This is a genomic window from Empedobacter brevis NBRC 14943 = ATCC 43319 (assembly GCF_000382425.1).
Classification (GTDB): Bacteria; Bacteroidota; Bacteroidia; order Flavobacteriales; family Weeksellaceae; genus Empedobacter; species Empedobacter brevis.
Map to the genome: position 1 here is coordinate 1 of NZ_KB908301.1, position 57,671 is coordinate 57,671.

Consider the following 57,671-nt stretch of genomic DNA (forward strand, 5'->3'; position numbering starts at 1 on the left):
TCAAACGGAAGTGCCATTTGATCGGGATTTCCTTCAAAACGCTCACGCTTTTGACCAAATTGCATACGTTTGTACATCTCAATTTGAGCTTTTAGATATTCGCGCTCTTTTAAAAGGGAATCATTTTCCTGAGAAAGGGAATCATTTTCCTGAGAAAGGGAATCATTTTCCTGCGAAAGAGCATCTTTTTCCTGCGCAAGGGAATTTATCTTTTGGTCTTTTTGGGAGTTGTTTTGAGAAAGCGAATTTATCTCAGAATCACGACTAGAAAGCAGCTCTAAAAGCGCTTGTTTTGACAGGTTTTCTAGTTCGTTTTTCATACTGTAAAAGTACCATTTTTAAAGCTTTTGTGCAAGAAAGTAAGCTGATTTTAAGGTAATGAAAATCGCTTTTTTTGAATACTTTTTATTACTTGAATGCCTTCAATCATCAAAATAAGATGGCTCCAACTCAGTTCATTTTTCTGAGTTTTTGGAATCGGAAAAGTACCTTGTTCCAAACGTTTGTAATACAGCACAAATCCGCCATTTTCCCAATGCAACAGTTTTATATGAGTGCGATTTCGGTTTAAAAACACAAAAACCTCACCACTTGTGGCTTGCCGTTGCATCACCGAACTAACCAATCCACAAAGCCCATCAAACGATTTTCGCATATCGCAATAACCGTCGTACAAGTAAAATCGGTGCGAAGAACCAAGCGAAAACACCTTAGTAAAGCTTGATTAATTGCGATAAAAGCGCCAAATTGTTACCTACTTTTAGCCGCACGCCGTTGGGATAAATTAACTCTATCTCATCTTGCGAAGTTTCTTCTTTGATGGCAATGAATTTCCCCGTTTTGGATTTTTTTTCATTGCTTCGTTCTAACCAATAATAAAAAACAGCTTCGCTAATTCCGTTTTCTTTGCAATAAGCGCGTTTGCTTTTTCCACTTTGTTGCCAATGGGCTATCATAGCCAACCTTTGAGTTCTGTTGTCTTGTGTTGTCATGCTACAAAACTAAATCAGCTTTTTAATTAACGCAATATGGGGTTCGTCGGGGGGATACTTCTTTTCTACCCTTTTCCAGATCTGTAGTATATTCATATTCAGGGAAGCAATCAAGTATTGCTGTGTCTAACTCCCATTCCTCATAGTCACTGGTGAAATTTATTTGATAACTAAATTCATATTCACGAATATAAACAGGGAACCGAATTTTATTTTCGATAATTTTTTCCTTAATTTGGTCGATATCTGATTTGCGATTTATTATTATTGATATGTCTGTTTCTATCATTGAGTTTTAATATTAACTATTAGGGTATAGTCAGAATTTGCTAATAGGTTCTTATGTTTATAGTGGCATTCTATAAAAACTCCAAGTCATAAAAACCACTTAAAGAATTCTGGACATTAGACGCTATAGATGGAACAGAAATAAACAGCCTATTCTTTGCTCTGCTTAGTGCAACATAATTTATTCTATGCTCTTCGTTAGCTGCCAAATCACATTCAGCTAAAAAATTGATATCTTTTTCTTCATTTAGAACTAACAGTACATTGTCAAATTCATCACCTTTAGACTTATGAATAGTCTTGTGCAGGCTTATGTCTTCAGGTATAGAAACACATAAAAGTAATTGGTTCAGTGTATGAGTTTCATAAAATGTCTTAATATCCCCACTTCTAAAATTAGCTAAATCAGATACTAAATTTTCTCTTATGAAAGCTGCAAATTGCAACAAAGATTCTCTTTCTAATTCGGAGTGCTTTTCAAGTAAAATGGTTAGGTATTTCAGAGCTTTTTTCTTGCCCTTGAATTTATCGAATTTATAATTAAACTGTTTCTCTAAGACTTTAATCGCATCTTTAAACTTGTTTTCTTTCCCGTAGGCAATTGCTTTTACACAGCAATAAATTATGTTTGAACGCTTAGGGTTGGTATCTACTTCTTTCTGCTTCTCTAATAACTTACTATCTAATCCAGACCCGTTGATCTCTACTTTCATCGCATTTGAGGTTATGTTATCCCTTGAAAGCGTATAAATGCGTTCGTCACTACATTTGGTTTTTGCAGCACGCAATGCTAATATCATATCACCAATAAAAATTATTGGTTTTGCAATTGATACATTCCGAATTTTACTTTGATTTATGTCTTTTCGAAGGTCATTCAAAGAGTCAATGATTTCATTACTACTTCTTCTGTTCTCATTTAAAACAAACTCTTTTATATTGGGCAAAGAAAAAGCTTGGAATTGTGTATGATCAGCTCCTTGAAACTTGTAAATTGATTGGGCCGTATCTCCAATAATACCTATTTTAGTTTCTCCTAATCCAATTTTCTTGAATATTTCTACCTGTATAGGATTACTATCTTGAAATTCGTCAATATAGATATAAGGAAATTTGGTATTTAAGATGTTTACCACAAACGGAAATTTATTGATTATCTGAAAACTAAAGAAAAGAACATCATCATGATGAAGCAAGCCTTTTTCCCACATCATTTTTTTGTATTCCATATAGGAATCGTTTCTAATTGGATATTTTCCAATTTTAAAAGGATAATCAGTTTTAGCTTTCAAGTCGGTATTTTCAAATTTCCATTTTAGATTATTAAATGCTTTAACAACAGTCTTATCGTCATTTATTCTTTGTTGTCCTGTACGATTTTTCCACTCGCTTAGAAAGCCATAATTTGATAGCACTATATCATCATGACCATCCATTTCAGCAATATTAAGACCATATTCAGTCGCAACAAATGATGCATATGGTTTTACAATATTCTTATACAGAAAACTATGAATTGTTGAAACTTCAACTTGATTTGCAGACGTACCTAATCTTTTTTGAATTGTTTCAACAGCTATATTTGTATAAGTGATACAAGCTATTTTTCTTGTCCTGAAAAGATTGCTTGAATTATGTAAAACATTCTTTATGTGATTTATAAGCCAATAGGTCTTACCTGCACCTGGTCCAGCAGATACTTTAAAATGACTTTCAATATCTGCTATAACGCTATCTGAGTTGATAATGATTACTGACATAATTCTTCTATTGCAGATTTTATATAAGGTGGAACATTGAAATCCTTAAAGTCTGGCGTTCCTTTTTTAGACAGGTTTTCTTGAAGAGCATAACATAATTCGAGTGCATTTTCTCCTTTTCCAACTGAATTAAGATATCTTGAAGCAATGATAGCTTTCTTTTTTTCTTCATCTGACATACTTGTATTAGCAATTATGCCCTCATTGATTCTTTTGTTTTCTTCACTGGTTGATAATCTGTTTAGCAAATCTTGAGAAGTTTTACCTGTTGTAGAATACAATGTCATTAAATCATTAATTTCTTTAGCGTTACTTATAGATTCAGTGATTAGAATATCAAGGTTTGGATTACTTAATAGAATCTCATACTCAAAAGTTTTTCCCGTACCTATAGGCTGACTATAAAATGTAATGTTAGGGTGAGTTCCTGTTTTAAATAAATCGGCATTAGGATTAGTTTGGTAATCATAATTAGCGATATCCTGATTAAACTCGAATGGATAACATTTTTTAAATTTACCATCTGGCTTTTCTTGTCTTTCAGGGTCTCTGTCAGTAAGACAAATTACTTTTTTAGGAAGGGTAAAGTCTTGTAAGCTGTTGAAAAGATATAGAAAATGATTAAAATAACGACCCCCAACATTTATTATTGCAACATGATGATCTTCTAATGATTTTTCCATGTAGTTGGCAAAAATTGAAATCAAAAGTTGTTCTGCGATGCCTTCTACCAAAATTATTTTTTGAGCAAACAACATGTCTGATTTTGTTGCATCTAGAAACCGCTGGACGTACTTCTTACTCTTAATATTTTCAGATCCATCGGGCTCTATGAAAACTTTCTTTGGATATCCAATAGTTGTATTTCCTTCTTCATTGTGTAAGCATATTATTTCATCCAATGAAACTGCTGATGTAATATGAGTTGAATGAGTTGTTACAAAAATTTGCCTAACTTTTTTTTCTTTCATATTCTCATTGAGAAACTTCAAAAATTTATACTGCATTGCTGGATGAAGATGTGCTTCCGGTTCTTCAATTGCTAATGTATTAAACACTTTTGCATTTGCGTCTAAATATTCTACATCAGCATTGACTTGCATTTTCGCCAACAACAAAGACATAAAAATCAGATTGTTATAGCCAAGTCCATTGTGTGTGGCAGGAATTTTTATGCCAGTCTCATATTCAACTATAAGCTTTAGAACTGAATACATTTCATTTTCAGAAACACTCCCTTCGAAATTGGGTGTTGCTTTATTGAATGATGCTCCTGTATTTTTGGCGTAAGAAAGAATTTCTTTTTTACCTTCATCTATTCTTTCACTTAGCTCTTTAATAAGCGTATCTGCCTTTTCCGAGAATTGTATCTTTTTGCCTTTTATTTCTAAATGCTTTTGTTCGTTTGTTTTATCAGGATCTTTTTTTATCTCGTAATCCATAAAAAAATCAAAAACTTCTCTCAAAAGAGTATTTCGACCGGTTAACATATCTCTTTCGACATCCCTAATTGCGTTTAGAAATTGAAAATCAAATTTAGACAACGACTCATTATCAGCAATAGATTGATTTATCGGATCACCTCCCCAAATCTTGTATGTATAAAATCTTATGAAATCATGCTTAATAATTTTCCATACTTTATCAATAGCTTTTTCATCATCGTCCGAAACCGTTGATAATTCGGTTATATAATCTTCGTGTTTTTTCTCAGGTAAGAAAAATTCATAAGTAAGGAGTGCTTCATAATCACTCTCAAGTTTAGTAAGCCAATTAGAAATTGTAACCAGATCATCAGGTTCTTGTTCTTTTCCTTTTTCAATGGTAATTGCAATGGTTATCTTTGGTGGATTTGCTTTTAATTCAGCTAAAGTCAAACTTTTATTGAAATCATCTGTATCTAATCTTTTATGATTTTGAGTGTCAATAACTAAAGATAATGCTTTAATAAGATTAGTTTTCCCTGCATTATTATGACCAATTATGACATTTACTCCATCGTTAAATTCAATTTCTTTTTCTTTGAAGTTTCTGAAATTGTTGATTTGTATTTTTGATATGTACATTCAAGAAATAGTTATGGTTTAGTTTTTTTTAATGAATTTGTTTTCACTTTAAACTCTAAGCAAATTTAATAAATTAAAAATTTCAATAACAGACTATCTTAATCAAGCGACGTTCTTTTGCTTCTTTTCTTTGGTCGCTATGTGAAAAGAAAAGAAGTCATTACCAAATACAACAAAAGGGATAAAGAATATCCCACGAGAATAATATCGCAACCTGTTTGGTAAAATGTAGAGAAATGGAATTGTGTAGGGGTGCGTTTTGCAAAGTGGTTGCACCTTTTTAAATGCGAAAAGGCGGTTCCGACCAACGGAAGGATGCGTCTTTCGCCGCCCGACTTTTTGGGGTCAGGCGACTTTTAAGGGTTGGGTTTGGAAATTTTTCAGATTGAGAAAAAATCCCCTGTTTTCTGTCATTCCAAAGCGAAACATATTCCACAACAGCGAACAACCCATTTGAGCCAATGTTGCATTGACATATAAATCCTGCTTTTCCAATGCTTCTGCTAAACTGCAACTTGGCGTGTCGTCTGTTTGTTCGGACTGTTTCAGCAGTTCGCCAAATTCATCTGTAACCATTGGCAGGCTTGCCACCGTTTCATACTTTTCAGAGTCGGGTTGTTTGATTGTTCCGATAGTAGATAGTATCACTTGCCCTGTATCTCTACTGTTTCCAAAATCCAACCAATATTTGGGTTCATCAATGTTGGCTCTGCGTTGTTTACTCATTGCGGTGAGCATTTCAGCAATAGCAAACCTTGTCTGTACGTTATCCACGCAGGAAATATAAATCGTAGATTTTGTGTTTTCGGGCAGTCCTCCTAAAGAATTACGTTCAAACTTTTGGGTTTCTGCTTTCCAATTTGTTCCCATAAAACGATTGACACGGTTTATGAGTGCTACCGATTTGTACAGTCCTGTTTCACTTGGTGCAAATCGCTGTCTGCCCAAATTGGCTTCCGTGATAATGTCATCATCCCACAAACGAACCTGCAATCCTGCGTGTCCCAATTCGGTTAGACTGTGGCTCATTTCCATTAAAGCGGTTAGCACTTTTGAACCTGTGCCACCTGCACCAATCAAATTGACTTCAATCGGGTTTGTCGGACTTATCAAATAATTGTCCGTAAAATGAACGGTTGTTTTTACTGTATTCATCACAATAGATTTTTAAGGATTTTGTTATACGGTTTCAATAATTCTTTCGGAAAGGGTTTATCTGTGTTTATAAGGTCTTTCCATACTTGTACGCAATTGCCTTTTGTGGGATTGTGTTTGCCCAATAAATGGCTGAAATAAGAATTGAAAAAATAGTGTTCCCAAGCGTGAATAAATTCTTCTACCGATGCGGATTTCTTTATGTCTATGCTTACCGTTCCCATACAAACTTTACCATCTTCGTAAATATTGAAAAACGGAGCGTAATGCAGTTTGGTTTTATCGTTCGGTCTTCTATCACTCGCAAGGGCATAAACGGTAATACTGTTTTTACTTGCTTTCCAAATCATTGGCGGTACATAGGCTTTACCGTTGGGTATTTTCAGACTGTCCACAAAAAACAACTTTCTTTGCTGTGCTTTGGTGTACCAAATTACCGTACCTTTTTCCGCACTCGGATTAAGGTGCAAAATGTTTGTTGGTAAAATTCCGTTTGGTTTTAAAAAGGCTTTATCCTTGTCTTTTTCGGTGTTGAGTGACTTTGCCAATACGTTTGCTTCTCTCACGGTCAATGGGTGGGCATTGATAGGGTTTCCGTTATTATCCATATCAAAATGTTCCACATAAACATCCGTTGTCCGTCCTTTGGTTTCATAAAATACCAAAGCCGATTTGGGGTGGTATAATGTCCCGAAATCCTGTGATATATCGTTTATTGTTTCCATATTCTTGCGTTTAACATTGGTGTAAAATATCGCTTAGGTTGTGTAATAATTGAAATAACCTGTTTTCAAAACAAAGGTTGTTGGCGGTTATATCCCTGCCGTCAAACTGTTTTAGTATAATGGGTTCTTCCATTTGTCCGTATTCCTGTATATCGGTGTTTACGGATTCTATTAAGGTTTCATTGAGCCAACCTTTGTGGTCTGCATAAAAGGAAATGTACTTTTCCATTCCAATAACATTATCCATATCTTCTTCAGATGCTTCTCCATTAGGTTTGGCATTTCGGAATACATTCTCATTCGGGTAGGTCTGATACAGGGAAAAGGCTTCCTTTGCTACGGTTAAACATTCCCTGTCAAAATCATTTCTTACTTTGAACTTTTCAATACGCTGTTCAAATACGGTCAGATTGATACGGTTATAAATACTTTGTTCAATAAAATCCCCGATAAATTCAGCTTTTTTTATCTCTGATAAATAAACTTCGGTTTCTTCCGTATAATCGTCCTGTTCCACCCAATCGTTCATCATTTCGTACATCCAATAGAGGTAACTTGCTTCCTGCCTGTAATACGGAATGTCGGCTATATGGTACAGATAAGCACAAACTGACAATAATAAGTGTGCGTTGGCTTTTCTCTTTTTATCGTGCAAAAGGCGGTACAATGGCGAAATAGGAATATAGAACAATGTCGCTCCTGTATTGTAGCGTTCTTCACTAACAAAATAGGTTTTATTGCTATCCTGCACCAAACGAATTTCTTCCCAATCCAAAACTTTACTCTTTAACTTTTCCTCTACATCAGCCATCGCCAATGCCATATTGTAGGGATAGGCAAATTGTTTGGTCTGTGCAGGTTCAATGTTGTAATGCTTTGCCAATTTGGAAAGGGACTGAAAAAAGTCCCTTTCCGTTTTGTCTGATTTCCTGCAAGCCTGTACGGTTTTCGTTTCTTTCAGTTTAGGCAGAAAGGAACATTTTAGAAAACCATTGGCAACATCGCTGTTGGAACTGACCTGCATTTGTCTTTCCGTACTTCGTTTGCATCCTTTGGCTTTTGCATCCAATTGGCGAACTCGTTTAACTGGCGGTGCAATTGTCGTTGCCTTTGCTGTTCGGGTATTGCGATAGTTCCCGATATGATTTTGCGTTGCATAATTCATCGTTTTACATATTTGGTTTAACCTTTAGTTCCCATTACGCTCTCAAATCTGTACTCTACTGCATCATCCTTTATCTGTGGTGCAGATGCTTTTGCGGTGGTCAGTATGGGATACATATTGGCGTAAAAATTCATTACCGCTTCCACGCTCCAACGTGGTTCGGGGTCGGTCAGTCTGATGTCCTGTCCTTTATCTTTGAGTATAAACACTCGTTCCAATTGTGTTGCTAATAACATAATGCTTGTTTTTAATGGTTAATACTCGTTTTCTTCTTCGTCCTCGTCCGTTATGTCTGTCGAACAATCGGCAGTAACCTCTGCCACCTTTGGCAGTTCGGGTGTGGCTTCTTCCATTGCTCCGAAAAGGCTCGGTGTGGCAAACTTGTTTGACAATTCCGTTTTGCGTTTGCGTATCTCGTCCGCTTTTTCGGGGAACTCGGTTATGTCGGGAACTTTCATCCATGCTTCACGGAACTTGCCCTCTTTTTCGAGTTCGTCAGCCTTTGCCATTCCATCTTTAAATTTCTTGTCTTTGGCTTCTTTTTCCTTTTTGTCTTTCTCGGTCTTTTCTTTCTCCATTGCCGATTGCTTTTTGACTTCTTCCATTTGTTTTAAGAATTTTTCCATATCCACCATTACACCCGAAACGGTTTTAATAGGTGCTTTTATCTGCTCAAAAAATCCCTCGTCAAATTCCTGTGGTGTGGCGTTAAACGTCAATGGGGGAATGAGGTTTTTGGCACTATCTCCGCATTGTTCGTTGTTGAGCAGTACCGATACGATAAGATTGTTTTCTGCTCCTTTGGAAATGTTCAGTTGTAATACTCCTGTAAAGTCCAAAGCTTGTATCTGATTGAAAAAATTGGTGTTCATCGTTCTGAAATTTTAATTGTTAACTATTCGTTTTTTGATTGCTGTGAGTTTCTCGTGTATGTCCACCCAATAGGCTTTTTGTCTTTTATCGAAGTCTGAAAAACTTTTGTCCTCGTGGCTGTACCCTGTATTTCTTTTAGCTATTTTGATAGCTTCTTTTAAGTCGGTTATTTCAATTTCACAACCGTTCTAATCGGTTATATACATACCTCTGTAATTAATTGTGATAATGGAAATTCCTCTGACCAAAATTCTTCGCTCGTGTGCTTTCCGTAGGCTTTATACATTGCTGTTCCTGTCTTATATAGTACAAGCCTGTAACAGTCCAAGCTATTTTCGGGTACGGATAATGTTTGGAGTTCTTCTTTGTCAATATCCACGTATGCCATAGGCTTACTTTCAAGCCATTTGTATAAATCGGGGTTGTCGTCCTCGTCAGCCGTATAAAAATCTACTGCCGTATCGTAATAGTTCAGCGATTGTAAGAAGTAATCTTCTGCAAACGGCTTAACCATTTCAAGCCTTTTTTGTTGTTCCTTTTTCCAATCTTCCGTAATGTGGACTATGGCAAAATTGCAATTGTCCCATTCGCTGTTTGTACCTGCTTTGAGTAGTACGTATGCTGTTGGTTTATCTGATAATTTCATCGTTCTGAATGTTAGTGTTGGTAAACTGATTTTCGATTTTACGTTCCAATAAGGTTTCTAAAATTTCGTATTCGCTGTCGTACTCTTCGCCCTCGAAGTGATAGGTATCTGTTTCTTCGTTAAACTCGAACTGCTCAAAATCTTCGCACTCCAAAAAAACATCTGTGAGTAACTTGTCAGCAAATGTTGCCCTGCCACATACACAGTTACCTAATTCCTCATAGTCCTGTGTGAAGTTCACGTTATAGTGTTCTGCTATCTTTTGTACTTCTACAATATTGGGCGACCATTTTGTTTCATATTGGAATAAGCCTGTAACATCATCGTTTTGATAGATTTCAAAGAAATAACCACCGTTATGCTCCGAAACAAATTCGGGTAACTGTCCGCATTCTTCTTCCTGTTGTTTTTCAGCCATTGATTTGAATAGCTGTTGTATCTGTTCGATTGCTTCGGGTTCTCCCTCGAAAACAACCGTATTACTGCACCAATTAGCCATAATCGTTTATTGTTTAAGGTTATGAATGTGATTTTTCAGCGGTGTAAACGCCATATACATAGTAGCCGAATGACTGCTCCCAAAGGCGTATTAAACCGTTCGTGTCTATGTAGAAATACTCTGTACGATTGCAGTAGATAATATGTACTGTTTCGTTCTTGTGCTTCTTTTCAAGGCTCTCGCCTTTAGCCATTTCTTTTGCTTCCTCTATGGTTTTTGCTTTCATATCCTGCTGTCTTGTATCGTTAAAAATTTCTACTATATCCACAATGGCACATTCGGGACAACCCTCTGCGGTTGTAATCTGCTGTATTGCTCCCTGCTTTCCACTTAATGAAAATACTCTTAGCATTGTCGTACCTGTGTCGTGCTTCAGCGTTGCTTCATATATTCCTATTGTCATAGCTTTTGCTTTTAGTAGGCTACCACCGATTAAGGCGGTAGCCTGTGGTTATTTAATTAAGGTTTAGGATTTCCGCACCATCCAAAGCAAAGGCGGTACACAATTCAAATGCTTTCTGCGTTTTCTGTTGAGCCGTTCCACCTAATACAATGCTCTGCAACTTGGCTTCATCATCTTTGTAATTTCTTACGTTCTGATAGTAGCCTGTTACGGCATTATATGCCCCGAACAATGTACCTTTGGTGGTGTCCATTTGCTGTGTGTCGCTTATCATCGCATAGGTAAAAGCATTATCAACCACGTTTTTGAATACGGTTGAAATTTCATCTTCCGCACCTTTGTTGATTAGCTCTAAAGTTTCCTTGTTCGGGCAAAGTGCCAATTGGATTAGCTTTCTTACTTCTCGGTCAGACACTTTTACCTTTGTCCAATTGTTGAAAATGCCCTCTAATTGGTTGCTCAATGTGTTGGCAAGTCCCATAATCTTATGAGCGTTCTCGATACGCTGTTTTGCTCCCGAAGTATGTTTGATACGGACTACATTGGTCATATTGCGTAACGAAGCGTTTAAGGTGTTTTGGCAAACGATACGGATAGGTGTAAACGCTGCGGTAATACTTCCGCTACCATCGTGCGAAGTGGTTAGGAAAATGTACTTTTCCGTAACATCATCGCCATTGCCCACTCGGATATAATCGGGCAGTTTGGCTGTGATAAAAATACGTTCTCCGTTACCCAATGCTCCTGCGGTTTCGTAGAGAATACCCTCGCCACCGCCTACAATGGCATCAAAGAAATTAAAGGCTTCACGGTTTTGTACGATGTGGTAATCTTTACCGACTACTCCCAAAACTGCGTTATTGTCGGTGCGTATGTTAGCGAAATAGTTAGGTACTTCCAATTCACTACTGCCTATCTCAATACCCTGTGCTGTTTCGATGATACCCGAACCTTTGGTAAACAATGGGGATTTTACGACTTCGTAATCTAACCCTGCGTGTCGGATAGCTTCCTCACTCGTTGGGTATTGCTCCACGATTTGCCCCAAACCGTGCCACGCCTTTTGCTGTACTGAAAAAAAACTATGTTTTCCTGTTTGCTCGTTGAAATTGATATTATGTGCCATTTTGATAAAATTTTGATGTTAAAAAATGATTGAATGTTCTTGATTAAAATGGGAGGTCGTCCTCTGTCCCCTGTGCTGTAAATCCGTTGCTTTCAGATTGTGCAGTAGCCTGTATGGTTTCGGTTCTTTTGATACCTCCGTGAAACTTGATGTTTGAGGTATGGAAATTCAAACCTGCTTTCGGCTCTCCGTCTTTGCCTGTCCACGCTCTCGTGCTTACCCTGCCTGTGAGTTCTACCAATGTGCCTTTGGTCAGTAATGATGCTACCTTTGCAGATAGCCAATAGGCACAGTCGAAGTAGGTCGTTTGCTCAATGCGTTCGCCCTGTTTGTTCTTGTAGCTTTCGTTGGTAGCTACTGAAAAGTTTACTACTTGTTTGTCCTGTGACGTTGTGCGTACTTCCGCATCTCTTGTCAGTCTTCCGATGATGTTCATAATCGTTCTTGTTTTAAAAGTTTTACATTTTGTTACGTTCGCTTTTCTCGTTTCCTGCTTCCTGTTGTGGTTTGCTTCGCTTCGCATAATTTTTTCCAAAAGAAAAACCGGAAAAAAGAAAGCAGACTATCAAGGCGGTCAAGAGGAAAAGCCAAAAGGAAACGGAATAATTGGAGGGTACCTTTAGGGAGGAAACCGTTTATGCCGTAGTCTTTTGGCTGGGATTGAGCGTGGGGTGACCGCCGTACTTTGGCTGCCTTTTTACCGGTTGATTATGGAAATATTTTGTCCTAAATTTTTATTGTAATTGACCAGGCTATTAAAGCCTATCCAGAGAGATTTGAAAAATGAAACTGAAAGGGTAATGGATAAGGAGTTTATTTTTCAATTTTCTATTTAGAAAACAGCCTTAAAAAGCTCTTTTATGAGAGAGGGAAACAAAACGCAGGGAGATAAATGTGCTTTGGCTGTAAAAAAGTACGGGCATAAAAAAAGCAGAACCTATAAAGTTCTGCTCTGTTAAAAGGAAGTGTAATAATCTAATCAGACGATTGCTAAAAATGCTTCTTCCATTTCTTGAAATTTCGGAGCCACCAAATCCATATCCTTACTGATTTTCTGGCTGGTTATTTTAGCATAAATCTGTGTGGTGGAAATGTTTTTGTGTCCCATCATTTTACTAAGGCTTTCAAGCGGTACGCCTTCGGTTAAGAACATCGTACCAAAAGTGTGTCTTGCCGTATGAAAGGTTACTTTCTGTTCTGTAATGATCTCCGCTGTTTCAATCAATTTACTGACGTGATTGTTACAGGTTACATTTGTAGGAACCGGGAAGATAATTTCGTTCCTCGTCGTACCTTGATATTTATCAATGATACGTTTTGGGATTTCCATCAACCTAACATTGGACGCAATATCCGATTTCTTTCTCCTGCTGATGATCCATTGATGACCATCAAAGAATGATTGGATATTATTCCGAGTTAATTTCTTAATGTCTGCATAAGCAAGTCCGGTGAAACAACTAAAGATAAAGAGATCTTTTACAAGCTCATATCTTGGGTGTGACGGTACGCATTTCATCAGCTTCTCAACATCTTCTTTCAAAATGTAACCTCTGTCGGTTTCCTGCATATTTATCTCATAATCCTGAAAGGGATTATCACGTATCAAGCCTTTTTTGATAGCCAATTCAGCGAGACTTAACACCGGCATCGTGTAAACCCAAACTGTATTATGAGCTGATTGCAAATCGTATCGGAGATAAAAATCAAATTCCCTGATAAACTCGGCAGTCAATTCCCGGAATGCCATATCATCACGATGATAACGTTCTTTAATAAAATTGGTAAGATGGTTGTAAACCGTGATATACTTGTTGTAAGTGCTTTGTGAACGTTCTTCTTTTTCGACCAATCTTTTAAAATCTTCGTTTTGATCGTTGAATACTTTTAGTATTGCATCATCCATGACACCGACACCAAGAAAAGAAAGCTTTACTTTCTGTGCGGTGGCAAAACCTTCGTGTTTCTGCATATCTTCGTATATCTTGTCGATACGTCCACGTATGTTATCCAGTTTTTGGTTAATGTTCAATGCAACGGCACTTTTGCCCTCAACTCTTCCATACTTTAAATCCCAATTATTGGGGTTTATTTCTAACTTTGTACCCAAAGTCTTAGCTGTTCCGTCAATGGTAATACGTGCCATAATCGGTGCATTACCGTTCTTTTTCAGTTCGTTCTTTTTCAAATAGAAAAGCAGTTTGAACGTCGATTTTTTTATCTGCTCCATAACTCAAATGTTTGATGTTTAAAATTAAATTATACTGAGTTACATGGAAATGGAGAAAGTAGAGCAAAATACTGAAATATAGTCAGTTAAGTTATATCATTACCTTTGTTAATCGGTAACGAATTAGTAACTTAACCTTGTCATTTTAAGCCCAAAACCTATCAGACACCGAGTTCCAAACTAAGACTACTGTTTTATAAAGCATTGTATAGCAAAGGCTTTAACCGTTTTGCTTATCTTTGCTTTTTATTAATCTTTTTTACATAAAAGATATTGATTCTTATTCAATGATTTTAAATGAATTAAAAAAAATAATATTGAAAAAATTCAAAATTGGTAAACAATATGGATGGAAAGATAACACAGAATTAGTTTTATTATTAATGGATATTCTATCTTGTCCTTATTTAAATTTAAAGATGAACAATAAGGAGATAGATGACTTAAGGAGTATAGCTATTAGAATACACGAGAACTTAATAAAGCCTTCTGAAAATCAACAATTATATTTAAAAGTTCTCCGAAAAAGCATAGATGATTTTAAAAATCATAGTTCATTCTATAAAATTGATAAGAGATCCCAGAAAAAAATATTGTCACGCTCAGAAAAATACATACTTGAAATTCAAAAACCAATTTTCGAAAGAAAAAACATTTATTGTTATGAAGAAGAATTTTCAAAATCATTAAAAGATTTCGAATATTATTATGAAATAAAAAGTATTGACAAGTACTCTTTTAAAAAAGAATTATTAACTTTACTCGAAATTAAAGATAATCAAATTGCACTAATTGAACAGGAAAGATTTTGGTTTACAAAATGGACTGAGTTTGATTTTGGTTTAGAATTGCAAGCCAAAAGAAGTCAAGAAGTGTATTAAAATATACCGTAACTGACAGTCAGAAATGACAACACACACAAACGGTGTAAGTAAACTCTACAATTGAGTTCTTACTAAAAAGTAGTCTGAGTTCAGGGACTACTTTAAATTTTAAAAATAGTACTGGCTATAACATCGTATTGGCGAAATGGCGGTTTAAGGGAGAAATTGAAAATTTCTCTTTTTTTTGTCGCAATAGCCTTTTATATTTACTTTTATCCCTTTTTTTAAAAAAAAATAAAATCACAGTTTATCCAAAAATGTCAAAAACGACATTAAATGTTCGACAGAAGTATCTTTCAGCCCGCAAAGACAAATGGTACCTTTGGAAGGCAAAGAGTACCATTTTTTATTTATTCTTAAATCATATCATTTTCTTCATTATGTTTTTATAGAATTATTTTTGAAAAACTGAAAATCAAAGTTTATTTAAAAACGTCAAAAATAACATCAATGGTTCGACTGAAGTACCTGTCAGCCCGCTAAGAAACCTCAATAGAGAAATCTATTGGGGTTTTGTTTTTTCTATACTTTTTAAGTCATATTTCAAAGAGTAGAAGAAAAACAAAAAAACATAAATGAAGTGTGTAAGATTTCTTAGGATCACTTTGTATTACGTGGGATAATGAAATAATCCTCACTCTCTACAAAAGCTTCAACAATTTGTTTGGAGCTTTTAGTATTCTTATTCATTAAAAAAGTAATTCATTACTTTTTTGTATCTTTGCACAATAATATCAATTAAAGGCTTCTTAATATTTGCTTTTCTGTACAGGTTTTTTACTTCAGTTTATGCTTCAGCTGCCAAATTTTATTATCACAACACGTACATTTTTTATTTAAATGCAGACTTTTCATTTTTAGAAAGTAATTTTAGAACATCAAAATGTGCGATAAATTATTTTTTAAATACCCAAGTTAACGAATGAAATTTTCAGATTTAAATATCATACAACCAATTTTAAATGCAATTGATTCGGCTGGTTACGAAAGTCCAACTGAGATTCAGCGCCAGTCTATTCCTTTAGTTTTAGAGGGGGACGATATGATAGGTTGCGCACAAACAGGAACAGGGAAAACAGCATCTTTTGCTATTCCAATTTTGCAGTTATTACACGGAAAACCGAAACAAAATAAAGCAATAAGAACATTAATTATAACACCAACGAGAGAATTAGCGGTGCAGATTGATGATAATTTCAAGTTATATAGTAAAAATTTGAAGTTAAAAAGTTTAGCAATTTTTGGCGGAGTCTCTCAAAATAAACAAGTCGGATCTATAAAAAATGGAGTCGATATTTTAATTGCAACTCCCGGTCGTTTATTAGATTTGATGTCGCAGGGTATCATAAAATTAAACCAAATTGAAATTCTTGTTCTTGATGAAGCAGATCGTATGTTAGATATGGGATTTGTGAATGATATTAAGAAAATTCTTAAAAAAGTTCCGGAAGAAAGACAAACATTATTCTTTTCGGCTACGATGCCAAAATCTATTCGAAAATTTGCGAATACGATTTTAAATCAACCCAAAGAAATTAATGTAACACCTGTTTCTTCAACTGCAGAAACAATTCAGCAATCTGTTTATTTCGCAGAAAAAGCAGAAAAGGAACTCCTTTTAGTTAAATTGCTAAAGGAAAACGCTGATAGGACATTGGTTTTTACGAGAACCAAACATGGGGCAAATCGATTGGTTAAAAAATTAGAGAAATCTAAAATCCTTTCGGCTGCAATTCATGGAAATAAAACACAGAATGCACGGCAGAGAGCATTGAATGATTTTAAAGACAATAAAATACAGGTGCTTATAGCAACGGATATCGCTGCAAGAGGAATTGACATTGATATGTTGTCTAATGTCATTAATTATGAATTACCAAATGTTCCTGAAACCTATGTACATCGTATCGGAAGAACAGGACGAGCAGGTAAAGAAGGTGTTGCGAGATCTTTTTGTTCAATTGAAGAAAAGAAAGATTTAAGAAATATTGAAAAGTTAATCGGAACCAAAATTAAGGTGGAAAAAGTGAACTTGAAACCGGTACAAAAAGTAGAAAAAATAAAAACAATATAAATATGGCAGATTCGTATTCTAAAAAAGAGAATATTAAGAAAAAAGAGAAAAAAAGAGAAGAAAAACGTCTTCAACGAGAAGAAAGAAAAACCAATAACAACAAAGGGAAATCATTGGAAGAGATGATTGCATATGTTGATATTAATGGAAATTTGACAGATGTTCCTCCACATTTACAAAATAGAGAAGAAGATTTGTTGAGTCGTCAAGAAAATCCAAACGAAGTAGTTGATCCTGCAAAACTGTATACAGGAATAGTGAATTCTTTGAATGAAAAAGGATTTGGATTTATCACAGAAGAAAAAACAAATGACAGTATATTTTTTCACCAAAGTCAATTAAAACAGGAAGTGAAAAAATATGATAAAGTAACGTACAAGAAAGAAGTTTCTGAAAAAGGATTCAGAGCGATCGAAATTAATAAAAAGTAAATAGTTCCTGAAACTATTTCAAACTTAAAGCACCGGAAGGACATTGAGAAACTTGTTTCTTGATTTCTTCGCTGGTTGCATTTTCAGCGGTTATCCACGGTTTGTCTTTAGGATGATAAACTTTTGGTAACATTTTTACGCAAATCCCGGCATGTTGGCACAATTCCGGTTTCCAAATTATGGTTACTTCACCATTTGTATATTCATGCTGATTCATTATAGTAGATTTTTGATAGTTTTAAATTACGTCAAATTATTCAATAATCAAAGTTAAAATAATTTTAGTTCCTTGATGTTGTTGGCTTTTTATGGTCATTTTAATGTTCGACATTTTTGCTAATTGAGTTGCAATGGCTAGACCTAGTCCTGAACCTGAAGTATGTAGGGTAGAATCATTTTTTACACGAAAAAAACGTTCTTGTACAAATTTTAAATCTTCTTCACTCATTCCAATTCCATTGTCCTCAAATGTTAAGTGGTACAAATTATTTTCACTACGGGAAGAAATAATGATCTCCCCATTTAATTTAGAATATTTTATGGCATTCGATAAGAGATTGTCAATGATAATCTCAAAAAATTCGTGGTAATTATCGATCTTTTGGGAATGTAGATTTCTGGTGGAAACACGAATTTGTTTTTCATTTAATAAAACATCAAAACGATCAATTGATTGTATTACCTCATTCTTAATTTCAAATAAAGATGTTTGTAAATTTAGACTATTGTTTTCAACGCGAGAAAGCAGTAAAAACTGTTCAACCAAACGATCCAAACGATTAACTTGTTTTAATGTATAATCAATTTTTTCATTGTATTGCTCTGGTGTGCGCTCGCGTCGAATCAAAATTTCTAATGTTCCTTTTATAATAGCTAAAGGTGTGCGTAGTTCATGAGAAGCATCCGCTGAAAATTGCTTTGCTTTCACAATTTGAATCTCCAACCGGTCCAGAAGCGAATTTATTGTCGTAGAAAGTTGATGTAACTCGTCTTTGTTTTTAGGTAATTGAATACGTTCTGAAAGGTTGTTTTCAGTGATAGCTTGTGCTGTTTTAATCACATTAAAAATAGGCTCAATCGATTTTGCTGCGATAAAACGAGCGAAAAGAAAAGTCAATAAAACTGAAATCGGGAAAATAAGGGTTAAAGCTGTTTTGAGATAATCTAAAGCCAGTTGGTTATGTTTTGTTGAGACTCCAATAACTAAATAACCGACAACTTCACCATGATGAATCAATTTGGACTGTGAAATCAGTAATCGGATTGAATTGTACTCTGTATAGAAAGGTTTTCTTTCAGGTTCGTCATTGTTCCAGTCCAATTTATTCTGTACCAAATTCGGAGAGCTTTCAACTAAGTTGAAATTTTTATCATAAATAGAGATAAATACAGGATTTAAAGCAATGTCAGTGTGTTCTACTTCTTCCCATTCTCGTGGTTGTACAAAATTTTTTAAGGTAGGTTCATGTAAAACATAGTCTGCGTGGCTATTAATTTCTTCTTCCAATGTTTCGTACATTGTTTTGTTAATGCCTTGATTAACGGAAAAATAGATGAAAGAAAAAATAATCAGTAAAATAACCGAAAATGTAAGGCTATAAAAAAGGGCGATTCTATTTTTTATGGATAAATTTTTAAGCATCTTTAGAAATATAACCAACACCACGAATCGTATGCAAACGTGGATCGTCTTTTTTTAGGTTTAATTTTTTACGAATCGCATTAATAAAAACATCAATCACGCTTGTGTCATATTCAAAATGAATATCCCAAACGTTTTCGATAATCTCTTTGCGTGTACAAATTCGGTTTTTATTTTTAAATAAATAGACCAAAAGCTGAAATTCTTTCAAGGTTAAATCAACGAAATGATTCTCTAAAAAAGTTTGATGTGTTTCTGTATTGATGGAAATATTCCCGAAAGTTAAAATATGAATTGATTTGTTTTGACGAAGATAAACGTTAATTCGAGCAACTAATTCATTAAAATCAAAAGGCTTTTTGATGTAATCATTTGCTCCGGCATTTAAACCTTGAATAGTATCCTGAACAGTATCTTTCGCTGTAATAAAAATAATTGGTGTTTTTTTGTTTGGGTTATCAGTTGATCTTATCAGTTGACAAACTTCTAATCCCGAAAGATTCAAGATCATCCAATCTAATAAAATGACATCAAAAGTTTCATTGTTTATTTTCAACAAAGCCTCTTCGCCAGTTAAACAATGTATAGGTAATAGATTTTCTTCCTTTAAACCTTGTAGTATAAAATTGGCAATTCCCAATTCATCTTCTACAATCAAAATTTTTGCTTTGTTCATTTCTCTAATTTGGAACAATTACATTCAAGGCATTTGGCACTATACAAACATGAATAGAGTTTTCGTTAAAAATAACAGTTTCTCCATCAATTTGAGCAATAGTTCCGGATTGCTGTGTACGAAATTTTATAGAATCAACTTGTAGAACCTTTGCCTCATTCATTTTTTCAATTCGTTTTCCTAACACATAGGCCGAAAATTGAATTTGTTTTATAAAATTAAGCTTTTTTACAGCAAGAAAATCCAATTTTCCATCATTTAGTTTTGCCTTTGGTGAAAACGAAATTCCATAACCGGCTTCGTTCGAATTGGAGCAAAATAAAAAGTAGTAATTATCCTCCAGAAAATGTTGGTGATCTAATTCAATGCTAAATTTTTTCGGACGATATTTAAAAATAGCTTTTGTGCTTGCAGCAATATAACCCAAAAGATTTCTTGTTTTGGTATGGGCATAATGATTAATCACATCCGCATCAATACCGAATCCTATATTACTGAAAAAATATTTTTCGTTTATTTTTCCTGCGTCAATTTTATTCATGTTCGCATTTAAAATGGTTTCAAAAGCTTTTTCAATTGTTTTGGGAATATGAAGATTTGCAGCCAAGCCATTTCCGGAACCAATCGGAATAATACCTAACGCAATAGTGCTGCCAACCAATGCTTGTGCAACTTCGTTTATAGTTCCGTCACCTCCGCAAGCTACAATTATTTTAGGATTTTGCGCAATGGCTTGATTGGTGAGTACGGTTGCATGTCCTCTTTTTTCTGTTAGAAAAGTTTCAAAATGAACTGATTTTAAACGGAAATAATTTCGAATTTCAGTTTCAATAAGTCGACCTTTTCCTTTTCCTGCAATTGGATTAATGATAAAAATGATTTTATTTTTCATCTAATAAATGATTGCTAAATAAATAATCGGCTGTTTGGTAATTTGAAATAATAGAACGTTCAAAGACCGGGTCTATTTGTGTATCGATTAAATTCTTATTTATCCATTTGTATTGATTGATTTTCTTTTGATCTGAAAGAATCATAACATCTTCACCTTTTTTCATTCCTAGTTTAATGTAAGTACCGACAAAAGAACGTGATTGGTATTGCGGATCAAAAATATCTTTTCCATAAAATTGAGAAGTATATTTCCAATTGAATAACGAAAATAAGGTTGGGAAAATATCAATTTGAGAAACTTCTTTCGTTACATTTTCATTCTTATGAGATTTTAAATTGTAGATAAATGCCGGAATGTGATGATTTTTTACATCAATAGCATCTTTACCTGCACTGCTGGCACAATGATCCGCTATAAAAACAAAGACCGTATTATTGAACCAAGGCTTTGTTTTGGCTTTGGCAATTAAGTCTCCAATGGCGTAATCCGCATATTTCACAGCACCGGGACGCCCTGTTCCTGAAGGAATATCAATTTTTCCATTTTCATAAGTATATGGCTTATGATTAGAAGTAGACATAACAAATGCAAAAAATGGTTGTTTTGTTTGATATTTTTCATCAGCAACTTTTATCACTTTCTTATAAATATCATCATCAGCAATTCCCCATGCATTTTCAAAAGTGACTTCGTTGTCATTGATGTTGTAACGTTGTGTATTGATTTTATCACTTAAAACACTTCCACGGCCACGATCATAAATGTCAAAACCATTTCCGCCATAAAAAGCATTCATATTATCAAAGTAACCATCTCCGCCATAAAAAAACATATTGTGATAACCTTTTGCTTTGAAAACATTCGAAATTGTATAGAGATTTTGATTGTCAACACGTTTTACAATACTGTTTCCCGGAGTGGGAGGAATGGATAATGTAACAGCTTCCATCCCGCGAACTGTACGTGTTCCATTTGCATACATATTGGAGAAATAAATGCTGTTATTTGCTAAGTTATTCAGGATTGGAGTGATTGGTTTTCCGTTGAATTGCTCTTGCATAAATGAAGCACTCATACTTTCCATCAAGACAAAAATGACATTTGGTTTTTGTTCTGGTTGCGATGGATCAGAGGCTAAAATTGTTCTTCGTATTGGATTTTTGAATTGTTGATCGAAAACTGTTTTCGAATCTTTCAATTCGGTTTTCATTACAGCAAAAGCGCTTTCAATCGGAATAGATGTATAATGTTCATCGTATTTTAAATGATTGTTTCTGAAAGCAGAAAAGAAAGAGAAAATTCCGGCTTTTGAAATTTCATTGTTGTAACGATTTTCAGAAGTTGAGCTTGTGTCATTATTTAAGAAAAGTAATGATAAAACTGCAACGAGCAGATTAAAACTAAAAATGCTTATTTTTTGACTTGTTTGTGGTTTATTGTGAAAGGTATTGTAAAAAATATAGCCTGTCTTCGCAGTGAAAACAGTTAAACCTGTTATTAAAACAATTCCTCCGATTAAAATAGGCAAAGGATAAGATTCTTGTATATTTTTCACCACTTCATAGGTGTAAATTAGATAATCTACAGCAATAAAATTGAATCGACTTTTAAATTCGTCCCAAAATGTAACTTCAGCAAAAAAAGTGAAATAAATAATAACCAAATAAAGAGTATAAATGAAATACACAAAAATTCGATCGAATAAAGAGTTGACGAACCTATTTGGTACAATCATAAAATAGAACGATAAAAATAATGTAAAACAGCTTACGACGCTGATATCATAAATGAAACCGTAAAAAAAAGTATGGAGGAACGAACCAATAGTCCAGTCGAAATCGTTTTTCACCCAAAATGCAAATACGAGGCGAAGAATGAATGAAATTAAAATGAATAACGAACTGAAAGATAGTAAGGTACTATAACGTCCTTTTAGATGATTTGTCAACATTTTTATAAATTATTATCCAAATGTCTTGATATTTAGAGGATTTTTAATGTGTTTTAATCAATCTTAAGTGAATCTTAAGTTTAAACGTTGCGAGTTGAACCACTCAACTGAAAACGTTAATAATTAATAAAAAAAAGGATTTACATAGAAATAGTCGTAAATTTGTAGTTGGTTTATAAAGTAGGTAAAAGATGGAAGAGATATTAATTAATGAAAAAGAAGAAAAGTTTTTAAATTATTGGGAACAACGATTCACAAGAATATTTAAAGACAATACAAGTTGGACAACTTTGTTTATGACAGTTAGCAAAGCTACTTTTCCGGATTCATTGAATATTGAAACGTTTTGCAAAAAGTTTATGCAGGATTTTAATATGAAATTGTCATATAAATATGATGAATCAGATAATGAATATGATTTAACAATTACAAGATAATAAAAAATCCTTATCAAATTGATAAGGATTTTTTTATTGAAAATTTCGACATTTGATTGAGAATCACAGTTAAATTTTGAGTGAAAAATTTAACTAAAAAATTAAATGAAATATTGTTGATTTAGATTTGATTTTACTAATTAAAATGTTTAATTTTGCCATTCACTTTTAAAGGTGATTTAGTTTTTAAAGTTTACAACATTTGTATAGCTCATAATAGGGTTGAGCGTCTCTACGGCAGACCATAAATAATTGCCACTACAAATGAATTTTTTTCTATCATTTGAGTCTTGAACCACTCCAATAGAAAATAATTTGTTTGTTGATGTAGATGATACAAATGGTTTAAACAAATTAAACCAAATAGTACAGCAAACAATACAATGAACCAAAGACTTTTCATTCAGAAGAAATCGAATTTTGACGTTATCAGTCAGAAGACTACAATAGAACTCAGAAACCTTGTACCTCAAATAGTGTGCAAGGTTTTTGTTATTTATGATCTATTTAATATAGAGGAAAATCAATTGCAAGAGGTTCTGCATAAAGTGTTTGTCGATCCTGTGACGGACAATGTTTTCAAATATGTTGAAGATGCGGTAAATGAAAGTATTCCTTATTCTAAAAACTATTTTGCAACAGAATTTTTACCGGGTCAGTATAACCAACGCGACGATTCCTCTGAACAATGTCTAGTGTTGATGAATGTGGAAGATGTGACGGTAAAATCAGGTTTACTTTATGTTTTCAATAATGATTTGTCTACGGAAGATTTAAAAAAAGTAAAAGATTACTTAATCAATCCAATTGAATCGCGTGAAAAAGATCTTTCTAAAATGGAAATTCCGGCGAATCCGGAAGCTACAGAAGTTCCAATTATAGAAGGTTTTATTTCTGCTGACGAAAATAAACTACAAGGCATTTACAACCAATTCGGATTATCGTTAGAGATGGATGACTTAGCTTTTATTCAAGACTACTTCAAATCAATCAATCGTAATCCGACGGAAACAGAATTGAAAGTTTTAGATACTTATTGGTCTGACCACTGTCGTCATACAACTTTTGAAACAGAAATTACAGACGTCAAATTCAATTCTAAATTCAACGAAACGCTTCAAAAAACATTTAATTATTACCAAAAAGTTCGTCAAGAATTAGGTATCAGTAAACCAATTCGTTTAATGGATTTGGCGACTGTAATGGGGAAATACCTTTCACGTACAGGAGTTGTAAAAAATATTGATGTTTCAGAAGAAATCAATGCATGCTCTATTGTTGTTCCAATTGATGTAGACGGAATAGAAGAAGAATGGTTATTGCAATTCAAAAATGAAACACATAACCATCCAACAGAAGTTGAACCTTTTGGAGGAGCTTCAACATGTGTTGGAGGAGCTATTCGCGATCCTTTAAGTGGACGTTCATATGTTTTTCAGGCGATGCGTATTACAGGAGCTGCAAATCCTTTAGAAAAAATTGAGGATACGTTACCGGGTAAATTACCGCAACGTAAAATTTCGAAAGAAGCAGCAAATGGCTATAGCTCATATGGAAATCAAATTGGTCTAGCGACAACTTTTGTAAAAGAAATTTATGACAAAGGTTACAAAGCAAAACGTATGGAAGTAGGTTTTGTGGCTGGAGCAGTAAAAAAAGAATATGTTCGTCGTGAAGAACCGATTGCTGGAGACCGAATTATTTTATTAGGAGGTGCAACGGGGCGCGATGGAGTTGGAGGAGCTTCAGGCTCTTCTAAAACACATGATGGTCTAAAATTAGACGATTTATCAGCAGAAGTTCAAAAAGGAAATGCAATTGTTGAGCGTAAAATTCAACGTTTATTCCGTAATCCGGATGTGTTGGCATTAATCAAAAAATGTAACGATTTTGGTGCAGGAGGTGTTTCTGTAGCAATTGGTGAAATCGCAAGAGGAATTAATGTTAATTTGGATTTAGTCCCTCTTAAATATGCAGGATTAAACGGAACAGAATTGGCAATTTCTGAATCGCAGGAACGTATGGCTGTTGCAGTCGAGGCAAAAGATGTGGAAACATTTATTGCGTTAGCAAAAGAAGAAAACTTAGATGCCACTTGTGTGGCTGAGGTAACGGGAGACGATACAATGACTTTGGTGTGGAAAGGAACGAAGATTGTTGAGCTGGACCGTAAATTTTTAGATACAAATGGTGTTCGTAAACAAGCGAAAGTTGAGGTTACGGACGAAGAATATACAAATCCTTTTGAGAATAAATCCTTCAATAAACAATCCTTTATTGAAATGATGCAGGAGCTAAATCATGCTTCTCAAAAAGGTATGGTAGAAATGTTTGACAATAATGTTGGACGTTCTACTGTCTTGAATGCTTTCGGGGGGAAAACAATGGATACTCCAGAAGATGTTTCAGTGCAAAAATTCCCAACAGACGGATTTACAAATGCAGTTTCAATTGCGTCATTTGGGTATAATCCAATAATTTCTCGTTGGTCAAACTATCACGGAGCTTATTTCGCTGTAATCGATTCAATGACAAAGATTGTTGCAGCTGGAGGAAATTATACTGATATACGTTTAACATTTCAAGAATATTTTGAAAAATTGCGTGATGAAGCAGCTCGTTGGGGGAAACCTTTTGCTGCTTTACTAGGAACAATTGAAGCACAAAAACAATTTGGAATTCCTGCAATTGGAGGGAAAGATTCGATGTCCGGTTCTTATCAGGAGATAGATGTACCGCCAACTTTAATTTCTTTTGCAGTAGCACCTTCTAAGGCTGAAAAAATTGTACAAGGAACTTTAGTTGAAAAGAATTCAAAACTTTCAGTTTTTATACCAACATTAACAGAAGATTATTTAATCGACGAAAAGAATACGAAATCTATTTTTGATTTTATTGGAACGATTAATTCTGAAGTAAAATCAATGATGACGGTTAAATTTGGTGGAATTGCTGAAACTGTAGCGAATATGGCGTTTGGTAATGAAATAGGATTTGAAGTTAAAACAGGATTGGATTTAGCAAAATATTACCCTGCTTCAATTGTAATTGAACATACAGAAGATTTTAATGTTCCTACTGAAATTGCTCAAAATTATCATGTTTTAGGTCAAACAAATGATTCGGTAATTTTCAACTTTAACGGAGAAGAAATCAATTTGAAAGAATTGAAGCAACAATGGAAAGAAACATTTAATTCATTATTCCCGTACAAATCAGATACTGAAACAGTTGTTGAAGAAAAAGATTTGAAAGCAGAACAAATTTGTTTTGCCTTTGCCGATCATAAAGTAGAAAATCCAAAAGTTTTTATTCCTATTTTTCCGGGGACGAATTCTGAATATGATTCTGCAAAAGCATTTCGTAGAGAAGGAGCAATTGTTTCGACTTTACCTTTCCGTAATTTAACACAACAAGACGTTGAAGAATCGGTAGAAGCTTTTGTAACTGAAATCAATCAAGCAAATATTTTATTTATTCCGGGAGGATTCTCAGCTGCTGACGAACCAGACGGATCAGGGAAATTTATTGCGACAGTTTTACGAAACGAGAGAATAAAAAATGCGATTCATAATTTATTAGAGCGTGATGGTTTGGTTTTAGGAATTTGTAACGGGTTCCAAGCTTTAATCAAATCAGGATTATTACCTTACGGACGTATTCAAGATTTAGAGGAAAATACTCCTACCTTAACGTTCAATGAAATTGGGCGTCACATTACACAATTAGCGAAAATAAAAGTGAATAAATCACATTCGCCTTGGTTGAAAGGAATGGAAGCTCAAGAATTTTGGATTCCTTTTTCGCATGGTGAAGGTCGTTTTGTAGCCAATGATACTGAATTAGAGAAATTAATTGATAAAGGACAGATAGCAACTCAGTTTGTAGATTTAGATGGAAAGCTGGCAGGACAAATGCCTTATAATCCAAATGGCTCTACATTCGCAGTAGAAGGAATTGTATCCCCTTGTGGAAAAGTTTACGGACGTATGGGACATCCGGAGCGTTATGAGGAAGGATTATTCAAAAATATTCCGGGAAATGGATATATGAATATTTTTAAAAATGCGGTGGAGTATTTTAGAGGGTAAAAATTAGATAGGAAATATTAGAAGTTAGAGATGAGAAAAATCTAGATACTAACATCTTAAATATTAAAGAAACAAACAACAAACAAATATCGATTTCGATCCTGAACCAATCGAAATTAAAATTCGAAAGTTAACCTTGAACACGTTAATTTTCAAACAAAACAAACAAAAGGAAGTGGACTTTTTCATTTCAAACAAAACAAAAAAACAACGTTTTAACAACAAACAACGATGAGCTTAACAAAAAAGGACTTCATTTACGAAGGAAAAGCAAAACAAGTTTATTCAACAGAGGAAGCAGACAAAGTAATAGTTTATTACAAAGATGATGCGACAGCATTTAATGCACAAAAGCGTGGAACTGTTGAAGACAAAGGAGAAATGAACAACAAAATTTCGACTTTAATTTTCAACTATTTGATTGAGAAAGGAGTTAAAACTCATTTTATTGAGCAGTTGAATGATCGTGAGCAATTGGTGAAAAAAGTCTCTATCATTCCAATTGAAATGGTTGTGCGCAACTATGTTGCGGGTTCTATGGCTCAACGTTTAGGATTAGAAGAAGGAGGAAAATCTCCGGTTACAATCTTTGATATCTGTTACAAAAAAGATGAATTAGGAGATCCATTAATCAATGATCATCATGCAGTACTATTAGGAGCAGCAACCTATGATGAATTAAAAGAAATGTATGCACAAACTGATGTAATTAATGAAGCATTAAAGGAATTATTTTTAAAAGCAGGATTAATTTTAGCTGATTTTAAAATTGAATTTGGTAAAGATGTTGATGGTAACATCATTTTAGCAGATGAAATTTCTCCGGATACATGTCGTTTGTGGGATGTTGAAACAGGTAAGAAATTAGATAAAGACCGTTTTCGCCGCGATTTAGGTGATGTGTCGGAGGCTTATCATGAAGTATATAACCGTTTGTCAGAAGTTTTAAAATAATCATTTTTTTCATTCGAAATGATTGATAAAAAATTACATAAAAATCAATTGAAAGCTGAGTATTTAAAGAATTTCTATCAACGAAATTTATTCAAAAAATACGCAGTTGACACTGTAGATAGTGTCAATGAAGAGTGTGGTGTTTTTGGAGTATACTCTCCTCGAAATATCAACACATATTCTATTGCACAATTTGGTTTATTTGCGCTTCAGCACCGTGGTCAGGAAGCGTGTGGTGTTTCTTTCTTGAAAGATGGAAATATCAAAACAGTGAAAAAAACAGGTTTGGTATTGGATGTTTTCAAGACCATGGAGTCTGAAATTGAAGAATACCAAGGAAATGCTGCGATTGGGCATACACGTTATACAACTGCCGGAGGTGGAAGTCGTCGTAATATTCAACCATTGTACACTTACAATATCTATGGAAAACCTCATTTCTCTATTGCACACAACGGGAATTTGATCGAAGTGGAACAGTTGCGAACTGAATTGGAAGCAGAAGGATTGCCATTTTTAGCAACTTCGGATACGGAAGTCTTGTTGCGTTCTATTCAAAAATATTCGCATTTAGATATAGTAGAAGCAATTCAGAAAGGGACAGAGAAGGTAAAAGGAGCTTATTCGGTTTTATTATTAGCAAACAATCAGATGGCTGCTTTTCGTGATCCAAATGGAATTCGTCCATTGTGTTTAGGTAAATTAGATGATGCGTATGTTTTTTGTTCTGAGACGTGTGCATTAGATGCTGTTGGAGCTGAATTTATTCGTGATGTAGAACCAGGAGAATTGATTGTGGTGAACGAAGAAGGGTTGAAATCGTATTCATTAAATCAACCCAAACATCGTAATATTTGTGCATTTGAGTACATCTATTTTGCGCGTCCTGATTCGAATATTGAAGGAAATGAAATCTATGATTTACGGGTAGAATCTGGTCGGAAATTATATGAACAATCTCCGGTTGATGCAGATATTGTAATTGGTGTTCCGGATTCCGGAATTCCTTCTGCAATCGGATATTCAGAAGCTTCCGGAATTCCTTACGAACCAATCTTGATTAAAAATCGTTATATGTCGCGTTCGTTTATCGTTCCTTCTCAGGAAATGCGCGAACGTGTAGTGAATTTGAAATTGAATCCAATCAAAGAAAAAATCAAAGGAAAACGTTTGGTTGTATTAGATGATTCGATTGTACGTGGAACAACTTCAAAACTTTTAATCAAAATTTTGAAAGAAGCCGGCGCAAAAGAAATTCATTTCCGTTCTGCTTCTCCACCGATTATAGCGCCTTGTTATTTAGGAATTGATATGCCTTCAAAAGCAGATTTAATTTCAGGAAATAAATCAATTAAGGAAGTTGAAGAATATTTGAATGTCGATTCGTTGGATTTCTTAACCGTTGATAATTTAATTGATTTGTTAGGAAGTAAAGAACATTGTTTTGGATGTTTTACAGAAAAATATCCGGTAAATTATTCTAATAAAGAATGTGAAGGAGTTAAACCTTTGCATATTGACTAGTTAATTATTAATTATAAATGATGAATTATGGCGAATATTTTGAAAGAAAAATCTTTTGATTTAGCTTTAAGCATCATTCAATTATCAAAAAAATTACAAAGTAAGTAATGAATATGTTTTGAGTAAACAACTTTTAAGAAGTGGTACAGCTATTGGTGCTTTAGTTAGAGAATCTCAGAACGCTGAAAGTTCTAAAGATTTTATACATAAATTATCAATTGCTCAAAAAGAATGTGATGAAACACTTTATTGGTTAGAATTATTATTTAAAAGTAATTATATTGAAGAAAAATTATTTTATAAAATATATAAAGATTGTATCGAAGTGCTTAAATTATTGAAAAGTATCATTCTAACAAGTAAACAAAAACTAAATTCATAATTCATCATTATCAAATCATAATTAAAAATGAGCAATACATATAAACAAGCCGGAGTAGATAAGGAAGAAGGTTATCAAACGGTATCGAAAATTAAGAAGGCAGTTGCAGCAACACACAATGAAAATGTGTTGAATGGAATTGGAAGTTTTGGTGCATTTTATCAATTAGGAGGATATAAAAATCCTGTATTGGTATCAGGAACTGATGGAGTAGGAACGAAACTACGTGTCGCTTTAGATTCTAAAGTTTATGATACTGTTGGTATCGATTGTTTTGCGATGTGTGCAAATGATATTTTGTGTCACGGAGCAAAACCATTATTTTTCTTAGATTATTTAGCTTGTGGAAAGTTAGATTCTGATATTGCAGCAGAAATTGTTGGTGGAATAGCACAAGCATGTAAAGAAACAGGAACTGCATTAATTGGAGGTGAAACTGCCGAAATGCCGGGGATGTACCAAGTAGGTGATTATGATGTTGCAGGATTTTGTGTTGGAGTTGTTGAGCGTGACGAAATTATAGATGGATCGAAAATAAAAGCCGGACAAACAATTATAGCTTTACCTTCAAGCGGATTCCATTCAAATGGATTTTCGTTGATTCGTAAAATATTCCCTGATTTTAATGAAGAATTTGAAGGAAAACCTTTGTTCGAAACATTATTAGTTCCAACAAAATTATATCAAAATGATATCTTTAAAATCAAAGATGCCGAAATCGAAATGTCTGGAATTGCTCATATTACAGGAGGCGGATTAATCGAAAATGTTCCTCGTATTATAAATGACGGATTAACAGCTGTAATTGAAAAAGCAAAAATACATGTTCCGACAGTGATGCAGGAATTAGCAAAACGAGGAAATATTGCTGAAGAAGAAATGTTTGGAACATTTAACATGGGTGTGGGTATGGTTGTTATCGTTGACCAAACTGATGCTGAAAAAGTATTGAATATTATTGATGGAAGTGCAGTGATTGGAGAAATTCAAGAGGGTGCTGACAAAATTATATTGAAATAGTAGATTAAATAGTTTAAGAAAGTCGGATAAGTTGATTCTTATCCGGCTTTTTTATTTATCCTTTCTTTACTTCATTCAATCTTCGTATCTTTGTCATCCATTCAAAAAAACTTCAAATTCATTCATAAGTTATGCAACAATCAAAGGCTTTGGCAATTCTAAAATCTGGCCGAAATGTATTTTTAACAGGTTCTGCCGGTGCCGGAAAAACTTATGTACTTAATCAATACATCAATTACCTTAAACAACACGGAATTCCTGTTGCGATTACGGCTTCTACAGGAATTGCGGCCACGCATATGAACGGGCAAACCATACATTCATGGGCTGGAATTGGAATAAAAGATTATGTCTCTGATCGGTATTTGGCATCACTTCGAGATAAAAAGTATTTCCGAGATAAAATGGATAAAGTAAAAGTCCTGATTATCGACGAGATTTCGATGTTGCACCGGAACCAGTTGGATGCGGTTGACTATGTATTGAAATTCTTTAAACAAAATGATGAGCCTTTTGGAGGAGTTCAAGTGATTTTTTCAGGAGATTTTTTTCAGTTGCCTCCCATTGGAGAAGAGTGGGAAGAATCGAAAGATAAGTTTTGTTTTATGTCAGATGCCTGGGTGCAATCTAAAGTCCATATCTGCTATTTGACTGAGCAATATCGTCAAACAAATAATGCGTTAAACGATATCTTAAATGAAATTCGTTCGGGACATATTTCTCAAAAAACAGTCGATTTACTAGAATCCCGAATCGAATATTTTATGGATGAAATTGATTCGCAAACACGCTTATACACACATAATATGGATGTAGACAGAATCAATAAAGGTCAATTGATTAATATTGATTCTTCTTCCAAAACATTTGAAGCAAAAGTAGCCGGAAATCCTGCACTAGTAGAAGTGTTGAAAAAATCTGTTTTAGCAGAAGAGGTTTTAGAACTTAAGATAGGAGCGAAAGTAATGTTCGTTCGAAATAATTTTGAAGTTGGTTTTGTAAACGGAACACTAGGAAATGTTTCGGGGTATACAGAAAAAAATGAACCAATTATCAGAACGCAGGATGGAGAATTCTTTGTTGCAAAGCCAGAAACCTGGGCAATTGAGGATGAAAGCGGAAAAGCATTGGCTTCATTTACTCAAGTTCCGTTGCGTTTAGCTTGGGCAATAACGATTCATAAATCACAAGGAATGACTTTAGATTCAGCTTTTATAGATTTATCAAAAGCTTTTGAAAAAGGACAAGGGTATGTTGCACTTTCACGTTTAAGAGATTTGAATTCGCTGATGTTACATGGCTTAAATCAAACAGCCTTAGAAATTGATTCGCTGGCAATGAAAGCAGACAAACGTTTTCAGGTATTATCGAATGAAGTGGATGAATTTTTAGACGAAAAAGAATTGCAAAATTCTTGGGCAGCATTTATTCGATATTCAGGAGGAACACTAGATAAAAAGCAGATTGCAAAGAATATCGAAAAAAATAAAACCAAAGAGAAAGGACAAAAAAAATCGACTTATGAAATCACTTTAGGATATGTAAAAGAAGGTTTGTCTTTGGAGCAGATAGCAGAAAAACGAGGTTTAACAACTTCAGCAATTGTAGATCATATTGGAAAAATAAAGGAAATTGAGCCAAATTTAGATTATTCAAAATTTAAACCTTCTGACAAAATTCTTGATAAAGTTCGTTTTGCTTATAGTGAAATCGAATTTGAAGAGAATAAAGTTTTAAAACCAATTTACGATTACTACAATGGTGAAATTGGTTATGAAGACATCAAAAAAGCATTACTTTTCATTGATTAAAATAGATTATTGTCAGTTCGAAAATCTAAATAACTGACAAAATTGGTTAAATTATTCGAAAGGAATAATTGTTGTTAAAAGATAAGTATTAAAAATGAACGCTTTTTTAAAGCATCCATAATTTACAATTTATGTCAATAGAAAACAACAATGTAGTTTCAGTAAACTACTCATTACATACCATCGAAGCGAATGGTGAAAAAGTATTTGTAGAACAATCAAATGCACAAGAACCATTAACTTTTTTATTCGGAGCCGGAATGATGATTCCAAAATTTGAGGAAGAATTAAAAGGATTAACTATCGGAGAAACAAAATCTTTTGTAATTACTCCGCAAGAAGGATATGGAGAACGCAATGAAGAAGCTGTGGCTCAATTACCTTTAGAAATGTTCAAAGAATCCGGATTACCTCCTGTCGGAGCTATTTTACCTTTAACAGATGACGCTGGAAATCAATTCCGTGCATCAGTTGTTGAGGTAACGGATGCTGCAGTAATAGCAGATTTAAATCCTCCTATGGCTGGGAAAACGTTAGAATTTGAGGTTGAAATCTTAAATGTACGTCCTGCAACAGAAGAAGAGTTGTCTCATGGACATGCACATGGAGTTGATGGAACTCAAGGTCACTAAAAAATATTTTCAAAAGGCTATTTCGATAAGAGATGGCCTTTTTTGTTTTTAATTGTGAATAAATCATTAATAAATAGATTAAATCCAAGTTATATTTTTATACCTTCCTCCAACTAAAATCTTATCTTTGTAAAACAAACAAGATTACTTACAAACAAACATGAAAATAGCTGTATTTGTTTCCGGTGGCGGAACAAATCTTCAAAATATTATTGATGCAGTTGAAGAAGGAACTTTACCAAATGTCGAAATTTCGATGGTAATGGCAGACCGCGACTGTTATGCAATAGAGCGTTCGTTGGATAAAGATATCCGAACGTATGTGTTAGACCGAAAAACTTTTTCGGAAGATGCTGAACATAATTTAGAAGGAGAGGAAATCGACTTAATTGTTTTAGCAGGTTTTTTAACCATATTAACGCCGGAATTTACTTCAAAATGGGGTTCAAAAATGATCAATATTCATCCTGCATTATTACCAAAATTCGGAGGAAAAGGAATGTATGGCGCTAAAGTTCATCAAGCTGTTTTAGAAGCTGGAGAAAAGACATCAGGAGCAACAGTACATTATGTAACTGCTGGTGTAGATGAAGGGCAAATCATATGTCAAGGAACTTTTGAGATAGAAGCAGGTGATGAAGTAGCAGATTTACAACGTAAGGTTGCTGAGGTAGAAAGCAAAATCTATATTCAGGCCATCAAACAAATTAGCGAAGCATAAATAGAAAATGCCTCAATGTTTTATACATTGAGGTTTTTCATTTCCGATAATATATAAACAAACAATAAACTTTAAAACTAAAACAAAATGCAAAAACAAGCGCTAATCAGTGTTTCGGACAAGTCGAACTTGTTAGAATTTGCAAAATTCTTGGTTGATCAAGATTATAAAATCTTATCAACCGGAGGAACATACAAACATTTACAAGAGAACGGAATTGAAGTGACTGAAGTAAAAGATGTCACTGGTTTTCCTGAAATTTTAGATGGTCGCGTTAAGTCTTTACATCCAGCAATTCACGGAGGAATAATGGCTCGTCGTTCTGATGAAAACCATATGACAACGATTGCTGAACATGGAATTAATCCAATTGATATCGTCATTGTTAACCTTTACCCTTTCTTTGAAAAGATGAACACGGGGCTTTCTGAAGCAGAAATGATTGAATTTATTGACATAGGAGGACCTTCAATGTTACGCTCTTCCGCAAAGAACTTTTATGATGTAACTGTTGTAACTGATGTCAACGATTATGAAGTTGTGATGAATGAAATTCGCGAGAATGGATCAACTACAATCGAAACACGTAAATTATGCGCGGGTAAAGTATTTAATTTAACTTCTGCTTATGATGCAGCAATTTCAACTTATCTTTTAGATGAAGATTTTCCTCAATTTTTAGAATCTTCTTATGAAAAAGTAATGGATTTGCGTTATGGAGAAAATCCACATCAAAAAGCAGCTTATTACGTAGATAAAACGAAAAACGGAGCAATGAAAGATTTCGAATATTTACAAGGGAAAGAACTTTCTTTCAATAATATTCGTGACATGGATTTAGCTTACAAAGTAGTTTCAGAATTTGAAGAAACAACTTGTTGTGCAGTTAAGCATTCAACGCCTTGTGGAGTGGCAATAGGAGAAAATGTTTTGGAAGCTTATGAAAAAGCTTACGAGTGTGATCCAATGTCAATTTTCGGTGGAATTATTGCTTTCAATAGAGAAGTAGATGGGAAAACGGCTGTTGAATTGAACAAAATTTTCTTAGAAATTATCATTGCTCCCTCTTTTACTGAGCAGGCTCTAGAGATTTTTAAACAAAAGAAAAACTTGCGTATTATTAAAGTGAAAAATCCCGTTTCGGATAAAGTAACGTACGTAAAAGTTGATGGAGGATTAATTGTTCAATCGACAGATAACCAATTTTCAACAGATCTTAAAGTTGTAACAAATACTCAACCAACAGATCGTCAAATGACAGATTTAGTTTTTGCTCAAAAAATCGTCAAATGGGTAAAATCTAATGCGATTGTGGTTGCGACAAATGGCCAAGCTTATGGAATCGGTGGTGGACAAACCAATCGTATTTGGGCAGCTCAACAAGCAGTTGCACGTGCAAAAGAGAAAGTAGAAGAAGATTTAGTATTGGCTTCGGATGCATTTTTCCCTTTCCGTGACGTGGCAGATTTTGCAGCCGAGAATGGAATAAAAGCAATTATTCAGCCAGGAGGATCAATCAAAGATCAGGAGTCGATAGATGCTTGTGATGAACGTGGGATTCCTATGGTTTTCACAGGTATGAGACATTTTATGCACTAAAAATCAAGAGATAGGTTTGAGGTTATGAGTTGAAAAATAATTCATAACTTCAAAATTATTTTAATAATTTAAACAATACGAATGAATAATATATCCCAAAACTCAAAACTCAAAACTCAAATTCTCATTATCGGTTCTGGTGGTCGTGAACACGCTATCGGTTGGAAATTTGCTGAAGATTTCAAACAAAAAGGACAAGATTTGGAATTATTTTTTATTCCAGGGAATGGAGGAACGGCTCAAATAGGGACAAATGTTTCTGTTTCGTCGATTGAAGACATGAAAGATTTTGCAAAAGAAAATAAAATTGATTTAACTTTTGTAGGCCCTGAAGCTGAATTATCAGAGGGAATCGTTGACATTTTCCAAAAAGAAAATCTAAAGGTTTTTGGTCCTCATAAATCTGCAGCGCAATTAGAAGCTTCCAAAGCTTTTGCGAAAGATTTTATGGATAAATATGGTGTAAAAACAGCAAAATACAAGAATTTTCAAGGACCTATGCTGGCGATTGATTATTTGAAAGAACAAGAGTATCCTATTGTTGTAAAAGCTTCAGGTTTAGCAGCAGGAAAAGGAGTCATTATTTGCCAGGATTTCGAAGAAGCAAAGCAAGCCGTATTGGAAATCATGGAAGATAAAACTTTTGGTGATGCTGGAAACGAAGTGGTTATTGAAGAATATTTAGAAGGTTTTGAAGCGTCTATTTTATCTTTTTTTAATGGAAAAAAAATTGTTCCGTTTGTTCCAGCAAAAGACCATAAGAAGATAGGTGAAGGAGAAACTGGTTTGAATACCGGTGGAATGGGAGTGATAGCTCCAAATCCGTTATTCACTGAAGAACATTTCAAAATGTTTGAAGAAGAAATTATGGAACCTACTAAATGTGGGTTAATCAAGGAAGGGTTAGAATTCTCGGGCGTAATTTTCTTTGGACTAATGATAACAACGAAAGGAGTTTATTTGTTAGAATATAATCTTCGTATGGGAGATCCGGAAACACAAACGACTTTACCTTTATTGGAAAACGATTTATTCGAAGTAGTGGATAAGACGATTAAAGGTGAAGATTTTGAGTTGAGTTTCAAAAATCAACATGCGTGTTGCGTCGTGATGGTTTCAGGAGGATATCCTGGAAATTACGACAAAGGTTTCGAAATTCGCGGACTAGAAAATGTTACTTGTCCTAACTTTATAGCCGGAGCTATGTTATCAGGAGACGAAATGGTAACTTCGGGTGGTCGTGTTATTAATATAGTCGGATTGGGAAATACATTAGATGAAGCGCGTGAAAAAGCGTATGAAAACATCAAGAAAGTACATTTCGATTACGAATATTACCGTAATGATATCGGAGTCATCCAATAAAAATTTCAGTTTATATAAATAAAAAATAGGTTCCATAGAACCTATTTTTTATTTATTCTGAAAATTCGATGTGATAAACATCGCTTTTATTTCGTTTTATTTTTCTGTATTCAAATCCACCGGCTTGCGGAATAATTTCGACTAAATCAAATGATTTACAACTTTTTGGTAAACCATTAAAAATTAATGTAAAGTAAAGAGAAGACCCTTCTTCAATATAAGTCCAATTCGGATACATGGTAATTCCTTCTACAAAGACCAATTGACAACGTTTTCTGGATTGATTATCAATAATAAAAGTTGAAGGCCAAATACGTGCTGCATTCGCATACTCGTCCGCATTCATACAACAATGTATAATGACTTGACTTTCTTCTTCTATAGTTGTTAACAGTTCAGAATCAATATAAATTTTTTCTTTAGGAATTGTCATATTCATTATTTTGCAATTTTTTTGATATACAATTCTTCCACTTTTTTCCGGGCCCAATCCGTTTTTCTAAGAAATTTCAAAGATGATTTCAAGCTTGGATTATCATTAAAACATCTGATATTGATTTGATTTCCCAAACCTTCCCAACCACCATAATAAATCACCAATTCTTCGATAATATCATCTAATCGTTTTCCGTGTAATGGATTATTTTTTTGACTTTCCATTCTGCAAAATTACGAAAATGTTTTGGTGATATTGATGAGATTAATACTCATATTTTTTTTCCAGTTGCTCCGCTAACTTGAGAATATCATTTACGCGAGCCAATTGTTCAATCCAATGAGTAGGAATTGTCTCTGTTCCATAAAAAATACCAGCGATGCCTCCTGCAATACAGGCAATTGTGTCAGTGTCATGTCCTAAGTTTACAGCTTTCAAAACACAATCTTTATATGAGCTGGTATGCAATAAACACCAAATAGATGCTTCTAAACTGTGAATAACATAACCAGTAGACTGAATTTCATTGTGAGTCAAATCAATTAATTGACCACTTAAAATTCGTTCAAAATAAGGAAACTCATTCTTATACAATTCATTTTCTTCTAAAAATAATTTTAACCAGAAATTTGTATTCAAATATGCTTCTTCGAGATTTTCTGCATCCAATACATTTAAAGCAAATTCAATGTAATAAATGCAAGCCAATACCGATCGATTGTGTGCATGTGTAATAGAAGAAACTTCTTTTACGATTTCGCAACGTTCATCAATTGATAAATCTTTTGTAAAGACTGCTAAAGGTAAAATCCGCATCAATGCTCCATTTCCATTATCAGATTCATCTTTTGAACCTGCTTCGATAGGATTTTTTACGACACGTAAACGGTTAATTGCTTTTCGTGTAGCAATTCCAACATCAAAAACTTCTCCGTCCGCTGTCCAGTACCCTTCGTGCATCCACATCTGAAATTTTTCTCCAATATCATTGACATCGTATCCATTGCAAAGTGATTCGACTAAACAAAACATCATCGAACTGTCATCAGAAAAAGTTCCGGGAGGCATATTGTAAGTCCCGTAACCAATCATATCTGTCACAGGATTTATTTGTAATTCCTGCCTGCTTTTAAATTCAACAGGAACACCTAAAGCATCACCAACGGCAGAACCGATTAATATATTTTTTGAAAAATTTCGTCTATTCATCTTCTAGTTTTATAAATGAAAAATACTTGTTTTTTTTGAATATTTACAAATTAATTTCAATGTTTTATGAATTAATCATAATAAATTTATTTATGAAAGATTGAATATTTAAAAAAACACAAAAATAAGAAAGTCTAAGCCGTATTGTCAGTTGTAGTAAAATTGGAACTGATTTTGATTAAATTAGGAGGAAAACTTATAAATTACTATGGCTTTTATAGATTATTATACAACATTAGGTCTGCAAAAGACTGCAACACAAGATGAGATAAAAAAAGCTTATCGGAAATTGGCTCGTAAGTATCACCCGGATCTTAATCCAAATAATGAGGAAGCTGCTCAAAAATTTAAGGAATTAAATGAAGCGAACGAAGTGTTAAGCGATTCGGAAAAACGTAAAAAATATGATAAGTACGGAGAGAATTGGCAACATGGAGAAGAATATGAGAAAGCTCGTCAACAGCAGCAACATTATCAATATAATGATGTTAACGGAGCAGAAGGTTTTGATGATTTTGATGGGTATTCAGATTTTTTTAGTTCAATGTTTGGACGTGAAGGAAGAAGTCGCTCAACGGGATATAAAGGACAGGATGTAAATGCCAGTTTGACACTGAACTTAACAGACACGTTAACATCACATCAACAAACTTTTACAGTAAATGGGAAGAATATTCGAATTACAATTCCTGCAGGTGTAGAAGACGGACAAACGATTAAGATAAAAGGTCACGGAGGAAAAGGATACAACAATGGCCCTAATGGAGATTTGTATATTACCTTTCATATTGAGAATAATACAAAATTTGAAGTGAACGGAGCAGATTTGTCGACAACAGTTGAGATTGATTTATATGACTCGATTTTAGGTGGTGAAGCGATGATTGATACGCTTTCTGGAAAAGTAAAAGTTCCGATTAAAGAAGGAACAGAAAACAATAAAAAGGTAAAATTGAAAGGAAAAGGTTTACCCATTTATAAGAAAGACAACCAATTTGGAGATTTGTATGTCACTTTTTCGGTAAAAATACCAACGAATTTATCTGCCGAAGAAAAAGAGTTATTCGAGAAATTACGTTCAATTAAAAAAGCTTAAAACCATGAAAAATATAACGATATCAGTTGTTCAGTATTGTCAATATCATCAGATTGAACCTCAGTTTGTAATCGATTTGTATAAAAATGATTTGGTTGTTTTGCATGAACATAACCAAGAATATTTTATTGAAGAAGATGATTTAAAATTAATTGAGCGGTTTATTCAATTTCACTACGAATTAGGGGTAAATTTAGAGGGATTAGAAGTGATTCATCATTTGTTGAAACAGATTGAAACATTACAAAAACAACGAAAATAAACGAAATCAAAAACAACCTTTGCTGAAAAATGCAAAGGTTGTCTTATTTTTGCATAAATAGTTTTGTATGGATACTCCCGAAAAGAAGAGTAAATTGAAAAAATTACATTCGCGCAACCGTCATTTAGCGCCTTATAATTTCGAAAAATTGTGCGCTGTTTATCCGCCACTTTCTAAATATATTAAACCGAATAAAGAGAATGAACCAACAATCAATTTTTCTGATAGAGATGCTGTAAAAGCATTAAATAAAGCTTTGCTAAAAACCTATTATGATATTGATTATTGGGAATTGCCAAAAGATAATCTGTGTCCGCCAATTCCTGGTAGAGCCGATTATATCCATTATGTTGCGGACATTTTGGGAGAAAGTTATGATGGTGTAATTCCAAGAGGAAAAGAAGTGAAAGTACTGGATGTTGGTGTTGGTGCGAACTGTATTTATCCGATTATTGGAAACTATGAGTACGACTGGAATTTTGTTGGAGCAGAATTGGATTACGCATCTTTTAAAAATGCAGAAGAAATCGTGAAGAAAAATGCACGATTACGCAATAAAGTTGAGATTAGAATGCAATTTAATCCAAACAATATTTTCAAAAATATTATTAAACAAGGTGAAAAGTTTGATATTACAATTTGTAATCCACCTTTTTTCAGATCAAATCAAGAGGTGATGGAACAGACAATGCGTAAGCTGAAAAACTTGGGCCAAAAAACGGATCAAAAACCTGTTCAAAACTTTGGAGGAAACAATTCAGAGCTATGGTGCAGAGGTGGAGAACGTTTATTCATTACCAAGATGATAAAGGAAAGTGCAGAGTACAAACATCAGGTAAAATGGTTTACGACTTTGGTCTCGAAAAAAGAAAATGTTCGAATACTGGAGGGGATTTTGAAACGTGAAAAAGTAAGAGATTATCGAATTGTCAATATGCAACAAGGAAATAAAATATCGCGCTTATTGGTTTGGAGATTTTAATAACTTCATCTCAAAAATGATGAATCATTTTATTTAAAATTATTCCAAATTTATCTGAGTTGATCTTTCAATTTGATTATTGTTTTACCTTGTGTAGGCAAATAATAACACAAAATGAAGACAAGTAAAATTATAGCTTCGTTAGGAGCTCTGGCATTGATGTTTAGTATTTTTTCGTTCACAACTTCTCGTCAAATTGATGCGGGAAAAGAAATTTCAAATTCACAGTGGAAAAATCTAAAGGTTCTTCCTCAAACGATTTCAGAAGATAGTTTAAAAGGTTTGATGCGCGGGTACAATGCAGCATTAGGAGTAAAATGTAATTTTTGCCATGCTGAGAATCCTGAAACAAACAAGATAGATTTCTCTAGTGATGCAAAAAAAGAGAAAGAATTTGCACGTCATATGATTGTGATGACACGTGAGATTAATGCAAAGAATTTCAATTGGGAGAATGCAAAAAATCCTGAGATGATAAATGTTGTAACTTGTGTAATGTGTCATAGAGGAAATGAAAGTCCAACAGAATCATTAAAGCAAACGACTGAAATAAAAAGTATTGCTGAAGTTACTAAGCCATTGAAGGAAGCAACGAAGAAATCAAAATAAAAAATATTTTATGTATAAAACTCCTCCGATAGAGGAGTTTTTTTATTACCTTGTTTTTAATTAATCACGACACATGAAGTTGAAACAAGTCTATACATTGATGTTTATATTTTGTGCAAGCATACTTTATGCACAAAATGTTTTTAAAGGTATTGTAACCGATGAAGGTTCAAAACCGATTGTTCATGCCATAATTTATGTAGATGGATCAACTTTGAAAACGGAAACGGGTGAAAATGGAGAATTCGAAATTAATTTGCCAAACGGACAGTATAATCTCATTGTCAGAGCCGATTTGTTCGAGAATTTTATTCAATCTGTAGATTCTAAACAAAACCAATTCATTAAAATAACACTGGAATCCGAGAAAATTTTACTGCAGGAAACTGTTGTTCATTCAATGTCAAAAGAAGATTGGAAATATTATCTTCAGATTTTTTTAAAATTATTTTTAGGAAGTAATGAAGCTGCAAAAAAATGTAAAATCGAGAATGAAAAAGATTTACGGTTTAGCTACGACAAAACAACAAAAGAGTTAAGGGCATCGTCTAAAAATCCGCTCATCATTAAGAATAATTATTTAGGATACAAGATCGAATACGATTTGGTTGATTTTAATTTAAGTTACAAGTCTAATTATGTTTTGACGCTTGGAACAGCATTCTATACAGAACTTAAAGCCGGTACAAAACAAACTAAAAAGTGGCAGGGAAATCGTAGAAAATCGTATTTGGGTAGTGTAAATCATTTTATAAAAGCTATTTATGATAACAGATTGCAAGAAGAAGGATATGATGTGAAACGTTTAATACGGAAAGAAAATCCTGCTTATTTGAAATTTAAAGAAGAAATGTTACCAGGTGGTCGAATAGAAGGCAAAGTTCCTCCTAAAATTATAACCTATTTAGTGAATGAAAAAGTGCCGTATGATAGTTTAAAAATTACAGAAGGAAAACATCAATACCTTCATTTCAAAGGACTTTATTCAGTTGAATATACAAAAGAAAAAGAAGATATGGATTATGCTAAACAGAATGGGCAGCATTATATTTCGAATCAACTTTCAATTTTTGCATTGAAAGATGATTTGCTTAAAATAGAAGAAAACGGAACGTATTATCATCCTGCCAATCTTGTTGTTGAAGGTTATTGGAGCTGGGAAAAAATAGCAAATATGGTTCCTATGGATTATAAAATAGAATGAAAAAGGGCGCTCATTGAGCGCCCTTTTTGTTTATTTAGATGTTTCTGTTTTATTTACAATTAATGACCAAATGATTGTGGTTAATAAAACTCCGCCAATTATAGAAAGTGAAACAGTCGATTCAAAATGATAAAAAGGCATAATAATCATCTTAACTCCGATAAAACTTAAGATAATTGCTAATCCATAATGAAGTTTATTGAATTTATCCATTGAATTTGCTAATAAGAAATACAGTGAACGTAAACCTAAAATCGCAAAAATATTTGATGAATAAAGAATAAAAGGATCGTCGGGAGCAACAGCAAAAATAGCAGGGATACTATCTACAGCAAAAACTAAATCTGTGACTTCAATTACCATTAAAGCAACAAAAAGTGGTGTTGCCATTTTAATTCCGTTTTGAACACTGAAAAATTTATCTCCATCAAAATTAGGTGTTACTTTGAAAAATTTATGAACCAATTTAACCCCAAAATTTTGAGATAAATCTTGGTTTTCATCTTCCTCATTAGATTTCCATGATTTGATTCCGGCAACGATTAAGAAGAATCCGAAAAGAGTTAAAACAACATTTGGACGGAAAAATTCTTTTGTAGCAAAATTAGCATGAGTCGCTTCGTCACCTAAATTAAAATGCCAATCACCAATTGAAAATGCAGGTAAATAAGTCATTTTAATTAATTCTACTCCGGCAAAAATAAAGATTGCTCGGAAGAATAAAGCACCTAGAATTCCCCAAAACAGGACTTTATGTTGGTATTCTTTTGGTATTTTAAAGAATCCAAAAACCAGAATGAAAACGAATAGATTATCAACTGACAAAGCTTTTTCTATCCAATAAGCGGCTTGAAATTGTGAGAATTTATTGATGGCAAATGCATGCCCATCAGCTTCTTTGAAAACGAAATAAATTACACCACTAAAAATCATGGCTAAGGATATCCAGACGATTGTCCAAGTAAGTGCTTCTTTATTAGAAACAACATGTGCATTTTTGTTAAATACACCCAAATCCAGCAATAACATGATGATTACTGCGATTCCAAAAACAGTAATTAGTCCAGGATGATTTAACATACTATCCTGCACAACACTGAAAATACTCATATAATTTTTATTTAATTTGACAATTTACTATAAATTTACCAATCCTAACTGATTAGCTTTAAAAAATGTTTCTAGAAAAGAAAAAACGCACAAAATTAATTTATTCCGGTATGAAAAGAGTAGTCGCATATGTATTCTTAACAATTATTTTACCTATTGCATCAAAAGCGCAGCAAATCTCGCCATTGTATAAAGATTCTATTCAAATGAAATGGGTAGATGAGAAGTACAACGCAATGTCATTGGAAGAAAAAGTAGGTCAGTTATTTATCGTGGCAGCTTACACAAATAGAGACACAGTTCATGAAAATGATATTTTAAAATTAATTGAGCAAGAACATATAGGAGGATTGATTTTCATGCAGGACCAAGCGGTTCGCCAAATTGAATTGACAAATAAATTCCAATCAATTTCTAAAGTTCCATTATTGATTGGAATGGATGCTGAATGGGGATTGGCAATGCGTTTAAAAGACGTTGAACGTTTTCCTTGGAATATGACACTTGGCGCATTGCGAAATAATAATTTGGTGTATCAGGTTGGGAAACAGATTGGTGTACAGGCGAATAGAATGGGAGTACAGTTTAATTTTTCACCTTCTGTAGATGTGAATGTTAATCCAAATAATCCAATTATCGGTAATCGTTCTTTTGGATCTAATCCTTCTCGTGTAGCCGAAAAAGGAATTGCTTATATGGAGGGAATGCGGGCGCAGAATGTATTGTCTTCTGCTAAACATTTTCCAGGACATGGTAATACAGACCAGGATTCGCACAAGACATTGCCTTTGATTCCTGACAATAAAGCTGATTTAGAAAAATATCATATTGCTCCGTTTAAGAAAATGATTGATGCCGGAGTACAGTCGATTATGGTAGCACATTTGAATGTTCCGGCTTTAGAACCGGATGCAGGGATCCCATCTACTTTGTCGAAAAAAATTATTACAGATTATTTGAAAGGCGAATTGCAATTTAAGGGAATTGTAATTACAGATGCGTTGAATATGGATGGTGTAGCAAAAATGTTTCCTGCGGGTGATGTCGATTTCAGAGCTTTTGTTGCGGGAAATGATATTTTATTGTTCTCACAAAATGTACATGTAGGAAAACAAAAAATTATTGACGCAATAAACAAAGGAGAAATTTCTGAGGAGCGATTGGAAGAGAGTGTAAAGAAGATTTTAATGGCAAAATACATCACCGGATTGAATGAAATAAAACAATTGAATCCTGTAAATGTGTTAGAAGATTTAAATTCTGCTGAGAACTTAGCTTTAACAACATCGATTTTTGAAAAATCTTCCACAATAGTTAAGAATGAACACAAGACATTACCGATTAAAAAAATCAATCAAAAGATTGCGTTTGTTCCTCTTGAACAGAAAGATTACGAGCAGTTTCTAACTTATTTACAAAAATATACAAATGTCGAATTGGTTAAAATTGCTAACCCGACTCAAGTTAATTTATTGAATGATTATGATGTTATTATTTCAGGAGCATTTTTATCAAACGAAACAGTTTACAAACCTTATAAATTATCTGATAATTCGAAAGCAATCTTGAAAGCTTTACCAAAAGACAAAAAGAATATCTTTTCACTATTTACAAGTCCTTATGGATTAAAAGATTTGGACTTATCTAATCTGGATGCTGTTACTGTTCATTACCAGAATACAAAAGATGCACAAATTTCTGCGGCACAAGTTATTTTTGGCGCGATTGATTCAGACGGAACTTTACCTGTAGATATCAATCAACACCTGAAAGAGGGACAGGGAGTTGAGACAAAGCAGATCAAACGTTTAGGCTTTACAGCACCTGAAAATGTGAACTTAGGAAAAAAAAACTTTTAGAAATAGATCGACTTGCAGAAGATGCACTGGCAAATCATTATACACCCGGAATGCAAATTTTGGTAGCAAAAGATGGTAAAGTCGTATACGACAAGAGCTTTGGAATGCAAGATAAAAATTCGATCACAAAAGTGAAGTGGACAGATTTGTATGATGTCGCTTCTGTAACCAAGGTGACGGCAACGTTGCCTTTGTTGATGTTGGAAGTTGGTGAAGGAAAGTTAAGCCTTGACCAGACACTTGGTGAGATTGATGCAGAAGCTAAAAATTCGAATAAATCTTCTTTAAAAATCCGTGAAGTTTTGGCACATCAGGCAGGTCTGAAACCATGGATAGGTTTTTACAATGAAACGGTGGATGTCAAAAATGCCCGTTTGTATTTGGATTTTTATTCGAGAAAACAGGATGATGAACATCAAATAAAAGTAACGGACAATATTTATATTATTACTTCTATAAAAGATACGATTTACGAGGATATTTATAAATCTGCACTTGGTCGTAAAACGTATGAATATTCTGATTTGGGGTACTATATTTTCAAGAAGAAAATAGAACAAGATTTTGGAAAAGATTTAAATCAAATTGCGCAAGAAAAGTTGTATCAAAAACTAGGAATGTATAGAACAACGTTTAATCCTAAAGATAAATTCAGTTTAGAAGATATTGTTCCAACCGAATATGACAAAACGTATAGAAATCAACTGATTCATGGTTTTGTTCACGACCAGGGAGCTGCAATGATAGGAGGAATAGCCGGACATGCCGGTTTATTTTCGAATTCGATTGATATGGCAAAGTTGATGCAGATGTATTTGAATGGAGGTGAATATGGCAATGAGGTTTATTTGAAACCGGAAGTTGTAACTGAATTCACTAAACAGCAATTTCCGAAGAATCATCGTGGAGCAGGATTTGATAAAATGCAAAATGTATCTGTTAAAGGACCATCTGCCGAAAGTTTCGGCCATACAGGTTTTACAGGAACAATGGTTTGGGCTGATCCAAAATACAATATAGTTTATATTTTTCTTTCTAATCGTGTCAATGAAACTGTGGAACCAAATTATTTGTCAATAAAAAAAGTGAGAGAAAATATTCGACAAGTTATTTATGATGCAATTTTACCTTAAATTTGTCTAAATAAAAATCGCAAATGAAAATAGGAATTGTGTGCTATCCGACCTATGGAGGAAGTGGAATTGTAGCAACAGAACTGGGAATGGATTTAGCGGAAAAAGGGCATGAAGTACATTTTTTTAGTACGAATGTACCAGCAAGATTAAATATAAAATTACCAAAAATATACTTTCATCGTATTCATGTAGAAACATACCCATTGTTTCAATATCAGCCTTATGATTTGGCGTTGAGTACAATTTTGTATGACAAAGTTTTACACTATGAATTAGATTTGGTACATGTACATTACGCAATTCCGCACGCGTATGCTGCATATTTTACAAAACAAATGTTAGCGCAAAAAGGGTATAAATTACCTATTGTAACAACTTTACATGGGACAGATATTACATTGGTAGGAAAACATCCGGTGTATAAAACAGCAGTTGAATTTTCGATTAACGAATCGGATGCTGTTACCTCAGTTTCTGAAAGTTTAAAACAAGATACACTATGTGCTTTTGATATTACGAATGAAATTGAAGTTGTCCCAAACTTTATCGATAATGAACAATACTTGCCGGAAAAATGTGTGTGTTGTCGGGATAACTTTGCTCAGCCAAAAGAGAAAGTGATCTTGCATACATCTAATCTGAGAAAAGTAAAACGTATTCAGGATGTTATAGAAACATTTAATCTGATTCAGAAACAAATCCCTTCTAAATTGATCATTGCGGGGGAAGGCCCGGAATGGGAAATGGCGGATCAAATGATTCAGGAATATGGAATTCAGGATAAGGTAAAGAGTCTTGGAATGGTAAGTGATCTGAACGATGTTTTGAAAGCAGCAGATTTATTCCTTTTACCGTCAGAACAAGAAAGTTTTGGATTGGCCGCTCTTGAAGCAATGGCTGCAAGTGTTCCGGTTATTTCATCAAATGCAGGAGGAATTCCAGAAGTGAATATCGATGGAGTCACTGGGTTTGTTTGTCCTGTTGGAGATGTTGAAATGATGGCTGAAAAAGCAATTTATATCTTAGGAGATGAGAAGCGCTTGGCAGCATTTAGTCTTCAGGCAAAAGAACAAGCGATACGATTTGATAAAACAAAGATTCTTCCACAATATGAAGAACTGTATCGAAAAGTAATCGCAAAATCTAAAATCGGGTAACCCCCGATTTTTTATCTTCCTTTTAAATCGTTTGTGAAAAGCTGACAATAGATTTTATTGGCATAAGGTTTGTCTTATTTATACTCGCTTTTTGAAATGGTTGAAATCAGAATAATATCTTGTTTATTCTAACCAATTCAAAAGCTTCCGTCAGTTAAAAATAGTTTTACTGACACATTGAACGTATAAAAAAATTATGAACATAGACAATTTGTCATTAGCACAAGTAATGGAAGAAGAAATCGAATTAATTCCCTTGATGAGTAAAGACGAAGAAAGTAAGCTGAATAAGCAAGACATTTCTTCGGTATTGCCTATTTTATCATTAAGAAACACTGTCTTATTTCCGGGAGTGGTTGCTCCGATCACAGCGGGTAGAGATAAATCTATAAAACTTTTAACACAAGCATATAAAGAAGATCGTGTAATTGGCGTGCTTTCGCAAAAAGAAATTTCTGTTGAAGATCCAAATCAAGATGATTTGTATAAAATAGGAACAGTCGCTAAAATTATGCGAATGATAAAATTACCGGATGGTAACATTACGGTAATTTTACAAGGAATGAAACGTTTTAAAGTAAAGAGTTATATCACTGATGATCCATATTTTAAAGCAGAGGTAGAAATCTTAACAGAAAAAGTTCCAACTTCTCGTAACAAAGAATATCCGATTATTATCGAATCAGTTCGGGATCTGGCTTTTCAGATTGTAGAAGAAAATCCGATGTTACCTTCTGAAGCAGCTGGAGCAATTAAGAGTATTGAAAGTAACACATTTTTAATCAATTTTGTTGCGTCTAATTTGACGTTAAGCCTTGATGAAAAACAGTTGCTGTTAGAGATTTCTGACATGAAACTTCGTGCAATGGAAGTGATGCGTTTCATGAATGTTGAGCTGCAAAAGTTAGAATTGAAGAATACAATTCAAAATAAAGTTCGCAAAGAACTGGATCAACAACAGAAAGAATACTTCTTAAATCAGCAAATCAAATCAATTCAGGAAGAGTTAGGAGGAAATTCGACAGAAGAAGAAATCAATGAAATGCGTAAACGTGCTCTTACAAAAAGTTGGAGCGAGGATGTCGCAAATCATTTTGATAAAGAAATTAATCGTCTTTCTCGTCTAAATCCACAAATGCCGGAACATAATATTCAACGTAACTATTTAGAATTTATGTTGGATTTGCCATGGAATACATTGACGAAAGACAATTTTGATATTAAACATGCAAAGAAAATCTTAGACCATGACCATTATGGTTTGGAAGATGTGAAAGAACGTATTTTGGAACATCTTGCCGTTTTAAAATTGAAAGGCGATATGCGTTCACCGATTCTTTGTTTATATGGACCTCCGGGAGTTGGGAAAACATCGTTGGGAAAATCTATTTCAGAAGCGATTGGACGTAAATATGTGCGTATGTCTTTAGGTGGATTACACGATGAATCAGAGATTCGCGGCCATCGTAAAACGTATATCGGAGCGATGCCGGGACGAATTTTACAATCAATCAAAAAATCTGAATCTTCGAATCCTGTATTTGTCTTGGATGAGATTGATAAAATGACTGCAAGTGCTCATGGAGACCCTTCATCAGCGATGTTAGAGGTATTAGATCCGGAACAAAATTCAACATTTTATGATAATTTCTTAGAAGTTGGTTATGATTTGTCCAAAGTATTTTTTATTGCGACTGCAAACAACATTGGAGATATACCAAGTCCGTTGCGCGATCGTATGGAAATGATCAACATTGCAGGTTATACAATTGAAGAAAAAACAGAGATTGTAAAACGTCATCTTTTACCAAAACAATTGCTGGACCATGGTTTGAAAGAAAAAGACGTTGTATTGGGTAAAAAAGAAATTGAATATCTAATTACCGGGTACACGCGTGAGTCAGGCGTTCGTAAATTGAATCAGAAAGTAGCTAAATTAGTTCGTTCTGCAGCGAAACATATTGCATTGGAAGAAGAATTTAATGCAAAATATTCGATTGAAGATATTTCTAAAATTTTAGGACCATCCATTACACCGGATCAGTATGAGAATAATGAAGTACCTGGAGTTGTAGTAGGTTTAGCCTGGACAAGTGTCGGAGGAGATATTTTATTTATCGAATCAATTTTATCAAAAACAAAAAACGGAGGACTTTCAATTACCGGTAATTTAGGTACAGTAATGAAAGAATCTGCAACGATTGCATTGGAATACATTAAATCTCATGCAGATGAATTAGGAATTAAACCCGAAGTTTTTGAAAATTATAAAGTTCATATTCACGTTCCGGAAGGAGCAACACCAAAAGATGGGCCATCTGCGGGTATTACAATGTTGACTTCTTTAGTGTCATCTTTTACACAACGCAAAGTGAAAGCTAAACTAGCAATGACCGGAGAGATTACGCTACGAGGAAAGGTATTGCCTGTTGGTGGAATTAAAGAGAAAATTTTGGCGGCGAAACGTGCAAATATCAAAGAGATTATTTTATGCGAAGACAACCGAAAAGATATCGAAGAAATTAAAGCAGAATATGTAAAAGGAATGACGTTTCATTTTGTAAAAGAAATGAAAGAAGTTTTGGATATTGCTTTAACCAATCAAAAAGTAAAAGGAGCAAAAGTTTTAGAATAAACAAACGTATTTTTTATAGACAAAATTCATTCATTTGAGGTAGTAGTGGTCAGAGAAAATTCTGACCACTTTTTTATTAGTTCTACTTTTAGATCTTTTCTTAACGACCTGATAAAATAAAAAAACATAAATTATAGCGTATAACAAGCTTAATAATTTTAAGTAAAAAAATGGAAGTTTTTATTTTCTGATCATGTACATTATTAATTAAGTTTCTTATATTGATGTATATGTTTCAAAAAACCCGACAATTTTTTCAGCAATTAAGTTTTTATGTATTGTACTTTTTAATATTTCAGCATCTTTTTCATTGCTTACAAAACCTAGCTCAATTAAGAAAGTTGGAACTTTGGCATCCCTAAGAATCTTAAAATTAGCTTTTTTTAGTCCTCTGTTTTCTATAGAATTTATACTGATTAATCCAGTTAATTCGTTACCTAATTTTTCAGTTTGAGTATCTGTATTATCTTTTTTTATGTAAACTTCTGCACCTTTCAACTCTTTACTTGTAGAACTGTTTAAGTGTAAAGAAATAACGAGATCAGGATTTAATTCATTGATTTTGTCAACACGAGATTGTAAATCCAAAAAATCATTTCCATTTCTTGTTAAGATCACATTTATATTCTTTTCTTTTGCTAATTGTTGGATTTTTTGTGCAATTTCTAATGAATATTCACTTTCATTGATTTGATTATTTTTTGACCCAATTTCGTGACCGCCATGACCGGCATCAATGATAAAAGTTTTAGGCGTTTGAGCGAAAATGGTAGATGTAGCAAATAAACTTGCAATAGCAAATAGATATAGTTTCTTTTTCATACAATATATTTTAACCGTAAACAGAAAACGCAAGTAATGTATAATTAATGTTTGTTAATTGATTATTTATGAAATAATTAACAGATTTGGTACAAGTGTTTTTATAAAAATGAATTAAAATAGGTGATAAAAATTTGAAACCTTTTGAAAGTTGGTATTTATCGTATCAACTGAAACGATCAGATAAATGGTCAACAAAAATTGGTTTGAGAGGAGAATATACACCGTCAAAAACTAATTTAATTGCTGAAAAAGAATATTTCAATTTGTTTCCGATATTTTATATAACAGAAGATCATTCGTTTAAGGTTAATTTTGGTCGGAGAATTCAACGTCCTATTTTTTGGGACCTAAATCCAAATAAATGGTACAATAATCCAATTTCTTATATAGAAGCAAGAAACGACAGACTTCTAATGAAGAAGAAGCAAATCGAAGTGGAGGAAAATAGGAAGTTATCAAAAAAACTCAGAACAATTTGTTCTGAGATTTTTTGTTTATCTAATTCTTCAATGCTTCAAAAATCTTATCTGCAATTTTAGGATAATTATTTTCGTCTGCTAAAAATTTTCTATCATCGTCATTTGTCAAATAACCAATCTCAATCATTAGAATCGGAACTTTAGCATCGCGTAAAATTTTCGAATTAGTTTCGACTATTCCTAAGTTTTCTAAACCCAAAGAACTTATCGTTTTACCAATTTTTTCACCAAGAATTTTTGATTTTTCGAAGAAAGGATTCATTGGTGAAAGATGGATTTCAGTACCTTTTTTAGAATCTTTCACATTGTAATTCGCATGAATTGATAAAACCAGGTCCGGTTTTAATTCATTGATCATGTTTGCGCGATTCGTATTGATAATCTGTTCATCACCTTCTCGTAGCAAAATAAAATCAATATCTGTAAAAGGATTTTTTTCTTTGATGACAGTTGCAATTTTCAACGCAATATCTTTTTCTTGAAATTCATCTTTTTTAACTCCTGTATCAGTCCCGCCATGACCGGCATCCAAAAGAATTATACGTTTGGAAGAAAAGGTAGAATCAATAGTATCAGTTTGAGCAAGAAGACCGGTTGTCAGTAATAAACAAAAGATCTGAATTAGTTTTTTCATGGTTATTTTTGATTAATTTGATCAAATTTTAGCAAGAATTGTGCTTGTTTTTCTAAAAAAATGGTTAAAATTATTTTTAAAATAAACCACGTGCTTTTATCTCTAAATATTTATTAATTAAATGAATCGATAATTCTTTCGGTTCGCAATAAATGGTTAAAATTCCAAATTGATGTAAACGATTTATGATTAATTCTTTGTCATAATTAAATTTTTCTGCAATTGTTTGGTCATAAATATCCGTTGTGGTTTTTGCTTTTTGCTCATTTAATTTTTTTAATGCTGAATTTTTGAAAAGAATGAGAACAACAACATGCGATTTTTTAATCAATTTTAAATAAGGTAATTGACGTTCTAAACCGTCAATCGTCTCAAAATTGGTGTAAATAAACAGGAGGGAACGTTGTGTCAATTTTCGTTTGATGTAAGCGTATAATTGCCCATAATCGCTTTCAAGATAATCCGTTTGAACATTGTATAGTTTTTCTAAAATCAACTGCATTTGATGATTTTTTCGATCTGCAACAACATGATCCTGTATTTTTTTATTGAAAGTAATCAAACCGGCTTTCTCATTTTTTTGTAGCGAAATATTTGCTACAACTAGGCTGGAATTAATAGAATAATCCAATAATTTCAATCCGTCAAATGGCATTCGCATGGTTCTTCCTAAATCAATCAAGGAATAAACAGGTTGTGATTTTTCTTCCTGAAATTGATTGACCATCAAACGGTTTGCTTTTGCAGTTGCTTTCCAATTAATTAACCTGTACTCATCACCGATGGTGTAATGTTTTATATTCTCAAATTCAGTATTTGTTCCAATTTTTCGAATTCGTTTCATTCCAAATTGATTCTGTAACTGAGCAGCAGAATGCAATTGAAGTTGTTTGAGCTGAAGATAAGAAGGGTAACAAGCAATTGAGGTTGGCTCGTTAATTTTTATTCTTTTTTCGATAAAACCAAAAACAGAGATAAAAACATTTGTTTGTCCAAATGTATACAAACCACGTTCAGTTGGACGAATTTGGTAATTAAATTTTATGTTTTGTCCACTTTTAAATCGCTTCTTGAATTGGAAATCTCTCAATTGCAATTGAACAGGAAACTCTTCGAGAATTCGTACATTTAAAGGAAATTGATACTGGTTGGAAACAGCTATTTTCATTTCATTATCATCTCCATTTGAAAGACGTTCAGGATAAGCTCGAATGACTTCTATTGAATTTTTAGGGATGTAAACCAGAAAAATTTCGATGAGAACGGCTAATATAAAGGCTAATACAAGAATCTTCGCAACAATGAAAATTGGAGGCATAAAAAAGCCGATCACAAAACAAAATGCAACAAAAAGTCCCGCATAAAAAAAACGGTCTGTAAGAAATAGGCTTTTGAAAAATTTCATTAACGAGGAATTTCTACACGGTCAATAATTTGCTGAATAATATGTTGTGTGGTAAAACCTTCCATCTCTTTTTCAGGAACCATTACAACACGGTGCCCTAAAATGGTATGTGCAATTTGTTTGATATCTTCCGGAATAACAAAATCACGTCCATTAACAGCAGCATTCGATTTTGCAGCATCAAGAATAGCGATAGAAGCTCGTGGCGAAGCGCCCATGTATAAGGTTTGATCTATTCTGGTTTGATGGACAATAGAGGCAATGTAATCTATCAACGTTTCGTGTACAAAAACCGATTTTATACGATTTTGAAATTCAAGAATCTCATTTCCTGAAATAACTTTTTCAACCAGAGATTCTTTGTCGATATTTTTACGTTCTTGTTGTTCTTTCAGTAATTCAATTTCACTTTCAAGCGACGGGTATTTTACATAAATCTTGAACATAAAACGATCTAATTGAGCTTCAGGCAAACGATAAGTTCCTTCTTGCTCAATTGGATTCTGAGTAGCAAAAACTAAAAATGGAGGTTGTAACGGATAAGTTGTTCCATCTACAGTAACTTGTCTTTCAGACATCGACTCGAACAAAGCCGCTTGTGTTTTAGCTGGAGAACGGTTGATTTCATCAATCAGAATAATGTTAGAAAAAATAGGCCCCGGTTTGAATTCAAATTCATTTATTTTTGAATTTAAAATAGAGGTACCAATGACATCAGAGGGCATTAAATCCGGTGTAAACTGAATTCTGCTAAAACCGGAATCAATCGTTTTGGCTAATAATTTTGCCATCATTGTTTTTGCTACCCCTGGTAAACCTTCAATTAACGAATGCCCATTTGACATTAAAGCCAAAATCAATTGATCAATTACATCGTCTTGGCCTACAATTACTTTTTTTAATTCGTCTTTTACGGCCTGCATTTTATGTTGAACATCCGAAAAATCGATTCTATTTTCGAATGGTTGATATGTATTTTCGTAACTCATGAGATATTTGCTTTTTGTTTATAGTTTTCAATGATTTGATACACCATTTTTAAATCGTGTTCATTTGGTTGATCTTTCTGGTAAATATTTTTTAAAAGTGTAAAATTTTGAAGACATTCCTCTTGTGTTAAATTTGCTTTCTGGGAGACAATTTCGATGAACTGTTTTTTGGTAATATCAGTTGTTTCAATCAAAAAGGTTTTTCTTAATTTATACAAAAAGTAATCAATTTTCTTCGAAATAATATCTTTTATTTCACCATTTTCTTGGTACAAAGAAGAAATTGTTTTGGCAAATTCTACGGTGTGATTTTCTTCTTTTGTATACACAGGAATCATACGTTGTTCACGTTTACTTCTAAAAATTAAAAAGAAGAAAAGTAAGATGAGTAATGTAATCCAAGCTGCTCTTAAGGCGGGCTCAGATAGAATAAAACGCATCATCGACGAACTTCCTGCATATGTTTTCGACGTATTGTACCAAAAAATCGTTTTCCCCTTTAATGGCTCTAAAACCGATTTTGTATAGAAATAACTGTCTTTATTTAATAAATAATAGTTGGTGAAATAAAGTGGTTCTGCATGATACAAGTAAAATCCTTTGTAATTTTCAGGTCTTATTTTTAAATAGTTCGGATACGCTTTGTCTTGATACGTTATTGTGCCTATTATTTCAGAATCATTTGTGGTTTGACTAAAATAATGATGATCTACTTCTCTTTTCTTTTTTATTTTAAATGGCTGCTTTGTTCTAAGTTCAAAATTAGTATTGATGGTCAGTGTTTTGTTATACAGCATATTTTCATCAACTCCGGGAGAATCAGAATAGGCAGTATCAATAGTAAAAACTTCATCAGAACCGTTAGAATCGTCTCCAAAATTATCGTAATAATCAGCAATCATTACAATTCCTCCATTTTGAGCGAATTTGCTTAAAAGATTTTTTGCAACGGTATCAAAATAGATTTCTGATCCAATGACAACAACAGCATAATTTTCTGCTTGTTTTGGATCTATTTTTAATTCAGATAATTTTTCCAAATCCTGCATGCTACCATTTGATAATTTACCAAGTTCTTCATGTGCAATAAATAATCCATAAGGATCTTTATTGTTTTGAAACAAATTTACTTCCCATGATTTTGGAAGGTTGTACCGTAATTTTGCTGCTGAAAAAATAAAAATTCCAACCAATAAAATACTTCCTACTATAATAATCAATTTAGTTTTCATGAGGCTACAGATTGATTAAATTGATTAAAAATAGTTTTAAGCTCTTTGTACTTTTCATTATCAAGAGGGAATTCTCCAAACCAAACCTGATTGAAAATTTTTGTGTTCTGATGAAAAGAAGTTCGTGTTTTTTCGTCTTTTATTTGATTGATAAATTGCTGATTTGTTTTTTTAGAATCCCATTCAATCCAGCCTTTTTTATCCAAATTTTGTAAATTTTGATAATGTAGGTAACGAATAGCTAAAGCATAATTTTGTTCGCTTTCAGCTTTATGGATTAATAAATTCAAATTGACTTCAGTTAAATTTTCTTCAATAAAATCAAAGTCAGATTCATCATATAATTTTTTTGAGTTTCGTTTTAAAATACCGCCATTGTTATAAATACGAAAGGCGATAAAAATGAGAAATAAACCAACCGCAAAATAAAAAATAATTTCCCACGGTAGAAGAGAAAAAAATCTCATAATACCTTCTATTATTTTAGATAAAAAATTAGTATCTACTTCCTTTTTAGGTTTTGGAAGACTAGTGTAGTCAAATTCTTTTGAAGAATATTTTTCTTTAAAAACGTTAAATTCTTCTGTTTTTGTTTGGGCAAAAGCAAAAAAATGAAACAATAAAAATAGAAATGTATAAAGTAATTTATGCTTTTTCATTAGACGGTATAGTTTGATGAAACGAAAAAGCTTTTTGCTTGTTTTTCTGAATAGGATAAAAGATATAGTACCACACGATTAAAATCAATGAAAGTAGAATAACAGCAAGACTTAGAAAGATATTGACATCATATAGACGTGTAATAAATCCTTCGATGAAACCTGCAAGAATAAAGAGAGGAACTGTGCTCAAAAGAATCATTACCGCTTCTTTCGCTTTTTGAATGAGTGATTTCTTTCGTGACAATGTTTTGGGGAACATGAAACCATTCCCTAACATTAAACCACAAGCTCCGGCAATGATAATAACAGAAATTTCAATTGTTCCATGCATCCAAATGGCAGACATCGCTTTGCCTAGAACACCTTCTTTGAAAAACATATAGTGAAAAGCTCCCAGCATAATTCCGTTCGAAAATAAAATGTAGCCCGAACCAATACTAAAAAATAATCCTAATGTAAAAGCTAAAAAAGCAACACGAATGTTATTTATTGTGATTGCAAGTGTTGAACCTGTTTGGCTACCGGATTTATAAATAGCAGCAGGATCCCCTTTTTTGATGTTCATCAAGGTTTCATCAACATATTGGTTTCCTAAAATTAACCGTGTAAAATCCGGATCGAAATGAGAAGATAAAACGCCGATTAAAACTGCAAAAACAAAAATTAAAAATGAATACAACAGCATTTTATGATTTTGATACACAATATTCGGCACATCTTCTTTGAAAAATTG

Annotated in this window: 57 protein-coding genes and 1 riboswitch (1 of these 58 running past the window's edge); of the genes, 24 read left to right on the forward strand and 33 right to left on the reverse strand. The window is 33.5% G+C overall.

Annotated features, from left to right (window positions below; translation table 11 throughout):
* From H277_RS20440 to H277_RS0114620, 17 genes are all read right to left on the reverse strand, one after another.
* Nucleotides 1-320 (reverse strand): IS66 family transposase (locus tag H277_RS20440; RefSeq protein ID WP_033422741.1); only part of this gene is annotated, 320 nt, incomplete at its 3' end.
* 50 nt (nt 321-370) lie between these two features.
* Nucleotides 371-709: an IS66 family insertion sequence element accessory protein TnpB gene (tnpB, locus tag H277_RS0114540; RefSeq protein WP_146810844.1), complete on the reverse strand. Its 339-nt coding sequence runs from the start codon at nt 707-709 to the stop codon at nt 371-373.
* A 1-nt stretch (nt 710) separates the two neighbouring features.
* Nucleotides 711-956, reverse strand: a complete 246-nt coding sequence (gene tnpA, locus H277_RS0114545) for an IS66 family insertion sequence element accessory protein TnpA (protein ID WP_154652448.1) — start codon at nt 954-956, stop codon at nt 711-713.
* Nucleotides 957-1,014: 58 nt separating this feature from the next.
* The gene (locus H277_RS0114550) at nt 1,015-1,281 is read right to left on the reverse strand and encodes a hypothetical protein (RefSeq protein ID WP_019976346.1); all 267 of its coding nucleotides are present in this window, start codon (nt 1,279-1,281) and stop codon (nt 1,015-1,017) included.
* 70 nt (nt 1,282-1,351) lie between these two features.
* Complete coding sequence (locus tag H277_RS0114555) at nt 1,352-3,040, reverse strand: UvrD-helicase domain-containing protein (RefSeq protein ID WP_019976347.1); 1,689 nt, start codon at nt 3,038-3,040, stop codon at nt 1,352-1,354.
* Nucleotides 3,031-5,106: an ATP-dependent nuclease gene (locus tag H277_RS0114560; RefSeq protein WP_019976348.1), complete on the reverse strand. Its 2,076-nt coding sequence runs from the start codon at nt 5,104-5,106 to the stop codon at nt 3,031-3,033. Before H277_RS0114560 ends, H277_RS0114555 begins: the two co-directional genes overlap by 10 nt.
* Before the next feature lie 345 nt (nt 5,107-5,451).
* Nucleotides 5,452-6,261: a PRTRC system ThiF family protein gene (locus H277_RS0114565; RefSeq protein ID WP_019976349.1), complete on the reverse strand. Its 810-nt coding sequence runs from the start codon at nt 6,259-6,261 to the stop codon at nt 5,452-5,454.
* A complete protein-coding gene (locus H277_RS0114570) occupies nt 6,261-6,986 on the reverse strand; it encodes a PRTRC system protein B (RefSeq protein ID WP_019976350.1) in 726 nt (241 codons plus the stop codon). The genes H277_RS0114565 and H277_RS0114570 overlap by 1 nt, the downstream gene beginning before the upstream one ends.
* Nucleotides 6,987-6,996: 10 nt before the next feature.
* Nucleotides 6,997-8,151, reverse strand: coding sequence for a hypothetical protein (locus H277_RS0114575; RefSeq protein WP_019976351.1), 1,155 nt, complete (start codon nt 8,149-8,151; stop codon nt 6,997-6,999).
* A 17-nt stretch (nt 8,152-8,168) separates the two neighbouring features.
* A complete protein-coding gene (locus tag H277_RS0114580) occupies nt 8,169-8,387 on the reverse strand; it encodes a PRTRC system protein C (RefSeq protein WP_019976352.1) in 219 nt (72 codons plus the stop codon).
* An 18-nt stretch (nt 8,388-8,405) separates the two neighbouring features.
* Complete coding sequence (locus H277_RS0114585; protein WP_019976353.1) at nt 8,406-9,023, reverse strand: PRTRC system protein E; 618 nt, start codon at nt 9,021-9,023, stop codon at nt 8,406-8,408.
* A 197-nt stretch (nt 9,024-9,220) separates the two neighbouring features.
* Nucleotides 9,221-9,538 carry a hypothetical protein gene (locus H277_RS0114590; protein ID WP_244874901.1) on the reverse strand — a complete coding sequence of 106 codons (318 nt, stop codon included), beginning with the start codon at nt 9,536-9,538 and terminating at the stop codon, nt 9,221-9,223.
* A gap of 115 nt (nt 9,539-9,653) precedes the next feature.
* Nucleotides 9,654-10,169, reverse strand: a complete 516-nt coding sequence (locus H277_RS0114595; RefSeq protein WP_019976355.1) for a DUF1281 family ferredoxin-like fold protein — start codon at nt 10,167-10,169, stop codon at nt 9,654-9,656.
* A gap of 19 nt (nt 10,170-10,188) precedes the next feature.
* Nucleotides 10,189-10,572: a hypothetical protein gene (locus tag H277_RS20535; protein WP_019976356.1), complete on the reverse strand. Its 384-nt coding sequence runs from the start codon at nt 10,570-10,572 to the stop codon at nt 10,189-10,191.
* Nucleotides 10,573-10,624: 52 nt separating this feature from the next.
* Entirely contained in the window at nt 10,625-11,698 is a 1,074-nt protein-coding gene (locus H277_RS0114605) for a DUF932 domain-containing protein (protein ID WP_019976357.1), read from the reverse strand.
* A gap of 43 nt (nt 11,699-11,741) precedes the next feature.
* The gene (locus tag H277_RS0114610) at nt 11,742-12,134 is read right to left on the reverse strand and encodes a single-stranded DNA-binding protein (protein ID WP_026357630.1); all 393 of its coding nucleotides are present in this window, start codon (nt 12,132-12,134) and stop codon (nt 11,742-11,744) included.
* 543 nt (nt 12,135-12,677) lie between these two features.
* Nucleotides 12,678-13,928, reverse strand: coding sequence for a site-specific integrase (locus H277_RS0114620; RefSeq protein ID WP_019976360.1), 1,251 nt, complete (start codon nt 13,926-13,928; stop codon nt 12,678-12,680).
* 287 nt (nt 13,929-14,215) lie between these two features.
* Here H277_RS0114620 and H277_RS0114625 point away from each other — a divergent pair, with 287 nt between their 5' ends.
* The 3 genes from H277_RS0114625 (at nt 14,216) to H277_RS0114635 (ending at nt 17,317) form a co-directional block, all read left to right on the forward strand.
* The gene (locus H277_RS0114625; RefSeq protein ID WP_019976361.1) at nt 14,216-14,809 is read left to right on the forward strand and encodes a hypothetical protein; all 594 of its coding nucleotides are present in this window, start codon (nt 14,216-14,218) and stop codon (nt 14,807-14,809) included.
* Nucleotides 14,810-15,734: 925 nt separating this feature from the next.
* Entirely contained in the window at nt 15,735-16,886 is a 1,152-nt protein-coding gene (locus tag H277_RS0114630; RefSeq protein WP_019976362.1) for a DEAD/DEAH box helicase, read from the forward strand.
* A 2-nt stretch (nt 16,887-16,888) separates the two neighbouring features.
* On the forward strand, nt 16,889-17,317 hold the full coding sequence (locus H277_RS0114635) for a cold shock domain-containing protein (RefSeq protein ID WP_019976363.1): 429 nt from the start codon (nt 16,889-16,891) through the stop codon (nt 17,315-17,317).
* 13 nt (nt 17,318-17,330) lie between these two features.
* Here the strand turns inward: H277_RS0114635 and H277_RS0114640 are convergent, their stop codons facing one another.
* From H277_RS0114640 to H277_RS0114660, 5 genes are all read right to left on the reverse strand, one after another.
* The gene (locus H277_RS0114640) at nt 17,331-17,534 is read right to left on the reverse strand and encodes a (4Fe-4S)-binding protein (RefSeq protein WP_019976364.1); all 204 of its coding nucleotides are present in this window, start codon (nt 17,532-17,534) and stop codon (nt 17,331-17,333) included.
* 36 nt (nt 17,535-17,570) lie between these two features.
* On the reverse strand, nt 17,571-18,836 hold the full coding sequence (locus tag H277_RS0114645; protein ID WP_169337523.1) for a sensor histidine kinase: 1,266 nt from the start codon (nt 18,834-18,836) through the stop codon (nt 17,571-17,573).
* Between the two features lie 115 nt (nt 18,837-18,951).
* Complete coding sequence (locus H277_RS0114650; protein WP_019976366.1) at nt 18,952-19,635, reverse strand: response regulator transcription factor; 684 nt, start codon at nt 19,633-19,635, stop codon at nt 18,952-18,954.
* Between the two features lie 4 nt (nt 19,636-19,639).
* Nucleotides 19,640-20,527 (reverse strand): diacylglycerol/lipid kinase family protein, encoded by an 888-nt coding sequence (locus H277_RS0114655; RefSeq protein ID WP_019976367.1) that lies wholly within the window; start codon nt 20,525-20,527, stop codon nt 19,640-19,642.
* Nucleotides 20,517-22,481: an LTA synthase family protein gene (locus tag H277_RS0114660; RefSeq protein ID WP_026357631.1), complete on the reverse strand. Its 1,965-nt coding sequence runs from the start codon at nt 22,479-22,481 to the stop codon at nt 20,517-20,519. The genes H277_RS0114655 and H277_RS0114660 overlap by 11 nt, the downstream gene beginning before the upstream one ends.
* Nucleotides 22,482-22,672: 191 nt before the next feature.
* On the opposite strand from H277_RS0114660, the gene H277_RS0114665 reads away from it, so the two are divergent.
* From H277_RS0114665 to purD, 11 genes are all read left to right on the forward strand, one after another.
* Nucleotides 22,673-22,918, forward strand: a complete 246-nt coding sequence (locus H277_RS0114665; RefSeq protein WP_019976369.1) for a hypothetical protein — start codon at nt 22,673-22,675, stop codon at nt 22,916-22,918.
* A gap of 182 nt (nt 22,919-23,100) precedes the next feature.
* Nucleotides 23,101-23,199: riboswitch (purine riboswitch) on the forward strand.
* Between the two features lie 102 nt (nt 23,200-23,301).
* On the forward strand, nt 23,302-27,009 hold the full coding sequence (locus tag H277_RS0114670; protein WP_026357632.1) for a phosphoribosylformylglycinamidine synthase: 3,708 nt from the start codon (nt 23,302-23,304) through the stop codon (nt 27,007-27,009).
* A gap of 231 nt (nt 27,010-27,240) precedes the next feature.
* Nucleotides 27,241-27,963 carry a phosphoribosylaminoimidazolesuccinocarboxamide synthase gene (purC, locus tag H277_RS0114675; RefSeq protein ID WP_019976371.1) on the forward strand — a complete coding sequence of 241 codons (723 nt, stop codon included), beginning with the start codon at nt 27,241-27,243 and terminating at the stop codon, nt 27,961-27,963.
* A gap of 18 nt (nt 27,964-27,981) precedes the next feature.
* The gene (gene purF, locus H277_RS0114680; RefSeq protein ID WP_019976372.1) at nt 27,982-29,487 is read left to right on the forward strand and encodes an amidophosphoribosyltransferase; all 1,506 of its coding nucleotides are present in this window, start codon (nt 27,982-27,984) and stop codon (nt 29,485-29,487) included.
* 118 nt (nt 29,488-29,605) lie between these two features.
* Nucleotides 29,606-29,869: a four helix bundle protein gene (locus H277_RS0114685; RefSeq protein WP_019976373.1), complete on the forward strand. Its 264-nt coding sequence runs from the start codon at nt 29,606-29,608 to the stop codon at nt 29,867-29,869.
* Nucleotides 29,870-29,896: 27 nt separating this feature from the next.
* On the forward strand, nt 29,897-30,889 hold the full coding sequence (purM, locus tag H277_RS0114690) for a phosphoribosylformylglycinamidine cyclo-ligase (protein ID WP_019976374.1): 993 nt from the start codon (nt 29,897-29,899) through the stop codon (nt 30,887-30,889).
* A gap of 131 nt (nt 30,890-31,020) precedes the next feature.
* Nucleotides 31,021-32,700 carry an AAA family ATPase gene (locus H277_RS0114695; RefSeq protein ID WP_019976375.1) on the forward strand — a complete coding sequence of 560 codons (1,680 nt, stop codon included), beginning with the start codon at nt 31,021-31,023 and terminating at the stop codon, nt 32,698-32,700.
* A gap of 131 nt (nt 32,701-32,831) precedes the next feature.
* Complete coding sequence (locus tag H277_RS0114700; RefSeq protein WP_019976376.1) at nt 32,832-33,332, forward strand: FKBP-type peptidyl-prolyl cis-trans isomerase; 501 nt, start codon at nt 32,832-32,834, stop codon at nt 33,330-33,332.
* Nucleotides 33,333-33,492: 160 nt separating this feature from the next.
* Complete coding sequence (purN, locus tag H277_RS0114705; protein ID WP_019976377.1) at nt 33,493-34,053, forward strand: phosphoribosylglycinamide formyltransferase; 561 nt, start codon at nt 33,493-33,495, stop codon at nt 34,051-34,053.
* A gap of 87 nt (nt 34,054-34,140) precedes the next feature.
* Complete coding sequence (gene purH, locus H277_RS0114710; RefSeq protein WP_019976378.1) at nt 34,141-35,652, forward strand: bifunctional phosphoribosylaminoimidazolecarboxamide formyltransferase/IMP cyclohydrolase; 1,512 nt, start codon at nt 34,141-34,143, stop codon at nt 35,650-35,652.
* 81 nt (nt 35,653-35,733) lie between these two features.
* A complete protein-coding gene (gene purD / locus H277_RS0114715; protein WP_019976379.1) occupies nt 35,734-37,017 on the forward strand; it encodes a phosphoribosylamine--glycine ligase in 1,284 nt (427 codons plus the stop codon).
* Between the two features lie 52 nt (nt 37,018-37,069).
* Here purD and H277_RS0114720 read toward each other — a convergent pair whose 3' ends face one another.
* Genes H277_RS0114720 through H277_RS0114730 form a run of 3 tightly spaced genes read right to left on the reverse strand, consistent with a single transcriptional unit; the run spans nt 37,070 to nt 38,662 of the window.
* The gene (locus H277_RS0114720; RefSeq protein ID WP_019976380.1) at nt 37,070-37,456 is read right to left on the reverse strand and encodes a hypothetical protein; all 387 of its coding nucleotides are present in this window, start codon (nt 37,454-37,456) and stop codon (nt 37,070-37,072) included.
* Nucleotides 37,456-37,677: a VF530 family protein gene (locus H277_RS0114725; protein WP_019976381.1), complete on the reverse strand. Its 222-nt coding sequence runs from the start codon at nt 37,675-37,677 to the stop codon at nt 37,456-37,458. Before H277_RS0114725 ends, H277_RS0114720 begins: the two co-directional genes overlap by 1 nt.
* A 40-nt stretch (nt 37,678-37,717) precedes the next feature.
* The gene (locus H277_RS0114730) at nt 37,718-38,662 is read right to left on the reverse strand and encodes an ADP-ribosylglycohydrolase family protein (protein WP_019976382.1); all 945 of its coding nucleotides are present in this window, start codon (nt 38,660-38,662) and stop codon (nt 37,718-37,720) included.
* Between the two features lie 208 nt (nt 38,663-38,870).
* Between H277_RS0114730 and H277_RS0114735 the strand changes: the two genes are divergently transcribed.
* The 5 genes from H277_RS0114735 to H277_RS0114755 all read left to right on the forward strand — a co-directional run bounded on the left by H277_RS0114735 (nt 38,871) and on the right by H277_RS0114755 (nt 42,815).
* The gene (locus H277_RS0114735; protein WP_019976383.1) at nt 38,871-39,758 is read left to right on the forward strand and encodes a DnaJ C-terminal domain-containing protein; all 888 of its coding nucleotides are present in this window, start codon (nt 38,871-38,873) and stop codon (nt 39,756-39,758) included.
* 4 nt (nt 39,759-39,762) lie between these two features.
* A complete protein-coding gene (locus H277_RS0114740; protein WP_019976384.1) occupies nt 39,763-40,020 on the forward strand; it encodes a chaperone modulator CbpM in 258 nt (85 codons plus the stop codon).
* Nucleotides 40,021-40,087: 67 nt separating this feature from the next.
* Nucleotides 40,088-41,002: a 23S rRNA (adenine(1618)-N(6))-methyltransferase RlmF gene (gene rlmF, locus H277_RS0114745; RefSeq protein WP_019976385.1), complete on the forward strand. Its 915-nt coding sequence runs from the start codon at nt 40,088-40,090 to the stop codon at nt 41,000-41,002.
* A 114-nt stretch (nt 41,003-41,116) separates the two neighbouring features.
* The gene (locus H277_RS0114750; RefSeq protein WP_019976386.1) at nt 41,117-41,611 is read left to right on the forward strand and encodes a c-type cytochrome; all 495 of its coding nucleotides are present in this window, start codon (nt 41,117-41,119) and stop codon (nt 41,609-41,611) included.
* 73 nt (nt 41,612-41,684) lie between these two features.
* Nucleotides 41,685-42,815 carry a carboxypeptidase-like regulatory domain-containing protein gene (locus H277_RS0114755; RefSeq protein WP_019976387.1) on the forward strand — a complete coding sequence of 377 codons (1,131 nt, stop codon included), beginning with the start codon at nt 41,685-41,687 and terminating at the stop codon, nt 42,813-42,815.
* Nucleotides 42,816-42,845: 30 nt separating this feature from the next.
* On the opposite strand, the gene H277_RS0114760 is transcribed toward H277_RS0114755, so the two are convergent.
* Nucleotides 42,846-43,925 (reverse strand): TerC family protein, encoded by a 1,080-nt coding sequence (locus H277_RS0114760; RefSeq protein WP_019976388.1) that lies wholly within the window; start codon nt 43,923-43,925, stop codon nt 42,846-42,848.
* A gap of 110 nt (nt 43,926-44,035) precedes the next feature.
* On the opposite strand from H277_RS0114760, the gene H277_RS19830 reads away from it, so the two are divergent.
* From H277_RS19830 to lon, 4 genes are all read left to right on the forward strand, one after another.
* Nucleotides 44,036-45,784, forward strand: a complete 1,749-nt coding sequence (locus H277_RS19830) for a glycoside hydrolase family 3 protein (RefSeq protein ID WP_051094549.1) — start codon at nt 44,036-44,038, stop codon at nt 45,782-45,784.
* 2 nt (nt 45,785-45,786) lie between these two features.
* On the forward strand, nt 45,787-46,917 hold the full coding sequence (locus H277_RS19835; protein ID WP_081623238.1) for a serine hydrolase domain-containing protein: 1,131 nt from the start codon (nt 45,787-45,789) through the stop codon (nt 46,915-46,917).
* Nucleotides 46,918-46,940: 23 nt separating this feature from the next.
* Nucleotides 46,941-48,077: an N-acetyl-alpha-D-glucosaminyl L-malate synthase BshA gene (bshA, locus tag H277_RS0114770; RefSeq protein ID WP_019976391.1), complete on the forward strand. Its 1,137-nt coding sequence runs from the start codon at nt 46,941-46,943 to the stop codon at nt 48,075-48,077.
* Nucleotides 48,078-48,273: 196 nt separating this feature from the next.
* On the forward strand, nt 48,274-50,712 hold the full coding sequence (gene lon, locus H277_RS0114775; RefSeq protein WP_019976392.1) for an endopeptidase La: 2,439 nt from the start codon (nt 48,274-48,276) through the stop codon (nt 50,710-50,712).
* 216 nt (nt 50,713-50,928) lie between these two features.
* Here the strand turns inward: lon and H277_RS0114780 are convergent, their stop codons facing one another.
* Nucleotides 50,929-51,534 (reverse strand): N-acetylmuramoyl-L-alanine amidase, encoded by a 606-nt coding sequence (locus H277_RS0114780; protein WP_019976393.1) that lies wholly within the window; start codon nt 51,532-51,534, stop codon nt 50,929-50,931.
* Nucleotides 51,535-51,668: 134 nt separating this feature from the next.
* Here H277_RS0114780 and H277_RS20630 point away from each other — a divergent pair, with 134 nt between their 5' ends.
* Nucleotides 51,669-52,076: an outer membrane beta-barrel protein gene (locus H277_RS20630; RefSeq protein ID WP_019976394.1), complete on the forward strand. Its 408-nt coding sequence runs from the start codon at nt 51,669-51,671 to the stop codon at nt 52,074-52,076.
* Here H277_RS20630 and H277_RS0114790 read toward each other — a convergent pair.
* From H277_RS0114790 to H277_RS0114815, 6 genes are all read right to left on the reverse strand, one after another.
* Nucleotides 52,036-52,650 (reverse strand): N-acetylmuramoyl-L-alanine amidase, encoded by a 615-nt coding sequence (locus H277_RS0114790; RefSeq protein ID WP_019976395.1) that lies wholly within the window; start codon nt 52,648-52,650, stop codon nt 52,036-52,038. The two genes, H277_RS20630 and H277_RS0114790, sit on opposite strands and share 41 nt — an antisense overlap.
* 76 nt (nt 52,651-52,726) lie before the next feature.
* The gene (locus H277_RS0114795; protein ID WP_019976396.1) at nt 52,727-54,055 is read right to left on the reverse strand and encodes a DUF58 domain-containing protein; all 1,329 of its coding nucleotides are present in this window, start codon (nt 54,053-54,055) and stop codon (nt 52,727-52,729) included.
* Nucleotides 54,055-55,044: an AAA family ATPase gene (locus H277_RS0114800; RefSeq protein WP_019976397.1), complete on the reverse strand. Its 990-nt coding sequence runs from the start codon at nt 55,042-55,044 to the stop codon at nt 54,055-54,057. Before H277_RS0114800 ends, H277_RS0114795 begins: the two co-directional genes overlap by 1 nt.
* Nucleotides 55,041-56,276, reverse strand: a complete 1,236-nt coding sequence (locus H277_RS0114805; RefSeq protein ID WP_019976398.1) for a hypothetical protein — start codon at nt 56,274-56,276, stop codon at nt 55,041-55,043. Before H277_RS0114805 ends, H277_RS0114800 begins: the two co-directional genes overlap by 4 nt.
* Nucleotides 56,273-56,935 carry a hypothetical protein gene (locus H277_RS19840; protein ID WP_019976399.1) on the reverse strand — a complete coding sequence of 221 codons (663 nt, stop codon included), beginning with the start codon at nt 56,933-56,935 and terminating at the stop codon, nt 56,273-56,275. Before H277_RS19840 ends, H277_RS0114805 begins: the two co-directional genes overlap by 4 nt.
* A protein-coding gene (locus H277_RS0114815) for a stage II sporulation protein M (RefSeq protein ID WP_019976400.1) crosses the window boundary here: on the reverse strand, nt 56,922-57,671 show its 3' portion. 246 nt of this gene lie beyond the right edge of the window; only the last 750 of its 996 coding nucleotides appear in the window; the start codon falls outside the window, past its right edge; its stop codon occupies nt 56,922-56,924. Before H277_RS0114815 ends, H277_RS19840 begins: the two co-directional genes overlap by 14 nt.

What these genes read in the sequence shown, in the direction of transcription:
- purC (WP_019976371.1), top strand. Translation starts at nt 27,241, where the DNA reads ATGAGCTTAACAAAAAAGGACTTCATTTACGAAGGAAAAGCAAAACAA.
- H277_RS0114625 (WP_019976361.1), top strand. Translation starts at nt 14,216, where the DNA reads ATGATTTTAAATGAATTAAAAAAAATAATATTGAAAAAATTCAAAATT.
- H277_RS0114665 (WP_019976369.1), top strand. Translation starts at nt 22,673, where the DNA reads ATGGAAGAGATATTAATTAATGAAAAAGAAGAAAAGTTTTTAAATTAT.
- H277_RS0114720 (WP_019976380.1), bottom strand. Translation starts at nt 37,456, where the DNA reads ATGAATATGACAATTCCTAAAGAAAAAATTTATATTGATTCTGAACTG.
- purD (WP_019976379.1), top strand. Translation starts at nt 35,734, where the DNA reads ATGAATAATATATCCCAAAACTCAAAACTCAAAACTCAAATTCTCATT.
- H277_RS0114550 (WP_019976346.1), bottom strand. Translation starts at nt 1,281, where the DNA reads ATGATAGAAACAGACATATCAATAATAATAAATCGCAAATCAGATATC.
- H277_RS0114700 (WP_019976376.1), top strand. Translation starts at nt 32,832, where the DNA reads ATGTCAATAGAAAACAACAATGTAGTTTCAGTAAACTACTCATTACAT.
- H277_RS0114695 (WP_019976375.1), top strand. Translation starts at nt 31,021, where the DNA reads ATGCAACAATCAAAGGCTTTGGCAATTCTAAAATCTGGCCGAAATGTA.
- H277_RS0114570 (WP_019976350.1), bottom strand. Translation starts at nt 6,986, where the DNA reads ATGGAAACAATAAACGATATATCACAGGATTTCGGGACATTATACCAC.
- bshA (WP_019976391.1), top strand. Translation starts at nt 46,941, where the DNA reads ATGAAAATAGGAATTGTGTGCTATCCGACCTATGGAGGAAGTGGAATT.
- H277_RS0114575 (WP_019976351.1), bottom strand. Translation starts at nt 8,151, where the DNA reads ATGAATTATGCAACGCAAAATCATATCGGGAACTATCGCAATACCCGA.
- H277_RS0114590 (WP_244874901.1), bottom strand. Translation starts at nt 9,538, where the DNA reads ATGGTTAAGCCGTTTGCAGAAGATTACTTCTTACAATCGCTGAACTAT.
- H277_RS0114790 (WP_019976395.1), bottom strand. Translation starts at nt 52,650, where the DNA reads ATGAAAAAACTAATTCAGATCTTTTGTTTATTACTGACAACCGGTCTT.
- H277_RS0114580 (WP_019976352.1), bottom strand. Translation starts at nt 8,387, where the DNA reads ATGTTATTAGCAACACAATTGGAACGAGTGTTTATACTCAAAGATAAA.
- H277_RS19830 (WP_051094549.1), top strand. Translation starts at nt 44,036, where the DNA reads ATGAAAAGAGTAGTCGCATATGTATTCTTAACAATTATTTTACCTATT.
- H277_RS20535 (WP_019976356.1), bottom strand. Translation starts at nt 10,572, where the DNA reads ATGACAATAGGAATATATGAAGCAACGCTGAAGCACGACACAGGTACG.
- purH (WP_019976378.1), top strand. Translation starts at nt 34,141, where the DNA reads ATGCAAAAACAAGCGCTAATCAGTGTTTCGGACAAGTCGAACTTGTTA.
- H277_RS0114595 (WP_019976355.1), bottom strand. Translation starts at nt 10,169, where the DNA reads ATGGCTAATTGGTGCAGTAATACGGTTGTTTTCGAGGGAGAACCCGAA.
- H277_RS0114560 (WP_019976348.1), bottom strand. Translation starts at nt 5,106, where the DNA reads ATGTACATATCAAAAATACAAATCAACAATTTCAGAAACTTCAAAGAA.
- H277_RS0114585 (WP_019976353.1), bottom strand. Translation starts at nt 9,023, where the DNA reads ATGAACACCAATTTTTTCAATCAGATACAAGCTTTGGACTTTACAGGA.
- purF (WP_019976372.1), top strand. Translation starts at nt 27,982, where the DNA reads ATGATTGATAAAAAATTACATAAAAATCAATTGAAAGCTGAGTATTTA.
- H277_RS0114650 (WP_019976366.1), bottom strand. Translation starts at nt 19,635, where the DNA reads ATGAACAAAGCAAAAATTTTGATTGTAGAAGATGAATTGGGAATTGCC.
- H277_RS0114645 (WP_169337523.1), bottom strand. Translation starts at nt 18,836, where the DNA reads ATGTACGAAACATTGGAAGAAGAAATTAATAGCCACGCAGACTATGTT.
- H277_RS0114565 (WP_019976349.1), bottom strand. Translation starts at nt 6,261, where the DNA reads ATGAATACAGTAAAAACAACCGTTCATTTTACGGACAATTATTTGATA.
- H277_RS0114660 (WP_026357631.1), bottom strand. Translation starts at nt 22,481, where the DNA reads ATGTTGACAAATCATCTAAAAGGACGTTATAGTACCTTACTATCTTTC.
- H277_RS0114655 (WP_019976367.1), bottom strand. Translation starts at nt 20,527, where the DNA reads ATGAAAAATAAAATCATTTTTATCATTAATCCAATTGCAGGAAAAGGA.
- H277_RS0114610 (WP_026357630.1), bottom strand. Translation starts at nt 12,134, where the DNA reads ATGAACATCATCGGAAGACTGACAAGAGATGCGGAAGTACGCACAACG.
- H277_RS0114735 (WP_019976383.1), top strand. Translation starts at nt 38,871, where the DNA reads ATGGCTTTTATAGATTATTATACAACATTAGGTCTGCAAAAGACTGCA.
- H277_RS0114630 (WP_019976362.1), top strand. Translation starts at nt 15,735, where the DNA reads ATGAAATTTTCAGATTTAAATATCATACAACCAATTTTAAATGCAATT.
- H277_RS0114730 (WP_019976382.1), bottom strand. Translation starts at nt 38,662, where the DNA reads ATGAATAGACGAAATTTTTCAAAAAATATATTAATCGGTTCTGCCGTT.
- H277_RS0114805 (WP_019976398.1), bottom strand. Translation starts at nt 56,276, where the DNA reads ATGAAAACTAAATTGATTATTATAGTAGGAAGTATTTTATTGGTTGGA.
- H277_RS0114760 (WP_019976388.1), bottom strand. Translation starts at nt 43,925, where the DNA reads ATGAGTATTTTCAGTGTTGTGCAGGATAGTATGTTAAATCATCCTGGA.
- H277_RS0114750 (WP_019976386.1), top strand. Translation starts at nt 41,117, where the DNA reads ATGAAGACAAGTAAAATTATAGCTTCGTTAGGAGCTCTGGCATTGATG.
- H277_RS0114755 (WP_019976387.1), top strand. Translation starts at nt 41,685, where the DNA reads ATGAAGTTGAAACAAGTCTATACATTGATGTTTATATTTTGTGCAAGC.
- purN (WP_019976377.1), top strand. Translation starts at nt 33,493, where the DNA reads ATGAAAATAGCTGTATTTGTTTCCGGTGGCGGAACAAATCTTCAAAAT.
- H277_RS0114740 (WP_019976384.1), top strand. Translation starts at nt 39,763, where the DNA reads ATGAAAAATATAACGATATCAGTTGTTCAGTATTGTCAATATCATCAG.
- H277_RS0114620 (WP_019976360.1), bottom strand. Translation starts at nt 13,928, where the DNA reads ATGGAGCAGATAAAAAAATCGACGTTCAAACTGCTTTTCTATTTGAAA.
- H277_RS0114605 (WP_019976357.1), bottom strand. Translation starts at nt 11,698, where the DNA reads ATGGCACATAATATCAATTTCAACGAGCAAACAGGAAAACATAGTTTT.
- purM (WP_019976374.1), top strand. Translation starts at nt 29,897, where the DNA reads ATGAGCAATACATATAAACAAGCCGGAGTAGATAAGGAAGAAGGTTAT.
- H277_RS0114780 (WP_019976393.1), bottom strand. Translation starts at nt 51,534, where the DNA reads ATGAAAAAGAAACTATATCTATTTGCTATTGCAAGTTTATTTGCTACA.
- lon (WP_019976392.1), top strand. Translation starts at nt 48,274, where the DNA reads ATGAACATAGACAATTTGTCATTAGCACAAGTAATGGAAGAAGAAATC.
- H277_RS0114800 (WP_019976397.1), bottom strand. Translation starts at nt 55,044, where the DNA reads ATGAGTTACGAAAATACATATCAACCATTCGAAAATAGAATCGATTTT.
- H277_RS19840 (WP_019976399.1), bottom strand. Translation starts at nt 56,935, where the DNA reads ATGAAAAAGCATAAATTACTTTATACATTTCTATTTTTATTGTTTCAT.
- H277_RS0114670 (WP_026357632.1), top strand. Translation starts at nt 23,302, where the DNA reads ATGAACCAAAGACTTTTCATTCAGAAGAAATCGAATTTTGACGTTATC.
- H277_RS0114555 (WP_019976347.1), bottom strand. Translation starts at nt 3,040, where the DNA reads ATGTCAGTAATCATTATCAACTCAGATAGCGTTATAGCAGATATTGAA.
- H277_RS0114640 (WP_019976364.1), bottom strand. Translation starts at nt 17,534, where the DNA reads ATGAATCAGCATGAATATACAAATGGTGAAGTAACCATAATTTGGAAA.
- H277_RS0114635 (WP_019976363.1), top strand. Translation starts at nt 16,889, where the DNA reads ATGGCAGATTCGTATTCTAAAAAAGAGAATATTAAGAAAAAAGAGAAA.
- rlmF (WP_019976385.1), top strand. Translation starts at nt 40,088, where the DNA reads ATGGATACTCCCGAAAAGAAGAGTAAATTGAAAAAATTACATTCGCGC.
- H277_RS0114795 (WP_019976396.1), bottom strand. Translation starts at nt 54,055, where the DNA reads ATGAAATTTTTCAAAAGCCTATTTCTTACAGACCGTTTTTTTTATGCG.
- tnpA (WP_154652448.1), bottom strand. Translation starts at nt 956, where the DNA reads ATGATAGCCCATTGGCAACAAAGTGGAAAAAGCAAACGCGCTTATTGC.
- H277_RS0114725 (WP_019976381.1), bottom strand. Translation starts at nt 37,677, where the DNA reads ATGGAAAGTCAAAAAAATAATCCATTACACGGAAAACGATTAGATGAT.